This is a genomic window from Enterobacter sp. 120016 (assembly GCF_018383635.1).
GTDB classification, from domain to species: Bacteria; Pseudomonadota; Gammaproteobacteria; order Enterobacterales; family Enterobacteriaceae; genus Enterobacter; species Enterobacter asburiae_D.
On sequence record NZ_JAHAWC010000006.1, the window covers coordinates 113914 to 171047 of the forward strand.

A 57134-nucleotide genomic window follows, 5' to 3' on the forward strand; every position below is an offset into this window, starting at 1 on the left:
AGCTCGAACAGCACGTCGCCTTTTTTCACGTACTGCCCGTCGCGGAAGTGGATTTTGGTGATCACGCCTTCCGTACGCGCGCGCAGCTCAACGGTGTGGATAGCTTCGATGCGGCCCGGGATCTGGCGCTCGGCGGCGTGGGCGGTCTGCTCCACGGCGGCGACGCGAACGGGGATGGCGGCAGCGAATACGGGTTGCAGGGTGCAGGCGAGGAGCGCGAACAGGAGTGGGAGTTTCATGGCAGTACCTCAGATATGTTCCCCTCACCCCGGCCCTCCCCAAAGGGAGAGGGAGGTCAGAGTCCCCTCTCCCTTTGGGAGAGGGTTAGGGTGAGGGCAAAAGGTTATGCAGACTTACGGAACCTGCGGGTCAGTCGCTTCTCGATTTCGACGACGAAGAACATCACGCCGGCCACCGCCAGGGTCACAAACCAGTAGCGCAGCGGCAGGGCTTCGGTGCCGAACAGCATCTGCATAAACGGCAGGTAGATAATCGCCGCCTGGAGCAGGAACAGCACGCCCGTCACCAGCCAGATCCCTTTGTTCGCCAGCAGGCCGCGGTTCAGGGAGAACCCTTCGGTGTTGCGGCAGTTAATCATGTACACCCACTGGGCGCAGACCAGCATCTGCAGCAGCACGGTGCGGATGAACTCCGCGCTGTGGCCGCGCGGGGCCAGCCAGGCTTCCAGCGCAAAGGCGGCGATGGCAATCATGGTGCCGACGAAGGCCACGCGCCATACGGCGTAGGCGTCCATCACGTGCTGCCCGGTCTGACGCGGCGGACGGCGCATGATGTTGCGCTCGGCGGCCTCAAAGGCCAGGCCGAAGGAGAGCGTGGCGGAGGTGGCCATGTTCATCCACAGAATCAGCACCGGCGTCAGCGGAATGATGTTCCCCGCCAGCAGCGCAATCACAATCAGCAGACCCTGCGCGAGGTTGGTCGGCATGATGAACAGAATAGTCTTCTTAAGGTTGTCGTAAACGCGACGCCCCTCTTTCACCGCGCTGGCGATGGTGGCGAAGTTATCGTCCGTCAGGACCATGTCCGCCGCCTCTTTGGTCACTTCCGTCCCTTTGATGCCCATCGCGATGCCCACGTCAGCCTGACGCAGCGCCGGGGCGTCGTTCACGCCGTCACCGGTCATGCCGACGATTTCACCTTTGTCCTGCAGCGCTTTCACCAGGCGCAGCTTATGCTCCGGGCTGGTACGGGCGAAGATGTCATATTTCACCGCGGCTTCCGCCAGCGCGGCGTCGTCCATCTTCTCCAGCTCGTAGCCGGTGACAGCCTGCTCGCTGTTGGCGATCCCCAGCATCTGGCCGATGCTCATCGCCGTCTGAGGGTGATCCCCGGTGATCATCTTCACGCGGATCCCCGCCTGCTGGCAGGCGTTAATCGCATCAATGGCTTCCGGACGCGGCGGATCCATCATCCCGGCGATGCCGAGGAAGATCAGGCCGTGGCTCAGGTCGTCGTGGGTCAGTTCCTGCTCGCCGCTCGCTGGCTTAAACGCCGCGGCAACCATGCGCAGCCCCTGACGCGCATAGCGCTCCATCTCGCTTTCCCAGTATGCGTGGTTGAACGCTTCCGCACCGTTACGGGTCTGCTGCTCGGCGCACAGGGCGAAAATCACGTCCGGCGCGCCGGTGATCAGGATCTGCTCCTCACCGCCAATCTGGTAGTGGGTACTCATGTACTTATACTGCGAGTCGAACGGGATCTTGTTAACCAGCGTGGTCATCACCGGCTCAAGGCTGGCCTTCGCCGCCAGCACCTTCAGCGCCCCCTCGGTCGGCCCACCGGTGATGCCCCACAGGCCGCGCTCGTCCTGAATCATCTGGCTGTCGTTACACAGGTCGATGGTGCGCAGGTACTGCTCCAGCACGGTGCCCGGCTGGATCTGCACCGGCTCGTCGCTGCCTTCCAGGAAGATGTTGCCCACCGGCTCGTAGCTGTTGCCGTCCACGCGGTAGCAGGCGTCGGCGGTGATGATGGCTTTGACCGTCATCTCGTTCATGGTCAGGGTGCCGGTTTTATCCGAGCAGACCACGGTCATCGCGCCCAGGGTTTCAACCGTCGGCAGCTTGCGGATAATCGCCCGCTTGCGCGCCATCGCCTGCACGCCCAGCGAGAGGATGATGGAGATAATCGCCGGCAGACCTTCCGGCACGGAGGCTACCGCCAGGCTAATCAGGGAGAGCAGCAGCTCGCCCATTGGGATTTCGCGGAACACCAGGCTGAAGACGAACAGCGCCGCCATCATTGCCAGGATAATGGCGAAGATCGCTTTACCCAGCTTGTCCATCTGCACCAGCAGCGGCGTGCGGTGCTTTTCGATGCCCGCCATCATCTGGTTGATGTGGCCGAGTTCCGTATCCTTACCGGTCGCGGTGACCAGGCCGACGCCGCCGCCCGCGCTTACGGTCGTCCCGGAGAAGACCATATTGGTGCGGTCGCCCAGCGGCAGTTCGCCGCTCAGCGGATTAATGTGTTTATCCACCACGGTGGATTCACCGGTCAGAATCGCCTCTTCAACGCGTAAATTATGCGCCTCGATTAAACGCATATCCGCCGGAATACGATCGCCCGCGCGTAATACAATAATATCGCCCGGGACTATTTCAGTGGTGGGTATCGTTTCGTGGTTGCCGTTACGAATAGCGCGCGCCTCGCTGGAGAGCATATTGCGAATACTCTTCAGGGATTTTTCCGCGTTGCTTTCCTGAATATGGCCAATTAAGGCATTGATTACCGCAACGCCCAGAATAACCAGCGTATCCACCCAGTGGCCCATTACTGCCGTTAATACGGCGGCGGCCAGCAGGACATAAATCAGCACATCATTAAAATGGGCTAAAAAACGCAGCCAGGCGGGTTTACCTTTTTTCTCCGGCAGCGCGTTCGGACCTGATTTTTGCAGACGCGCCTGCGCCTCTGCACGATCCAGGCCGCTGGCCTGGCTCTGCGTGTGAGCAAGCACCTGCTCGACGGTCTGCTGGTATGCCAGCCCGCCGGAAGGCGGCATGTTTGGGGACAATTTTTTTTCGGTCATCGTATTTTTCCTTCAATATCCGGTGAACAGAAGCCTGAATTCCTTTCTGGCTTAAATAAATTCATTTTAAAGTCTTGCGGGTAAAATTGATCTACCGCAATATAATGACTTCTCGGTTATTCAAAACTGATTAAACTATTTCGATGAGCTGATTTTTACAAAATATTTCTAAACCAACATTAAACGAGGGGGAACCATGTGGGGTATTTATCGCGGACGCCGACTGGTGTTATACGTTATCGCGGCCATTGTTATTGCCACGTTAATTGGATATAGCACCTATACATTTGTAAAATTATTTTCCTGATAAAGACGTTTATTTACATAACGCGGTATTAATATAAACGCCGGGTCGTATGTTGTTATTTATTCGCAGTAATAATGTCTTTGTTTTATTCAAAAAGGCCTGAGGGGCTGATATTGCTTTACGTTACAGAATGCCGGACAATGACATTTTTAACTGACGATTAACATTACGATGAAACACCCGTTAGAATCGCTGCTTACGGCGGGGGGCATTTTATTGCTGGCCCTGATCTCCTGTCTGCTGTTACCCGCGCCGTCGCTGGGTCTGGTGCTGGCGCAGAAGCTGGTTCAGACCTTCCACATGGTCGATCTAAACCAGCTCTACACCATTCTGTTCTGCGTGTGGTTTTTACTGCTGGGTGCCATCGAATTCTTCGTGCTGCGTTTCGTCTGGCGTCGGTGGTTTTCACTGGCGTCGTAGGCCGGTGAAATCGCGCATGCCGTGGATCAGCGCTTCACACCAGGCCGCGTAGTCGTGACCGCTGGAGGAGGGATGGAAGCTGACGCGATACCCTTTCTCCCTCAACGCCCGTTCGAAATCCTGCGTAGTGCGATAAATGCCCCCGCCCGGCCCCGAAGTTTCGAACTTTCCGGCCTGCAGCCAGAAGCGCACCGGATACGGCGGCGACTGCTGATACTGCCGCGTCAGCCAGCCGGGCGCTTCGTCTTTCGGTGCCCACCAGTACGAACCTGAAAGGCTCAGCACGTTACCAAACAGGCGCGGATAGCGCAGCGCCACCCACGATGAGGCAATGCCACCGTAGCTCGACCCCGCCAGCACCGTTTTCTGCCGCTGCATCGCGATGCCCTGCCCGCGCAGCCAGGGCAGCAGCTCGTGCGCCATAAAGTCGGCGAAGTCCGGGTTAGGCGGCAGCTCGTTGCCGCGTCGGGCGTGATCGAGGCTGTCGATAAACACTACGTTAATCGGCGGAAGATGATGGCGGGCAATAAGACCGTCCAGCACGTTAGCGAAACGGTATTCGTCCTGATAAATCTGCCCGTCGAAGAGAATGAGCGTCCAGCGCGCGGGCTGCGCGCCGCGCGGTTTATAGATCATCACCTCGCGGGAATTACCGAGGATTTTGCTGGTGATGCTCTGGCGGCTTAACGATCCGTGGACCAGCGGCTGGGCCGTGGCCTGCGCGGAGCAATAGCGTGCCGGGCTGAGATCGAGCAGCGAAAAGCGGTTCCAGCGATCCGCCTTCTGTTCGCCAAAGGTGTTCGGGTTGAGCGGATCGGCCTGGGCGCTCACCAGGATCGCGCGACGCTGGTCGCGCGGGGAGCCGTCAATCACCGGCACGTCCGGCGCGAGCTTGTACTGCATCACCGTGTCGGCGGGCACCACATAGCTGCGGAACCAGACGTCGCTGTTGCCCAGGCGAAACAGCGGATCGTGATCCCCCGCCGGTGAGCCAAGAATAAAGACGTTATCCCGCGCGCCGCGCCACAGGAAGGTGACGCGCTTGTGTTCTGCGTCTACCGGCTCCACCATCGGCGTTCCCTGCCGGATCTGCGTCTTCCAGAACGCGTCGGTACTCCCTCCGGCAGCAATCTCTTTTGCCAGCGCCTGAAGCGACGGGCTTTCAGGCGCCAGCATCTGTACGCGCGGTAGTGCAGATGTCTCTTTCATCCGCCACTGAAAACGCCAGGGTTTACCCGCTTCGCCGTGCAGGACCAGCGAGGTGCTCTGCTTCACCGGCAGGGCAAACAGCAGCGCGTGTTCTCCATCGGCGGGCCCATTTTCAATCAGCGTACGAATGCGGCGGTTTTGCCCGTCCAGCAGGCGGGCATCCGTCACGCCATGCAGCGTGGCCGAGACATAATTTTCAGCAAGCTCTGGCAGCATAAAACAGACCTCACCGCTGGCATCAAACTTCCCCTGGACGTCTCCCTGCCGGGAAGAGTGTTCGCAGGTTGCCGCCACCGCAGGCAGCACACCTATCCCGAGTAATAACCCGCTCCATACCCTCTTCATTACCGCTTGTTCCCTCACGAAATTTGTTATCAACGCTAATGCAAATGGTAATAATTTGCAATATCATCTACCGCGTTTTAACGGTGTTTTTATGGCGATAGCAAACAAGGATGAGTAGAAAAAATGTTTAAGAATAATAAGATAATGCAGCTGTGGCTGCTGAGTCTGGCGACGACCAGCGTGGCGGCTCAGGCTGAAAATAGAGAAGAAACCATAACGGTGACGCAGAGCATGGGTGAAGAACCTACCGCCCCGCTAAAAGGGATTGTGGCAACCCAAACGCTCTCCGCGACCAAGACCCGCGCGGAGATCGTGAAAACGCCGCAGTCGGTATCGGTGATCACCCGCGATCAGATGAACATGCAGGACGTGACGTCCGTGTCGCAGGCGCTGCGCTACTCGGCGGGCGTGTTTACCGAGTACCGCGGCTCGTCGAACCGTAACGACGAGGTGTTCGTGCGCGGCTTTAGCTATGTGCCGAAATTCCTCGACGGCCTGAGCTTCGGCGCTACGGCCTCGTCCCAGACGGGTACGATTGACCCGTGGCTGCTGGAGCGCGTGGAGCTGGTGCGTGGCCCGGCGTCGGTCCTGTTTGGTCAGGTCAATCCGGGCGGGTTAATCAGCATGACCAGCAAACGGCCGACCGCGGAATCCATCCATAACGTGCAGTTCCGCACCGGCAATAACGATCTGGCAGAAGGCGCGTTTGATTTCGGCGGCAGGCTGAGCGACGACGGCCGCGTGCTGTATCGCGTCAACGGTATCGCCCGTACCCAGCACAATCAGGTGGACGATTATAAAGAGACGCGGATGGCGATTGCGCCTGCCATCACCTGGTACCCGAACGACCAGACCCGCTTTACGCTGCTGACCAGCTACCAGAAGGATCCGGACGCGGGCTACCGCAACTTCCTGCCCGCCTACGGTACGGTCAAAAGCGTCGACGGGAAATACATCCCGCGCGACTTTAACGTCAGCGATCCGGATTACAATCAGTCCTGGCGCGAGCAGACGACGATCGGCTACGAGCTGGAACATCAGTTCACCGACGACCTCACCTTCCGCCAGAACGCGCGTTACGCCGCCATCAAACAGAAATACCGTTACCTCGTTTACGCCAGCAGCGCGGCCAACAGCACGGTATTGACGCGACGCGCGCAGCATGAAGAGCGCACCACCAACGAATTTGGCCTGGATAACCAGCTTGAGTATCTGCTGGGGACCGGCAGCGTCAGCCACACCCTGCTCGGCGGATTCGACTACAAGACCAGCAAAGATAAGCAGCTGCTGGCACGCGGGAGCGGTTCACAGTATGACCTTGACTGGACGAACCCGGTGTACGGCGTGAACGTGGATGAAAGCACCTTCAAAACCGCCTCCGACGAGCAGCAAAATCTCGACCAGATGGGGCTGTATTTGCAGGATCAGATGAGCTGGAACAGCTGGGAATGGCTGGTCTCCGGACGCTACGACTGGAGCGAAGTGCGAACTCACGACTTCACCGACGGCAGCGTTGCCCAGCAGAACGACAGCAAGTTCACCTGGCGAACCGGACTGCTCTACGCGTTCGATTCTGGCCTGTCGCCGTACGTCAGCTACAGCACCTCGTTTGAACCGAACCTGCAAACCAACCGCGCGCCGGGCGTTGCGCCCTTCAAGCCAACCACCGGGGAGCAGACCGAGATTGGCCTGAAGTATCAGCCGGTCGACAGCACGCTGATGACCCTCGCGCTGTACGATTTAACCCAGGACAACGTGGCGACCTATAACAGCGCCGAAGGCTGGTTCGAGAACGCGGGCAAGGTGCGTTCGAAAGGCGTTGAGGCGGAAATCCACTCCACGCTGATGGACAACATCAACCTGATTGGCTCGTATACCTACACCGATGCGAAAACCAAAAGTACGACGGTGGCGGGAACAGAAGGCAAAACGCCTGCGCGCATTCCGGCGCATATGGCATCGGCGTTTGCCAGCTATACCGTTCCGGGCGGCGCGCTGAAGAGTCTGACCGCGGGCGTGGGGATGCGCTACATCGGCACCAGCTACGGCGATGCGAAGAACACCTTCAAGGTGCCGTCGGTGGATCTGTATGACGCAATGCTGAGCTACGATCTGGGCGAGATGAACCGCAGCCTGAAAGGGGCGAGCGTGCAGTTCAACGTCAATAACGTGGCGGACACGAAGTATGTGGCGTCGTGCGCAAGCGATACGGCGTGCTTCTACGGGATTGGCCGTACGGTGACGGCAACGGTGAATTACCGGTGGTAAGTTATTTGTAGGCCCGGTAAGCGCAGCGCCACCGGGCAATTACGGGCACCGTGCCCACAAAAAAGCCGGGTGGCGGCTACGCCTTACCCGGCCTACACGCGACATGTTAATGTGTCTGGCTATGGTTCTCTTTACGGTACGCACCCGGCGGCTGGTTGAACGTGCGGGTAAATATGCGGGTAAACGTCTGCTGCGAGTCAAACCCGTAGCGCAGGCAGATATCGTACACCCGAGCGTCTGATTCACGCAGATCCCGCGCCGCCAGCAGCAGCTTGCGTTCACGGATATAGCGCCCCAGGCTCTCCCCTTTGTACTGCATAAACAACCGCTGCAGGTGCCACTTCGAGTAACCCGCGTGGCGGGCAATCTCTTCTATACGTAATGGCTGGTGCAGATTGTCGTCGATCCATTCGACGATAGTGTCGATGACTTGAGCGGAAATGGTCATACAGCTGTCCCCCTCTGCTTCTCGCTTAAACATTATTCCCACCACTCGCGAAATGCCTGAGTGGTATCACTCACCCGCACGGGCTCACCCAGTTCCGGCGTCAGCAACCGATAATTTTTGTCCTTGCTGGCGCGCGCCAGCTGGATCAGCGGGTCGTTCCACGCGTGTTTCGCCAGCACGAAGCGTCCGTTGTGCCCCGGCACCACGGCTTTGGCGTTGAGATCCGCCGAGGCCTGCGCCGTTTCCTCCGGCAGCATGTGGATGTACTTCCAGTCCTGGTCGTACTGGCCGTTTTCCATGATGGCTAAATCCACCTCGCCAAACTGTTCGCCGATGGCCTTAAAGTGCGGGCCGTAGCCGGAATCCCCGCTGTAATAAACCTTCTGCTCTGGCGTGACGAACATAAAGCTGCCCCACAGGGTCCGATCGCGTTTGATGCCGCGCCCGGAGAAGTGGCGCGCCGGCAGAACATGCACCGTCAATTCATCGCTGATGCGTACCGACTGGTTCCAGTCACGCTCGTCAATAATCTCAGGCTTCATTCCCCAGTAGCGCAGGTGGGATCCCACGCCCAGCGGCGTCACCACGCGCTTCACCTTCGGCAGTAGCGCCCTGATGGTGGCGTAATCCAGATGATCGTAGTGATCGTGCGAAATAATCAGCAGGTCGATTTCCGGCATGCTTTCAGCGCGCCACGGATACTCGCCGGCAAAGGCTTTATTCAGGAACGAGAACGGCGCGGCGTAGTTGCCGAGCACCGGGTCAATCAGGATGCGTTTACCCGCGAGCTGCAGGTACCACGAAGAGTGACCGAGCCACACCAGGGTGTCCTGCTCCAGCGGCAGGCTGGCGAGATCGGTTTTCACCAGCGGCAGCGGCTGGGCCGGGCGCGCGTTTTCGGTTTTTTTGGTCAGAAAATCCCACGTCGCGACCAGCATATTTTTGTCGCCGTTATAACCTGGCGTCGGCAGCGTATTGTGGAATTTTCCCTCGCGATACTGTGGGGAGGCCTCCACTTCGGTGAGCTGCTCACCCTGCGGTGGTTGGCCGAATCCGGCATTGAGAACACACGGTAAACTCGCAGCTGAAGCAATAATCATGATTAACACCACGCAGATGAAGAGAGGTTTTTTCATATCCAGACCCGAAAACGCGCCCCATCCGATAGTTTGCGCGGGGTAAACTTGATTATGAGTGAGTAAGCACTCATTATAGATATGATGATAAAGTCGTCAAGACGTTTTCGATCTTTGACATTCCGCGTTGCAGCGTGTCAAAGCACGTGTTTCAATCAGGGTTTTTACAATTGACAGGGGGAAATATTTAGTGGCACGTCCGAAGAGTGAAGATAAAAAACAGGCCTTACTGGAAGCCGCAACGGCGGCATTTGCACAGTCAGGTATCGCCGCCTCAACGGCGTTAATCGCCCGTAACGCGGGCGTCGCCGAAGGTACCCTGTTTCGCTACTTTCCCACTAAAGACGATCTGCTGAATGCCCTCTACCTGCACCTCAAGCAGGATCTCTGCCAGGCCATGCTGGCAAACCTCGATCGCACCATCACGCTTCCCAAAGAGCATACCCGCAATATCTGGAACAGCTACGTCGACTGGGGGATTCGTAACCCCGTTTCTCATGCGGCTATCCGCCAGATTGGCGTCAGTGAAAAGCTGAACGCCGAAACGGAACAGGCGGTGAAGGAGATGTTCCCCGAACTCCATGAGCTGTGCCGCCGCTCGGTGCGCCCGGTGTTTATGTCAGATGAATTTAAAACGTTCGGCGATGCGCTTTTCTTATCGCTGGCCGAATCCACGATGGAATTTGCCACCCGCGATCCTTCCCGCGCCGTTGATTTTAAAGCGCTCGGTTTTGAAGTGATGTGGCGCGGGCTTGCGTATGAGGAAGCCAATGGAGAGTAAGGCCTTACAGGAGCACGCCATGCGCGTGGCACTGGAGCTGCCCTTCACCGAGCACTGCTGGCCGTTTGGGCCGGAGTTTGACGTGTTTAAAGTGGGCGGAAAGATTTTCATGATCGTCGCGGTCGCGCACGGGCGGCCGCACGTCAGCCTGAAGTCAGACCCGGAGAAATCACTGTTAAATCAGCAGATCTATCGCGGGATAGAGCCTGGCTACCACCTGAGTAAAAAGCACTGGATTTCCCTTTACGGCACCGACGACGTGACGCCGGAGCTGGTGACCGACCTCATTAATGATTCCTGGAATCTGGTGGTGGATAAGCTGCCGAAAAAAGACCAGAAGTGGATTAGGCCGGTCTGATTGTTCGTCTGAGACGAACAGATTAAGCGCTCGAATTGCACTTATCTTTTGCCGCTTCGCACGGTAATCTGCTTTCCTTTCGCGCCCGCGAGCGGGCGAATTTCATCACCAGGAGTTGTTATGGATATCATTTCTGTCGCCCTGAAACGCCACTCTACCAAGGCGTTCGACGCAAGCAAAAAACTGACCGCGGAAGAAGCGGAAAAAATCAAAACCCTGCTGCAGTATAGCCCGTCCAGCACCAACTCCCAGCCGTGGCACTTCATTGTGGCCAGCACCGAGGAAGGAAAAGCGCGCGTGGCGAAATCCGCCGCGGGCACCTATGTGTTCAACGAACGCAAAATGCTCGATGCTTCTCATGTAGTGGTGTTCTGCGCGAAAACCGCAATGGACGATGCCTGGCTTGAGCGCGTGGTGGATCAGGAAGAGGCCGATGGCCGTTTCAACACGCCGGAAGCCAAAGCCGCAAACCATAAAGGCCGGACCTACTTCGCCGACATGCACCGTGTGGATCTGAAAGATGACGACCAGTGGATGGCGAAGCAGGTTTACCTGAACGTCGGTAACTTCCTGCTGGGCGTGGGCGCAATGGGTCTGGACGCGGTGCCGATTGAAGGTTTCGACGCCGCTATTCTCGACGAAGAGTTTGGCCTGAAAGAGAAAGGCTTCACCAGCCTGGTGGTGGTACCGGTTGGGCACCACAGCGTGGAAGATTTCAACGCCTCGCTGCCGAAATCTCGCCTGCCGCTGAGCACGATTGTGACTGAGTGCTAATTCTTAGTGGCACGCTGGGTTCCGGCGTGCCTGTTTTCAATAAAGCGTAATCTGCGGGTGTTTAACCCCGCATACCAGTGCATAACGCGTTAACGTATCAAGGCTCGCCCGGGTAATATTCGCTTCCATCCTTGATACGGTGGGTGCGCTGACGCCCATTCGCTCCGCCACCTGTGCGCGCGTCAGACCAGCATGGTCGCGCCATTGCGCTAGCATCTCTCGCAGGCGCTCCTTGCGCTCTTCTGCATCAAATGAAGCCTGTACCTCTGAATTGCTTAACAACTCCGCTCTGAGTTCATCCCAGTCAATAATCTTTTTGCTCATCCAACATCTCCTGTTGTCGTTTCAATGCCACACGGAGTTCAGCAGAGGGCGTTTTTTGCGTTTTCTTGATAAACACCCGCAGCAGAAAAATTGTCTTTTCCCGCTGATATACGTAGATCCCACGAGTGTGAATCAGCCCGACGGTTCTGATTTCAAACAAACCATAGGGTAAGGGTTTGCTGTCAGGTTCGCTTAGTGCTGTCGGGTTACTACGTAATTTATCAAGCTGGCGAATCAGCTTTGCCTGGACCCCAGCAGGCAGTGAGAGAATCTCTTCCCTGGCCGCCTGATGAACGATAATTCTGAACACGGTATTTCATCCCTGATGATATTAGCATATAAGGCAATTTGCATTAAAGGCTAATTTAGCTTTTCGTGTCCTACCCTAACCGTTTTTAAAAGGCAGAACCGGATCCGCTTTGATTCTCTGAAAGCGTCTCGCAAAAAACTTATTTCCCCTGCGCCGCCAGCCACGCCATCGCCCTCTCACCCGCCTCATCTACCGGCAGATACACCAACAGCCGCGAGCCGTTTCGCGGCGCGGAGTACCAGTACATCTGCTGCAGCGTAAAATCCCCCAGCTCGGGATGGGTAAACAGCTTGAGCTGGTTCTCCACGCCGCGCACGTCGTTGCGCTGGTGCCACAGGGTTTTGAACTCTTCGGACACCGCAAAGAAGCGCGCCAGCTTCGCTTCCCACAGCGGGTCGCCCCGGTGCTCGGCCATCGCCGCGCGGAAGTATGAGACAAATATCGGCAGCACGTCGTCGCGCCTGCCGAGCCGCGCGCGCCACGCCGGATGGGTGAGGAACAGGTAAATACAGTTCCGGTCTTCCGGCGGGATTTCATTGAAATCCACGCCCATCAGGTGCCCGAAGCTGTCGTTCCACGCCACGATGTCAAAATTGGGCTTCTGGATGCTGGCAGGCTTCGGCAGCAGGGTATCAAGCAGGCGGCGCGTGCCTTCGCTGATCCCCTCACAGCAGACCGCCTGCGGCGCTTCGCCCGGCGGCAGACCGGCGAGCACGAAAACGTGCCGGGCTTCGGTCGGCGTACACTGCAAGGCTTTCGCCACGGCCGCCATCACCGCGCTCGACGGATTCACGTCCCTGCCCTGCTCCAGCCAGGTGTACCAGGTCACGCCTACGTCAGCGAGCATCGCCACCTCTTCCCGGCGCAGGCCCGGCGTGCGGCGACGACCGCTGCGCGGCAGGCCGAGACGCTGCGGATCGAGGCTTTCGCGTCGCGCGCGTAAAAATGCCCCCAGCTGTTTTCGGGTGTCATCCTGAAGTGAGACGACGGGTTCAGACATCAAGGCCATAAATCCCCCTGCATGGTAGTGCCAGTACCAGTATAAGCAAGAACTGGTACCCGTTTATCAGATGGTTGATGCTACGACCATCTGATGAATGACGCAATGGAGTTACCATGAATACGTCAGTTGTTTCACCGGGCCGCGCTGGCCTGATACTGCTGCTAACCGGCCAGATGCTGCCGATGATTGATACCTCAATCACCAACGTGGCGCTGGACGCCATCACCCACTCGCTGCACGCCACCGCCACCGAGCTGGAGCTGATTGTCGCCCTCTACGGCGTGGCCTTCGCCGTCTGCCTGGCGCTCGGCAGCAAGCTGGGGGATAACCTTGGCCGTCGACGCCTGTTTATGTGGGGCGTCGCGAGCTTTGGCCTCGCCTCACTGCTGTGCGGGATGGCGGGGAACATTGAACAGCTGCTGGCCGCGCGCATCGTTCAGGGAGCAGGTGCGGCACTGATCATGCCGCAAATTCTTGCCACGCTGCACGTGACGCTGAAAGGTACCGCCCACGCAAAAGCCATCAGCCTGTTTGGCGGCATCGGCGGGATTGCGTTTATCGTCGGGCAAATGGGCGGCGGCTGGCTGGTATCGGCGGACATCGCCGGTCTGGGCTGGCGTAACGCCTTCTTCATCAACGTGCCGATTTGTCTGGTGGTACTGGCGCTGAGTCGCCATTTCGTACCCGAAACCCGCCGCGATACGCCGTCACGCATCGACTGGCCGGGCACCGTGCTGCTGGCGATCGTGCTTTGCTGTCTGCTGTTCCCGATGGCGCTCGGCCCCCAGTGGCACTGGTCGTGGCCGCTGAAGGTGATGCTGCTCGCCATTATTCCGCTGGCCTGGCTGATGGCGCTGAATGCGCGCAAAAAGGAGCGTGAGAATGCCCACCCGCTGATCCCGCCGCGCCTGCTGCAGCTTCGCAGCGTTCGCTTTGGCATACTGATTGCGATGCTCTTTTTCAGCGTCTGGTCCGGGTTTATGTTCTGTATGGCGCTGACCATGCAAACCGGCCTGGGGATGGCGCCGTGGCAGTCGGGGAACAGTTTCATCGCCCTTGGGGTGACTTATTTTATCTCCGCGTGGTTCGCGCCGCGTCTGATTGCTCGCTACAGCACCAGTACCATTCTGCTGACCGGTCTGGCGATCCAGATTGCCGGCCTGCTGGCGCTGATCGCCACGTTCCGCATCTGGGGAATGGAGAATACCGCGCTGACGCTGGCACCCGCGACCGGGCTGGTCGGCTACGGGCAGGCGCTGATCGTGAACAGCTTCTACCGCATCGGGATGCGCGATATCCAGCCTGACGACGCCGGGGCCGCGAGCGCCATTCTCAGCACGCTGCAGCAGGCCGCGCTGGGGCTCGGCCCGGCCATTTTTGGCGCGATTTTGCTGCACGCGCTGCAGAACCACCACGGAGATTACACCCAGGCGGTGAACGTCTTCCTGATAGTGGAAACGGTCATGATGGTGGTGCTCGCCCTGGCGACGCTGCGCATCCGCCATAGCCTGTGCCTGCCGGTGGTGAAGGTCTGCCAGGCCACCAAATAAGCCCGTGAATTTGCATAATAGATCCGCAGCCGCCATTATGGGGCTGCATCAATAAAGGAGACGTTATGCAGGAATTAATTGCTCAGGTTGAAGAGTTAGGCATTGAAATTAATCACACCACCTCTTTAGTGATTATCTTTGGTATTATTTTTCTTACCGCCATCATCGTTCATTTTATTCTGCACAAAGTGGTGCTTCGCGCGTTCGAAAAACGCGCGCAGGCCAGCAGCCATTTGTGGCTGCAGATCATTACCCAGAATAAATTATTTCACCGTCTGGCCTTCACCCTTCAGGGGATAATCGTCAACGTCCAGGCGGTACTGTGGCTGCAGAAGGGCAGCGAAGCGGCGGAAATTCTCACGACATGCGCAAAGCTGTGGGTGATGGTTTATGCCCTGCTCTCCTTCTTCTCGCTGCTGGACGTGATTTTTAATCTGTCGCAGAAAATGGCCACCGCATCACAGCTGCCGCTGAAAGGGATCTTCCAGGGTATCAAGCTGGTAAGCGCCATCCTTGTGGGGATTCTGATTATCTCCCTGCTGATCGGCCAGTCCCCGGCGATTCTGATAAGCGGCCTGGGCGCCATGGCCGCCGTTCTGATGCTGGTGTTTAAAGACCCGATACTGGGACTGGTGGCGGGGATTCAGCTTTCCGCCAACGACATGCTCAAGCTCGGCGACTGGCTGGAGATGCCGAAATACGGTGCTAACGGCACGGTGACCGACATCGGTCTGACCACCGTTAAAGTACGCAACTTCGATAATACGATTACAACCATTCCGACGTGGGCCCTGGTCTCCGACGCCTTTATTAACTGGAGCGGCATGTCTGCCTCTGGCGGGCGACGCATTAAGCGCAGCCTGAATATCGATACCACCAGCATTCATTTCCTCGACGAGCAGGAGCAGCAGAAACTCATTCAGGCGAAACTGCTGAAGCCCTATCTGGCCGCGAGACATGAGGAAATTAACCTGTGGAATCAGAAGAACGGTGAAGGAGAGTCGGTATTAAACCTGCGTAAGATGACCAATATCGGCACATTCCGCGCCTACCTGAATGAATATCTGCGCAACCATCCCCGTATTCGCAAAGATATGACGCTGATGGTGCGCCAGCTAGCGCCTGATGCGAATGGTTTGCCGATTGAAATATATGCCTTCACCAACACTGTGGTCTGGGCAGAATATGAAGAGATTCAGGCGGACATCTTCGACCATATTTTCGCGGTAGTGGATGAATTTGGGCTGCGTATTCACCAGTCGCCAACCGGGAACGATATTCGCTCCCTGGCGGGCGTCATCGCCAATTAATCCGTTTGTAGGCCCGGTAAGCGAAGCGCCACCGGGCGTGAAGGCAGGTGCGGTCTGGTTTGGTGCGGTCTGGTTTGGTGCGGTCTGGTGCCCTCACCCCGGCCCTCTCCCACAGGGAGAGGGTGCAAACACTAAAAACGGCAACCAGGTTGCCGTTTTGCTTTTACCTTCGCGAGAGCTTAAAGGCAATAAACAGGAACACCACCCACACCGGCAGCAGCATCGCCGACAGGCGCATCTCATCCATGGTGCACATCAGCACCAGAATCAGCCCCAGGAACGCGATACAGATGTAGTTCCCCGCAGGATAAAGCAGCGCTTTGAACTGCGTCTCACGTCCCTTGCGGCGCATCGCGGCGCGAAAGCGCAGGTGCGCCAGGCAAATCATGATCCAGTTCAGCAGCAGGGTGGCGACAACCAGCGCCATCAGCAGGCCAAAGGCCTCTTTCGGCAGCAGATAGTTAATCAGCACCACTAGCGAGGTGATAGCGCCGGAGAGGAACAAGGAATTCACCGGCACGCCGCGACGGCTGACGCGGGTGAGGAACTTCGGCGCGTTGCCCTGCACGGAGAGGCCAAACAGCATGCGGCTGTTGGAGTAAACGCCGCTGTTATAGACCGACAGAGACGCCACCAGAATGACGAAGTTCAGCGCCGAGGCCACCAGGTTGCTGTTCATGTCATGGAAAATCATCACGAACGGGCTGCTGTCGGACTTCACTTCCACCCACGGATAGAGCGCCAGCAGCACCACCAGCGAGCCGATGTAGAACAGCAGAATCCGGTACACCACCTGGTTCACCGCTTTTGGAATGCTTTTATGCGGGTCGCGCGCTTCCGCGGCGGTAATGCCAATCAGCTCTAGTCCACCGAACGAGAACATGATCACCGCCAGAGAGAGAATCAGCCCTTTCCAGCCGGTCGCCAGGAAGCCGCCGTGCTGCCACAGGTTGTCGATAGTGGCGCGCTCGCCGCCGTGGCCGGAGAACAGCAGCCACAGGCCAAAGCCGATCATCCCGATAATCGCCAGCACCTTGATCAGCGCAAACCAGAACTCGGTTTCGCCATACAGGCGCACGTTGACGAGGTTAACGGCGTTAATGATGATGAAGAAGGCCGCCGCCCAGATCCACGTTGGGACATCCGGCAGCCAGTACTGCATGTAAATGCCTGCGGCGGTCAGCTCCGCCATCCCCACCAGCACGAACATGACCCAGTAGTTCCAGCCGGACAGGAAGCCTGCAAACGGGCCCCAGTATTTATAAGCAAAGTGCGCGAAGGAGCCTGAAACCGGCTCTTCAACAACCATCTCGCCAAGCTGGCGCATGATCAGGAAGGCAATAATCCCGGCGATACCGTAACCCAGCAGAACCGCCGGGCCAGCCATCTGAATAGCGGGGCCGATGCCGAGAAACAGCCCGGTACCGATCGCGCCGCCAAGGGCAATTAACTGAATATGTCGATTTTGCAAACCACGTTGCAGCGTCGGATTCTGATCCGACGAGGCTTCAGCGCTACCATGGCCTGAAGCGGATGACGCGTCTTTCACGTCCTACCCCTGTCTCTTTTTTAGAAGGGGCACGTTTTAACACTTCATGCTGGAGGTAGCAAGGGATTGGGGCATCCCTGCCCCGGATAACGAGATGGAACGCTTAAAACGCGTAGCCAACCGAGACCTTAAAGGTGCGCGGTTCGCCCTGCGTAATATAGGTACCGGAGTCGTCCACGCTGGCCCAGTAGTTTTCATTGGTCACGTTGTCGATGCCCGCGCGAACCGTCATCTGGTTTTCATTGTGGTTCACCGCGAAGCGATAGCGCATCCCCAGATCCAGCGTGGTGTAGCTGTCCAGCTTTTTGGTGTTTGCCAGGTCAGCGTACTGCGCGCCGGAGTGGTTCACGCGGGCGGTGGCGGTCAGGCCGTCAATCGGCTTGATGTCATACTCTGCGCCCAGCACGGCGTAAAAGTTCGGAATACCGATTGCATCGTTGCCCTGATTCACACCATTTTTGGTTTTGGTCAGCTCGGCCTGCAGCCAGGTGGCGCTGGCGTTCAGACGCATCCCCAGCATCGGCTCACCGAAGACGTTCAGCTCCACGCCACGGTTACGCTGTTCAGCGTCAAGCCCGTAGTGACCGCTGTCGTCGAGGATCGCCGACGGCATTTTGATTTCGAACAGCGCAAGCGATCCGCCCACGCGGCCAAAGTCCGCCTTCACGCCCACTTCGTTCTGCCTGGAGTGAACGATACCGGTGCTCTGGCCGTAGTTGGTGGCGGTGTTAGGCGCGGTTTTGCCCGGCTGCAGCGCTTCGGTGTGGTTAGCATAGAGGGAGATCGCCTCCCACGGCTTGTAGACCACGCCGTAGGTGGGCATCCAGCGGCTGCCGTCGAAGCCGTCCGCCGCGTTTTCCGCACCGGTGACTTTGTTATACCCGCGAATGACCACCTTCTGATGGCGCGCGCCCGCGGTGAACAGCAGTTTGTCGTCCAGCACGCCCAGCGTATCGCTCAGCAGCCAGCCCTGCGTACGGGTGCGCCCGCTGGTCAGCGGATCGCTGTACTTCCCGCCAGAGCCGTTGAAGTTGGTGCTGTCCGGCATATCGACGCCGGTATTGTGATAGATGTTGGTGGTCGGGTTATCCTTCGCCGCCGACATTTTCCACGCGATTTTTTCGTTTTTGGTCATCGCCGCATAGCCGACGTTGACCTTATGCGAGACGAAGCCCGTAGTGAAGTTACCGCGAACGCCCGCCATGCCGCTGACGGAATCGCTGATGCGGTTGGTATCCAGACGGCTGACCGTTGCCTTGCCGCTTTTATCCACCAGCTTCGGCGCGCTGTAGATGCCTTCCTCATGCGCGTGCTGCGCGCCCAGACCGGTATAGGCGGTCCAGCCGTCGGCGATGTCGTACTCGCTGCGCCACATCCCAAATTCGTTTTCGATGTTGCTGTAGGCCCACTTCTGCGAGAAGTTACGATCGTTTTTCGGCGGCTCGGGCACGAAATCCACCGCGGAAATATTGACGCTGGTCGGGCTGCCGTGGAAGGTTTTCTTCTGATAGCCGAGATCCAGCGAGGTGCGGAAGCGGTCACCGGTGTAATCCAGGCCGGTAGAGAGCAGCGTGGTGCGGCGGCGATCGTTCGCAATGCCGGTTTCCCCTTCGCGATGGACCAGGTTCACCCGCGCGCCAAACTGGTCGCTGTCGCCGTAGCGACGGCCCGCGTCGAGCGTGGTGCCAAACTGGGAATCCGAGGTGTAGTCCACGCCGACCTTCGCCTGCGGGAGTTCGCCCGCGTGTTTTGGCTCAAGGTTGATCATCCCGCCCACGCCGGAGCTTGCCGCGCCGTTCATCAGCGAGTTGGCCCCTTTGAAGATCTCTATGCGGTCAACCATCTGGGTATCCACCACCTGGCGCGGCAGCACGCCGGACAGGCCACCGAAGGTCATGTCGTCGCCGTCAAACTTCAGGCCACGGATGCGGTAGGTCTCCGCGCTGTTGCCGTACCCCTGAACGAACTGCACGCCCGCGTCGTTCGCGACGACATCGGCAATGGTTTTCGCCTGCTGATCTTCCACCAGCTTCGAGGTGTAGCTGATGATGTTGAACGGCACGTCCATGGCGTTCTGCTGGCCCAGCATCCCCATGCGCCCACCGTTCGCGACCTGTCCGTCAAGGAAGGCCGGTACCAGCTGGTCGCCGCCGGGTTTGAAATCGCTGGCTGGTGCAGCCTGGACAACGAGGGTGTCCTCTTTTTGATCGTCCGCCGCGAAGGCGGAATGGGTCACCGCGCTAACGGCAAGCGCCAGCAGCGTCTTGTGCATGATGGTGTTGTTCATAGTTAACTCATTTTAAAGTGCGCGCAAAAATGACCCGTTGTCGGGCCTTAGAATGTATTGGGTGCAATGCAAATGAGAACTATACGCATTATCCATGTGTTAGCAAGTGTAACCGCGTTCATGAGGAGGTTTGGCGAAAAAAGAGGGGAACAACCACCCCGTTTCGGGGGTGGCTGCAAAGCTATTATTTTTTCTTGTAGATATTGGCCGTACCGTGAATTTTATTGTTGGTGTTACCTGACGTGAGCACCAGGACATCCGCGCCTTTCTTATCGGCTTTCTCAATCAGTTCTTTTTTTGCATCATCAACCGATACTTCATTCGAGGTGTTTACCGTACCGATTTTTTTATATTGAGATGCAACTTTTTTGAACTCGCTTTTAGTCAGCAGCTGAGCAGCAAAAGCATTGGTTGTAAACAGTAACGCCGTTCCCAACAAAATAGCAGTCGTCTTTTTCATAACCTTTTTCCTTGAGATTAATCAGCAACTACGAAAAACCTCACGCAGTGTGGTGAGGTTTTATGAGCATGGTAGAGAATCTCAGGAAATGCCATATGTTCAGGAAAATTCTTTTATAACAACCCGTTGCATGAAATTACTAACGAGTATTAAGAATATTCGAATACCCGCGCGGTGCCAGCAATATCAATGCGTACCGCCGTGCCCGGGTTCCATCCTGGCTGGCTTACGGTCTTCAGAATCACGGGCTGCTTCTGCCCGGCTAATCCCAGGGTGAGCGTCGACAGCTGTCCGGTGAAGTCCACATCAAGAATCGAGATCGGGCTTTCATGCGCTGCACACGCCGTCACGCGTAATTGTTCAGGGCGCATCATTACCCTGCCCTCTCCTGTCGCCTGCGCGTTGTCCGTCGGCACTTCACCCAGCGCGCACACCGCATACCCGGCAGCGAGCCGAGCAGGCAGGATCACGGCATCGCCCAGAAACAGCGCCGTCTCTTCGTCAACGGGACGGGTGTAGACGTCATAAGGCGTGCCGACCTGCATGAAGCGTCCGGAGCGCATCACGGCAACCTGCGTGGCAAAGGACAATGCTTCGTTCTGATCGTGGGTGACCAGAATCGAGGCCACGCCCGCTTCGGCCAGCAGATCGGCCGTTGCCTTACGCGTCATGGCGCGCAGGCCGGTGTCCAGCGCCGAGAACGGTTCATCCAGCAGCATCAGGGAAGGACGCTGGGCCAGCGCGCGGGCAAGCGCCACGCGCTGCTGCTGTCCGCCGGAAATCTCGTGGGGCCAGTGCGTTGCGAGCTGCCTGTCCAGAGAAACCATCTCCATCAGCGCCTCAACGCGCTGGCGCTTCTCGTGGCGGGTGCCGTCCAGCCCCCAGGCGATGTTGTCTGCCACGTTGAGGTGCGGGAACAGCGCGCCCTCCTGAGGCACGAAACCGATTCGGCGCAGGTGGGCGGGAACAAAACTGTTTTCATCAAACAGCGCTCTCCCCTGCATGACAATGCGCCCAGTGTCAGGCGTTTCGAACCCGGCAAGAATACGCAGCAGCGTGGTTTTCCCCGACCCGGACGGCCCGACAATCGCCGTCCTGCTGCCCGGCGCAACGCTCAGGTTTAAGCTGTCGAGCACCTGCACATCAGAAAACGATTTAGAAATGGCGGTTAATTCAAGCATGTCATAGCCCTGCAATTTTTTTCGACTGCATATAGAGAATGGCGGTCAGCGGGAGTGAAATCAGGATCATCAGCATCGCGTAAGGCGCGGCGGCCACATAGTCAATTTCACTGGTCAGCGCCCAGAATCCGGTGGAAAGCGTGCGCGTGCCCAGCGGAGAGAGCAGCAGCGTGGCGGTCAACTCGTTGCTGACGCCGAGGAAAACCAGTGCGGCCCCCGCCGCCGCACCCGGCGCGGCCAGCCGCATCGTGACGCTCCAGAGCGCCTTCGCGGGCGTGCTGCCCAGGCTGCGCGCCACGTTTTCCAGCTCGACCGGCGCCTGCGCAATCCCCGCCCGCAGGTTGATGAGCGCGCGGGGCATAAACATCAGCAGGTAGGCCAGGAACAGGGTAATTTCCGTTTGATAAATGGGGCGGGCGTAATGAATGGTGACGGTGACCAGCGCCAGGGCAGTGACGATTCCCGGCAGTGAACTGGTGATATAGATGCACCCTTCCAGCATCCGGAAGATACGGTGCGGATAGCGGATACCGAGCCACGCGATGGGGATCACGCACGCCGTCGTCAGGAGCGCTCCGCCCACGCCGAGCATCAGCGTCTGGCGCAGAGAGTGCCAGAGATCGGCGCTCATCCAGTTTTGCACGCCGCCGAGCCAAATCCAGCGGCACAGGACAATTAGCGGCACGCCCAGCGCCAGCACGATCAGCACGATGAAAAACAGCTGGCCCAGCGCGGCAGCCGCAGGCTTCAGCGGCCAGCGTTTCTGTTCACGCGCGGCCCCGGCGCCAATGCGCGCGTAGCGTGCTTTGCCGCGCGTTACGCCTTCCAGCATCAGGATAGCCAGACAGCACAAGGCCAGCACGCCCGCCAGCATGTTCGCCGCCGGGCCGCTGAAGGTAGACTGGAACTGGTCATAAATTGCCGTGGTGAAGGTATCAAAGCGGATCATCACGTACAGGCCGTATTCCGCCAGCAGGTGCAGCGCCACCAGCAGCGCGCCGCCGCAGATAGCCAGCTTGAGCTGGGGCAGCACCACGCGGAAAAAGACCCGCCACGGCGGCGTTCCCAGCGAAGCGGCGACATCTTCAAGCGTCGGGTCAAGACGACGCAGTACCGCCGCAACCGGCATATAGATAAACGGATAGTAGGCAAGAACGGAGAGGAACACGCCCGCGGAGAGCCCGTGCATGGACGGGACAACGCTCACCCAGGCATAGCTTTGCACAAACGCGGGGATCGCCAGCGGGGCGACCGCCAGCGCAGACCAGATCCCCCGCCCGGCAAGCTGCGTGCGCTCTGTGAGCCAGGCGATTGCCACGCCCGTCACGATACACAGCGGAACCGCTAAAGCCGTCAGCCACAGCGTGTTGCTGAGTAGCTCAGCCACGCGCGGGCGAAACACCAGCGCCTTAATGGTTTCCCAGCCGGTCTCAATGCCAATGGCAATGATAAAACCCAAAGGCAGAAGCGCCATCAATGAAAACAATACAGCTAACGCAACCATCGGCAGTGCAGGACGCCTGCGAGCAGGCTCCTGCACTCTGTTTTTTCCGATGTCGAGACTCAGACCAGACATAAGGCGTTCACTTCACTCTCAGGATCACAGCAGACCGGCTTGCGTCATCAGCTCGATAACTTTTTTACTGTTGAGCGTTGAAGGTTCAACTTTCGGCGCATCAAGATCTTTCAGCGGAACCAGTTTCGGGTTTGAGGCCGCGTTCACGCCCACCGCATACTCAAAGGCATTGTTGGTACGCAGACTTTCCTGCCCTTCTTTACCGGTAATGTATTTGATGAAGGCCTGCGCCTGCGCTTTGTGTTTGCTGGACGCCAGCACGCCGCCGCCGGAGAGGCTTACGAACGCGCCCGGATCCTGATGTTTGAAGTAGTAGAGCTGGGTGTTCTTGCTGTTTTCACCGGTTTTGGACTGATCGACAAAACGGTAGTAGTGATAAATCACGCCGCCATCAATCTGACCGGCATTAACCGCTTTCATCACGGTGCTGTTGCCTTTATAGGCAACGAAGTTGGCTTTCATCGCCTTGAGCCATTCCAGGGTGGCCTTCTCGCCTTTCAGAGCCAGCATCGCGCTCACGATGGCCTGGAAATCCGCACCTGACGGGGATGCCGCCCAGCGGCCTTTCCACTCGGGTTTTGCCAGATCCATCAGCGATTTAGGCAGCTGCTGTTCGTTCAGCTTTTCCGGGTTATACACAAACACCGTGCTGCGGGCGGCAATGCCGATCCAGCGGCCGTGCGCCGGACGATATTCTGCCGGTACCTGCTTCAGGGTGCCTGCATCCAGCGGCGCAAACAGGCTGGCATTATCCACCAGCACCATTGACGGTGAGTTTTCCGTCAGGAATACGTCGGCCGGTGACGCGCTGCCTTCCTGAACCAGCTGGTTACCCAGCTCGCTGTCATCGCCGTTACGCAGAGTGACTTTAATGCCGGTTTCTTTAGTAAAACCGTCAACCCACGACTTCACCAGGTTTTCGTGCTGCGCGTTATAAACAACGATACCTTCGTTGTTATCGGCGGCAACCGCTTGTGTGGAAAGGAAAAGGGATGAAGACAACAAGGCAAGCGAGAAGCAGGACAGCAGGCGAGAATTCATGAACATATCCTTTATAGACTAACGGGATTAACGACTCATAGCTTTGTGGGACAGGATTAAAGCATACAACAACGCTAATGATAATTAGTATCAATCCAGTTTACGCGTAAAAGTGTAAAATTTCATTTTCGTTGGGTTTGAAGTGATAAAAATCCAGATTTAAAAAACGGATTAATTAAAGATTAAGAAAACCTTAGGCTTCGTGATAACGGCTTTTAATTAGGCTTCTATTTATTACGCGGTTATTTATCTGTTCAGGGAAGAATAATGAAACGGATGACAAACTCTGCCATTAATAATATAGGCGCCTTTCTTGCCGGGTGGCGCTGCGCTTACCCGGCCTACATTTCTCACCGTTGCAGGCCCATGCAAGCGTAGTCACGCCGTACGAAACGCATAAAATGCGCGTTGTCTGCAATAACGTTCGAAAAGAGTAAGGAGAGGGAGAGAAGTCAGTACCTGAGACTAAATGGCACGCCCTGTAGGATTCGAACCTACGACCTACGGCTTAGAAGGCCGTTGCTCTATCCAACTGAGCTAAGGGCGCACTGAGAAGCGTGAACTTCGCGGCGGTGAAACGCGAAGAATTATACGGTCAATGGCAGGTGAGTCAATGCCTTTTCCGTTTTCCGCGGCAATTACCGCTAGCCGATTGTAAATACGGCTATTTTCTCAACATTTACCCCTGTTTCACCGTAAAATTTAGCGCTGCGAAAAGGCTTAGTTGCATTTAAGTAACGCCTGCTGTTTTCCTGAACGTCAGCTCGTCACACTAGAGCCAGGTATCCCGGCCGCCTGGAGGCTGACAGACAACAGGACAATGGAGTGACAGCGCAAAACCCGATCGATACGCCCCCCCGGTTACAGTACATTTCTCAGGACATCGTCGGCATTAAGCTAGAGCCCATCGTCGCCCTTTCCTCCATGCGCCAGGTTGGCGTGGAGGTATTAAGCGTTCTGTCCGACACGCGGCACAGCGAGGACTTTTTTTGCGATCGGTCCGCAGACTGGTCGATAACGCTGCTTGAAGCACAGCTTGCCGCGTTAAAAAAACCGCCGCACGGTCATAACCTTTTTATTAATCTGCCGATAACCGTCCTGACAGAGCCTGCGTCTTTTCAGCGACTTATCCGGTTGACCGGCGTGCCGCTCAATATTGAGATTGTCGACCTCGCGTCCTTTTTGGCGCTGCCCGTCGCGCAAAAGCAGCACGTGGTTCAGAATCTGCAGCAGCTTAGCAGACAGGGACACGCTATCTGGCTGGACGACGTGGATGACGTCTTAGTGCAGTCGTTTTTATCCTGCCGACTCCCGTTAACCGGCATCAAAATAGATAAGGAAGCATTCTGGCGTTTACGCGACACCCCTGCGCTGAGGCAACTGGTTTCCCGTTGCTTTCAGCTCGCCGGGAAAGTGCTTATCGAAGGTATTGAGACTGAACGCGATCGTACCTGGGCACTGCAGGCAGGCGCAGATCTCGGCCAGGGGTATTACTGGCCGTCCTGGACATGGCCGGAGGATTAAAAAGCCATTTCCAGGAGGGAGACCATGCGAATGACAGTGCGCCGTTACCGGCGGCGGCGTACAGGAAGTGATGCACTGGGATTTACGCGCTCACCTTTTGCTCCCCCCTTTTTCGACCGGCTCGAATTTTTGAGCCAGTCCATCAGCCAGCCCCGCAAAACAGACGCCCCGTTTATCCTTCTGGTGACGGAGGATCACTATCTGCGCACCGGTTTTCTCAACGGGCAGTTTCCCCTGAGCAGCTGCTGCGACTACGCCACGCTGGACGATGCCCTTATCGCTCAGACCCAGTGGCCCTCAGCCCGCCTGGTCGTGGATATAGAAAGCCGGTCCACGGGGCTGCTGGAGAGACTGGACCAGTTGAGACGGCATAGCCTGTTTCCTCCGTTCCTGACGCCCTGGCTGTTGGTCCGGGCCGATAATTACGACACCCGCCTCTTCTGCAAAGCGGCAGGCCCCTTTCATGTGCTCGAACGTCAGCTGAACGCCGCCGCGCTCCAGCACAGCCTGCTGGATACCGCCCCTCCGCAGGGTTCCGATAAAGACTGGTTCTCGCGCAATGAATGGCCCATCCTGCAGGAGCTCTCAAGGGGCAAGACGCTGCGTCAGATTGCCCTGATGCAGAATCGCCCCTATAGCCGCATTATCTATCGTCTCAGCTGCATCCTGCTGAAGCTGGGGCTCAGCCATCGCCAGGAATTGCTGCACCTTCTTAATAACCTCTCAGACTGCACGTTTTCACTCACGTCCTAACCCCTTATTTCCTAAAGCGGTTTAGGAATTTACTTACCAATTGCGTTGCGTAAATGTTAATTTTTAACAATAAAATCGAATTTATAACTATTCCTAATTTATGGGCGTAAACCTTGTGAAATGCCATAAATTGAATGAACGGCAGCACTTTCCTCCATCCGTTAAGTGAATGCAGAAGGCGTTAACAAGATGATAATGATGTAAAAACAAGCAGCTTAGCGACCCCTACCGGGAGTAAAAAGCGAAGCGGGTAGCATGTTCTCCTGTACACCAGATGCCGTTATCTGGTTTAACACAAGCACTTTCAGATGAAGGTCTGACGGGCTGCGAGGGCAATTTTTAACCTTACCGTCGCGGGTTAGCCCCCTGAAATGATGTCTATTTTTGTTAACAACTGATCAACATACAGAGATATCTGTTATTTTTTGTTATTACATAAAGATGAAAATATGCGGTAAATGAGATAATAGGATATTTCCGCTAATTTTAAAAAAATAGCGATTCAGATCCAGAAGATAATACAAACCCATACGCGGATATTAATTTACAGGGTTTTCGGAAAAAACTTACCCTGTATAATAAGATGCGTACCAAATTTGAATAAGAAAAACCTTTTTGCCAACACCAGCCAAATGAGATGACCGCGCTGAGGCATAGTTCTTTTCATTACGTAAACAAGGATGCTTTCGCTCTTTCCAGGGAAATACTACGGTATAGGGATCTGCACATTATATCCTTCCGGCATTTCGAGAGTTTTACCAAACTCTGCATAACGCTTTTAACAATCTGAGGCATTAAAAATGAAACCGGCATCCGTTATCATTATGGACGAACATCCTATCGTCAGAATGTCGATAGAAGTCCTGCTACAGAAAAATAAGAATATCACAGTCAAGCTCAAGTCTGGCGATAGCCATGAAGTCCTTGACTGTATCCGCAATCACCCTATCGATCTGGTGATCCTTGACATAGAACTCACGGGCACGGATGCTTTCGCTTTACTTAAGAGAATCAGAAACTTAAACAAAAACATTAAGGTTCTGTTCCTCTCGTCTAAATCAGAGTTATTTTACGCGGGTCGCGCTATTCGCGCCGGGGCAAATGGCTTCGTCAGTAAACGAAAAGATTTAGGGGAGATCTACAACGCCGTAGAAATGATCCTGATGGGCTATTCTTTTTTCCCATCGGAAACGCTGAACTTTATAAACCATTTGGGTTCAGGGAAAGGGATGGCAGTGGATATGCCATTATCGAATCGCGAGGTTACGGTATTACGGTATCTGGCGAATGGATTATCCAACAAGGAAATTGCTGAACAGCTGCTATTAAGCAACAAGACCATTAGCGCGCATAAATCCAATATTTATTCCAAGCTGGGCGTGCAAAGCATCGTGGAATTAATTGATTACGCCAAAGCCCACGAACTGCTATAACCTGAATTCACTCCCTGCAGCTTATCTGAGCTGCAGGGAGTGCGGTCAGTGCTAATTATAATTAATCATGAAGGTGGCATCCGCATCGGCCTGTCCGGGCTGAGGGTTATCGGCAGTGGCAATATAATTGGCATAAAACGACAGAATCGCATTCCCCTGCGCATCAACCGAGACCGGCTGGCTGGCCTGCTGGAGAGCCAGACGCGTTTTATCCGCATCCCTGATCTCAACGGCGACGTGACTTGCTGTACTGGCGTCATTCAGCGCCAGCAAGCCGCTATTGCTCCCGTCGGCTTTACCCGAAAACGTAATGGACGCCGCGCCCGGCGGACAGCCGGTCAGCTTCAGCGTAAATGGCATGGGCTGCGTGCGGCTCCCGGTGGTGCTGAGCTGTTTCGTGGGCCAGGTGCCCAGCGTGACGGTCTTGTCGCTGTCGCTGCCCTCGGCAACGCAGGTAAAATCGACGATATTGCCGTAGAGCCGAATGTTAATCTCGCCCAACGCGGTGTCCGCCTGAGCCTGTGTGCAAAGCGCAAAGAGCGCCACGGTGATAAAACGGATCCCGTTTCGCATATTGGCTCCTTAGTCGTAATCCACGCGCAGATACCCGCGCGAGGTGAAGCGCCCTTCCGCCGGCTTATTGCCCGTCACGCTCACCGGCCAGACCCGGATCCCCACCTGCGCCTGCGCGCTGTCGTCGAGGCGGAACGGAATTTTGCTCGTCAGGTTGTTGGGCGTGAGCGGCGCCCCGCTCTCGTTGGCAATGATGAACCCCACGTCCGGGTTATCCGACACCAGCACATTATCAGAGACTTTTTCAGCCTCGACGCGCATCGTCAGCATGGCGTTCGCCTCCACGTTGGTGCATTTGATTGCAATGGTTTTGCTTTGCGATGAGACCCCCTCCGGCTTGTTACCCACGCCCGCCTTGCTGAACAAGGAGGCGCCAATGTCACCGAAATCAAACTCCACCACGTTACCGGCATTAATGGCGCAGCTTTGCGGCACCTGAATGGTTCCGCTGTAGCTGATGGTATAGACCGGCGTGGTTAAAGGATCGGATGAAGTTGTGGTGACGTAGACGCGGAACATGGTGGCACGCGGGATCACCACCATGTTGATAAAGCGCCGGGTCACTTTAAGACGGAAGACAAGGCTGGAGTCCTGAACGCCAAACGGTTTGTTTTTGGAGACGTTAGGATGGCTCCCCATCTGGATATAGCTTTTTGGCGGGTAAAACACGCCAGCATAGCTGTCCGTGATTTTCATGGCCCCGTCCAGATAATCGTTAAGCTTCAGATACTGGTAGCCATCGCTGGTCCCGGTGATCGTGTAATCCGTCACATAGCTGCGCTTGGTGGTATTCCCGACGGTACCCTTCGGGCAGACGGCATTCACCCCTACCCACTGCGACTTCTCGCTGAGCGTCACGACCTGCCCGACCTGGTTATTCGAGCTATTGAATTTATCCGTCAGGTCGTAATGCACCTCCGTCGGCACGCCTTTTTCATTGACGCACACGGTCGCCAATGCGTTTGTCGCGGGCAGTAACGCCAGCAGCGACAGGGCAAAGATTTGGGTTTTAATCACAGCCGATCCCCTTAAGTGTGATTGCCTGTTGCAGGCTCTGTTCAGACAAGCTGTAAGGTGCGCGACACTGGGACTGCGCCCCGTCGCCCCACTGGATCAGCAGTTCGCCTTCCAGCGGCAGCCCACTCAGGTAAATTTGTCCATCATCCCCCACCATGCTGGTGACGCCGCTTTTGGTCTCACGCACCACCGCGCCGAACGGCACCGGCTGGTTGCCGCGCATCACCGTCAGCAGGGCGCGCACGCCAATGCGGGTATCGAAGCTGGCGCGCACCAGCGCGCCTTTAGTCGGCACCACGCTGCTCACGTTGTTTTCGATATCGGTGTTGTTGCTCATGGTGTTGGTATCCAGCGCCACGCGGTTGTAGCGGTAGACGGTGGCATACGGCATCACCGCGTAGCCTCGCCAGTCGGTTTTCACCCCGGTCTGGTTTTCAATACTGACGCCTGATGCCCCCGGCGCTTTGATCAGCACGTTGGTGTCCCCCAGCGGCTGGCTGAAGGTCACGCCGTCGGCGTGGCCGACCACCCCGCCGGAGAGCTGCCAGTTGAGATCGTGCTGGTCGCGAGAGTAGTTGTAGCCCACGCCCAGCGTGCCGTAGGTCGCCTGCCAGTTAGCGCTAGCGCTTCCGCTTGAGCCGTTGGTGCTGGCGTGCCCCTGGGTCACGCTGTAGTTCAGGTTGCGGTCCTCCAGCAGCGTTCCGCTGACGCCGGTTTGCCAGCTTGTGTCGCCATCGCTGTTTCGACTGGCGGATGCCGTAGCGTAGGCGCGGTCAATCGCGCTGTCCCGGCGATAGCCCTGACGGGTAAAGAGGCTGAACGGCACGGAGACGTTAAACGACGCGATCCGATCGGTACCGTCTATCCCAACGGATTTGTTCCACGACCACGAGACGGAGTAGTTGATCCCCTTCACGCCCCCCGCGTAGCCCAGCTGGTACCAGCGGTTCGTCTCGTCCGTTCCCCAGTAGGTCTGCTCGCTACCGGAGATATAGACCGAGCCATAGTCCCCCAGCGACTGAGACACGTTGAGCTGGAAGCGGCCTTTTTTATTCCACGTCAGGTTGTGATAGCTCTGCACGTCCGGCACATCGTTATCGTTCTGGCTATCGGCATACTGATAGCCCTCCATTGAGCGCCAGGCGACATCGTCGAGGGTGTAAAACCCTTTTGTGGAGTAGCGATAGCCCAGCAGCTGGAAGTTGGTGCCGAAGCCGTTAAGGGATTTCGCGTAGAGGAAGCGCAGAGACTGCCCTTCATGCTTGCTGTCGTCCGCGAGCTGGCTGCGGGCGTGGGTGATATCGAGCGAGACCGCGCCCCAGTCACCCAGGTTTTTCCCGGCCCCGACGGCCACCGCGGTATAGCGTGACGCCAGCTGCGTGCCGCCGTAGAGCGTGTAGCCGTTGGCAAGACCGGTAATCAGGGTGCCCTGGGTGAAGAACGGCGTATCCTGATCGCTGTTCCCGCTGCGGTAATCCCCCGCGACGAGGTCATACTTCCAGCGCCCTTCACGCTGCAGGAGCGGTACGGTGGAGTACGGCACGGTATAGCGCTGCTGGGTGCCGTCTTTCTCTTCGACCGTGACTTCCAGGTCACCGCTTGAGGAGGTCGGGTTAAGATCGGTAATGGCAAATGCGCCCGGCTGGACGTAGCTTTGATAGATAACGTAGCCATTCTGGCGAACCACCACTTTGGCGGGCGTACGGGCGATCCCGCGCACGGTCGGCGCGTAGCCCTGCAGGCTGTCCGGGTACATGCTGTCAGACGAGAAGAGCCGCCCGCCGCGAAAACCCATGCTGTCGAAAACGTCATTCCCGGTATTGCTGTCGCCCAGCACCAGTTCGCTTTTAAGCGGAATGACGGTGCGCTGCGCCCAGGTGCCAATATTCTGCCACTCGCTGTGCCGCTGCCCGTTATTCTGCGTGTACCGCCATGCGCCGTTGTTACGTAAACGCCAGGCGCCATAGTTCAACCCGCTTTGCAGGTTGAGGTAATAGCTGTCGTCTTCGCTTCCCCGGTTACCGGTGAAGCTGTAGTTCACCAGCGCGGCGGGAATGCCTTCATCCCACTGTTCGGGTGGAATATAGCCCCGGGCGCTGTTTTGCAACGCCACCTGCGGCAGGCTGACGTCCAGACGCTGTGAGGCAAAGTTGAATGCCGTTTCGCTGCCGGGTATAGCCGTGGTCAACGGAACGCAGGTCTCGCCCTGCACCTTAGCCAGTTCGGGAAACGCCGCGACGTTAACGCCAAAGCGATCGAGCATCGCGCGCGTAATGCACGCTGATAAACCGCCCGCCACCGGCGGCGTGTTTTCGGCCTGCTCAAAACGCACGTCCTGGGTACCGATAAACTCATCGTTACGCCAGATATCCACGCGATAAACGCCGGGTGCCTGCTGGTGTCCTTGTTCAAAACGCGACAAATCCGCCACGCTGGCGGCGTCGTCGGACAAGAAGGCCGGGTTGAAATAACTTTCGCTCCAGCCAGCCTGCGGCCAGAGCGCAGCCATCAGCGCCAGTGCAACCGGGCAGTAACGTCTCTGGTGGTTTTTCATCGCCCTGACTCTGCTCACAGGTTGACGCTACGCGCCGGAGTGATGGCACCGTAGTCATTCACGCTCTGCCAGGAAAGCGTACCGCTGGCACCGGCTGGCAGCACCTGCTGAGCCGAGCTTTTCGGCGCAACCATCAGGTTATCCAGCTGCTGCCCGCCCAGCTTCAGATTGACGAGGGTGATGTAATACGGAGAAGCGTTGCTGACTTTGAGATGGTTGCCCGCGCGCTCAAACCGCAGCTGGGAAAGCGCCTCTTCCGGCTGCATCGCCAGGTTGTTCGGGCGCACAAACAGCTTGATGCGTGAGAGGATCGCCAGCTGCAGCACGTTATTGTTTTCCGTTTTCGCTTTGTTCACCGACGGGATCGCCTTCACGTTCATGTAAAAGAGCGATTCGCGATCGGCAGGCAGCGCTGGCCCGGCGTAAATAATACGCAGCGTGTTTTCACTGTTCGGCTCGCTAACAAACAGGGGCGGGGTGACGGCAAAGGTTTTTTCTTTTTGCCCGCTCGCATTTTCGATCCACGCGTTAATTAAATAGCGTTCCTGTTTGTTGCTGTTGGTGATCGCCAGCGATGTTTGCTTCGCCTCTGCCGGATAAATAACGCGCGTGGCCCCCAGCGCAATACCGCCGGAAGCATTTGCGCAGGCAGAAACCATCATCAAAATAAACGATAAAAAAAGTCCTGGTTTAATTAGGGTATTCATCACAACCGTACCTTTAATAATGTGTTCGCAGGTGTTATGGATAAATCAACGTAAACCAGACATCCGACTGAATTTTGCCTGGCTCGAGGTGTTCGGAAATAGCCCGATAGCGGGCGCTAAAATGGAACGCGAGCTCGCGGGTCTCGATCGGCAGCCAGCTGACGGCCGTGGCGTTTGGGATAATCTGACGCTGCTGTTCGTCAAAGAGCGCCAGCCCCACGCCGCTGCTGACAGGCGTTTCACCCGGCCGCGATGTCGCCAGAAAGACCTGCGGATCCTCTGCGGGTGTGACGCCCTGAAACTGGATCCCCACGGTGCGCGAAACATCAACGCTGCAGTCCAGCAGCCGCACGGTGAAAGGCACATTCACCGTGGAAAAACTGCCCACACCGGAAAATGAATTGGTTCGGTACTGCCCCATGTCGATGCGCATATTCTGGCTGTCGGGCGCCACGGCGCAGCCGCCGTTCACCAGTTCACCCCGGAGATGAACCTTGCCACCTTCGATCACCACGGTATGCGCCGATGCCGGGCAAGCCATCGCAAGGGTTAACAGCAGTAGTGTTCCAGTCCTTGTCATCCTTCGTTCCTGGCATTTGCGTATGACGGGCCTCGTCCCTGAGGCCTGAACATCCCTGTGCGGAGGAATTACTCGTATTTCATTACGAAGGTGGCGTCAGCGTTCGCCTGGCCCGGCTCGGTGGTGGCAGCCGTTGATTTATAACGCGCGGTGAACTTCAGGGTGTTGGTCCCTTCGATCAGCGTCTGCGCAGCAGAGAAGGTCGCGCCGTCTGGGGTCAGAACGCTGGATTTGCTGTCGAGGATCTCGATACCCACGCCTTTCGCGGTGTTGTCGTTGCTACCGGAGGTCACGGCCAGCAGGGTTTTGTCGGTTGGGTCGATCTGACCGGTGAACGCAACAGCTGCAGTTTTGGCAACCAGCGGATCGCAATCATTCAGTTCAATGTTGAATGGAATATTGGAGGTGGTGTCGCCCACTTTGGTAAATTTCGCGGTGCGATACTGACCCAGATTAACGGTCTGCTCGGAAGAATCAGTATTTACTGAACAAGCCGCATTAACCAGCTCACCTTTAAAATGTACGGTACCGCCATTTACGGAAACCGGCGCAGCAGGATCTGCTGCATTTGCGGCACCCGCAACCAGGGCCAAAGTTGCAATAACAGTAGAAGCAATGTTGCTGAGTTTCATGTCTATTCCTTTAAAATGTAAATAACCCTTCCCGCGAATAATCGGGAATAAGAAATACGTTCAATTGAGTAATTGAAAGCTTATTTCGGAGGAGACAAAGTAGCTCAGGAAGCGATTTTTAAATATGTCAAAACGCTGCCATTTCGCCAGGCCACATCCTAATCCCGCCTAAGAAATTGACCATCCACTAAGAAGGGTTTTTGCGTCTCACTGATAAAAACGCGTAAAGGGTGACTGACAGCGACGCTCGCTTCTGACAAAATACACGCCATCCCCCCTTTCAAACGTTACAGACGGAATCTTCTCTCTGATGGCAGCAAAGATTATTGACGGTAAAACGATTGCGCAGCAGGTGCGCTCTGAGGTCGCGGAAAAAGTGAAGGCGCGTAAAGCTGCCGGAAAACGCGCCCCCGGGCTGGCCGTTGTGCTGGTTGGTAGCAACCCTGCATCGCAGATTTATGTCGGCAGCAAACGCAAGGCGTGTGAAGAGGTGGGCTTCGTCTCCCGCTCTTACGATTTGCCGGAAACCACCAGCGAAGCAGAACTGCTGGAACTTATTGACACCCTGAATGCCGATAAAGAAATCGACGGTATTCTGGTTCAGCTGCCGCTGCCGGCGGGTATCGACAACGTGAAGGTGCTGGAGCGTATCGCACCGGATAAAGACGTGGACGGTTTCCATCCGTACAACGTTGGCCGCCTGTGCCAGCGCGCGCCGCGTCTGCGCCCGTGCACGCCGCGCGGGATTGTGACGCTGCTGGAGCGTTATAACATTGACACCTACGGTCTGAACGCCGTAGTTATCGGTGCGTCCAACATCGTGGGCCGCCCGATGAGCATGGAGCTGCTGCTGGCCGGCTGCACCACCACCGTTACCCACCGCTTCACCAAAAACCTGCGTCACCACGTCGAGAACGCCGATCTGCTGATCGTCGCGGTCGGCAAGCCGGGCTTTATTCCGGGCGAGTGGATTAAAGAAGGTGCGATCGTCGTGGACGTCGGGATTAACCGTCTGGAAAACGGCAAAGTGGTCGGTGACGTGGTGTATGAAGATGCCGCGGCTCGCGCCTCTTACATTACCCCCGTACCGGGCGGCGTAGGCCCGATGACCGTAGCCACGCTGATTCAGAATACTTTGCAGGCGTGCGAAGAATATCACGACGTAGAGGACGCGTAAGATGGCGACTTTTTCATTAGGAAAACACCCGCACGTTGAGCTGTGCGATCTGCTGAAGCTGGAAGGCTGGAGCGAAAGCGGCGCGCAGGCGAAAATCGTTATTGCCGACGGGCTGGTAAAAGTGGACGGCGCGGTGGAAACCCGCAAGCGCTGCAAGATTGTCGCGGGGCAGACCGTGAGCTTTGAAGGACAGAGCGTAACCGTTACGGCCTGAGCCGTTTGATGCCCGGTGGCGCTGCGCTTACCGGGCCTACGTACTGTCTCCGTTTGTAGGCCGGGTAAGGCGAAGCCGCCACCCGGCAATTTCTCTCACAATCCCCTCACACCCATCACGGTTATTTATCGATCAACTTCAAATAATCACTATTTCATCTGTTGAAACGTGAAAATTCAGTTGCGCGTTTTTCACTCTTTGCCCACGATAAGTAGAACGTTCTACTAAAACGTTCTACTTACAATAACAGCGCCAAAAAAAGCGCTACTCGGGGGAAATCAGCATGGGTCTGATATCAGGGTTTGTTAAATCGCTGTCTAAGTTATCGATGATTGGTCGCGCCTTAATGCTGCCAATTTCACTGCTTCCCGCTGCGGGCCTGCTGCTGGCCTTCGGCGATAAGTTTCATCTGCCGCTGATGATGAACGCGGGCGGGGTTATTTTTGATAACCTGCCGATGCTGTTTGCCATTGGCTCCGCCGTGGGTCTGGCGTCAGAATCCGGTATTGCGGCGCTGTCTGCGGCCGTTTCGGTGTTTGTCACGAATATCACCATCAGCACCGTGCTGAGCATCACGCCGGAGATGGCCTCCCAGGGCGGGAAATACGCCATGGTGGTCGGTATCCCGACGCTGCAGATGGGCGTCTTCGGCGGCCTGATCTGCGGTATTCTCGCGGCCTGGTGCTATAACCGCTTCCACACCATGCAGCTGCCGGAGTTCCTGGGCTTCTTCTCCGGTAAGCGCTTCGTGGCCATTGCAACGGCGTTCCTCTCGTTCCTGATGGGGCTGCTGCTGCCGTACGTCTGGCAGCATATTCAGGCCGGTATCGACGCGCTCTCCGTGGTGGTGAACGGCGATAATCAGGCGGCGTCGACCTTTATCTTCGGTCTGGTGGAGCGCGCGCTGATCCCGCTCGGCCTGCACCACATCTGGTATCCGTCCTTCTGGTATTCGTTCGGGGATTACACCACCCAGGCAGGCCAGGTGATCCACGGCGACCAGACCATCTGGTTCAAGATGCTGGAAGAAGGAGTGAAATCCTTCAGCAGCGACACCTACCAGAACGCCGGTAAGTTCATGCAGGGTGAATTCCCGCTGATGCTGTTCGCGCTGCCCGCAGCGTGCCTGGCGATGTACCACGAAGCCCATACGAAGAATAAGAAAATCGCGGCCGGTATTCTGTTCTCTGCGGCGCTGACCTGCTTCCTGACGGGGATCACCGAACCGGTTGAGTTTACCTTTATCTTCGTGGCGCCGATCCTGTACGTCTTTAACGCCATCATGGCGGGTCTGGCCTACATGACCATGTATCTGCTGCATGCGCATATCGCCAAGTCGTTCTCCGCGGGCTTTATTGACTATCTGTCATTTGGGATCCTGCCGTCCTTTAACGGTTACAAGACCAACTTCCTGAATGCCATTATCATCGGCATTCCAATGGGCCTGATCTATTACTTCACGTTCCGCTTTGTGATCCGTCGTTTCGACGTGAAAACGCCGGGCCGCACTGAAGTGACCGCCAACGCGGATGATAAATCTGATTCAGAACTCGCGACCGAGATCATCTCCCTGCTGGGCGGGGCGCATAACATCGATTCCGTCGGCGCCTGTATCACCCGTCTGCGTCTGGAAGTGGCAAAAAGCGAGGTGGTGGATAAAGACGGCCTGAACGGACTCGGCGCGCGCGGCGTGGTCTTCGTCGGCGACAACGGTATTCAGGTGATTTTCGGTGCCAGAGCACAGTTTATCGCCCAGACCATGTCCACCATGATCGGCAAATAATAAGATGCCTGAGCGACACGTCTCCTGTACGCTGGGAGACGTGTTTTATCTGGCTGATAATCGGCAAATTTCAGGGAGCGGTTTTGAAGAAAGTCAGCATTATTGATGTCGCAAAGCGCGCGGGCGTTTCGGTCTCAACCGTATCGCTGGTTTTGCGCCAGAAAGGGAAAATCTCAGAGGCAACGATCGAGAAGGTCAACGCTGCCATCAATACGCTGGGCTATGTTCATAACGTCGCCGCTGCCAACCTCCGCGCCAATACGTCCAATCTGATTGGCCTGATCCTCCGTGACTTTAGCGACAGCTTCTCCATCAAGGTGATGGCGAGTATCGTTCAGGATCTTGAAAAACAGGGGTATATGGTTTTTCTCGGCCAGCCCCAGAACGATCATGACCATCTTGAGCGCTGCCTGCTGTCGTTTAAGCAGCAGGGCGTCGCCGGGGTTATCTATCTGGCCTCGGATACCCGCACGTCTACCCTGCCGGAACAGATTCGCCGCTGCCCGCTGCCGCTGGTGGTGGTCTCTCAGTCTCTGCTGGATGAAAAATGCAATCTGGTGATGCGCGACAACCGTCAGGCGGCAAACCTGGCGGTGCGTTATCTTATCGAGCGCGGCCATCGCAATATCGCCTACATTGGCGGACGTGAAGGCTGCCTTATCCGCGAGCAGCGCCTGCTCGGTTTTCGCAGCGCGATGACGCAAAACGGGCTGGTCTGGCGCGATGAATACTCTCCGGCCTGCAGCGATGACACCCTGGCCGCGGGTTTCGCCACCCGCCAGCTGCTGGAAAAGAACAACACCATCACCGCCCTGCTCTGCCACTCGCCGGATGCCATGATCGGCTCCATCTCCGGTATTCACCAGGTAGGACGAACGGTGGGTAAAGACGTGTTTTTGACACAGCAGGTTGCGCTGGTCGGTTTCGAAGATATGCTGCACGTTAACCTCACCTCGCCGTCTTTTACCTACGTGTCGTCCGCCAGCGAAGAGACGGGGCGTCAGGCTGCCGGGCTGATTATCCGCACACTGAAGGAGCCGACGCTGCAAACCCAGCGCATTACGCTTTCCGGGCAGCTTATCGCGCGCGAGTCGGCGTAAAATCAGAATGTAGAACAGGTCTGTTAGCGCGAGATTACTGCTATATTTCCATGATTTGCCATGGATAATGTCAATGCCTACCGTTATTACGCACGCTGCTGTTCCGCTTTGTCTGGGCTTAGGCCTGGGAACCAAAGTGATTCCTCCCCGCCTGCTGTTTGCCGGAATTGTCCTCGCCATGCTGCCGGATGCCGACGTGCTGGCGTTCAAGTTCGGCGTCGCGTACGGCAATGTTTTCGGCCATCGCGGTTTTACCCACTCCCTGCTGTTCGCCTTTGTGGTGCCGATACTTTGCGTGCTGACTGGACGACGCTGGTTCCGGGCCAGCCTGACGCGGTGCTGGCTGTTTTTAACGGTGTCACTGCTGTCGCACAGCCTGCTGGATTCGATTACCACGGGCGGGAAAGGCGTCGGCTGGCTGTGGCATGGTCAGATGAACGCTTCTTTGCGCCGTGGCAGGTCATTAAGGTCGCGCCGTTTGCGCTGTCGCGCTATACCACGCCGTACGGGCATCAGGTGATCGTTTCAGAACTGCTGTGGGTGTGGCTGCCGGGGGTAGTGCTGATGGGGTTGCTGTGGTGGAAACGGAGGTAAAAGCAAAACGGCAACTCAAGTTGCCGTTTTTAGTGTTTGCACTCTCTCTGTGGGAGAGGGCTGGGGTGAGGGCATCAGCGCGCACCAGACTTACTTACGGCGCCAGGTCGTTCCCTGTGGGCCATCTTCCAGAATGATGCCCATCTCGGTCAGACGGTTACGCGCCGCATCTGCCGCCCCCCAGTCTTTCGCCTGACGCGCTTCCAGACGCGCTTTAATCAACGCTTCAATTTCCGCCACTTCACCGTCGTCCGCCTGCGCACCGCTCTGCAGGAACACGTCCGGATCCTGCTCCAGCAGGCCGAGCACGGAGGAGATCTTACGCAGATGGGACGCCAGCGCATTCGCCGCGGCCATATCTTCTGACTTCAGGCGGTTCACTTCGCGCGCCATGTCGAACAGCACGGAGTAGGCTTCCGGGGTGTTGAAGTCGTCGTTCATCACCTCAACAAAGCGAGCTTCGAACGCTTCCCCGCCTGCCGCAGGAACAGACCTGTCGGTCCCGCGCAGCGCGGTGTACAGTCGCTCCAGCGCCGAGCGCGCCTGCTTCAGGTTCTCTTCGCTGTAGTTCAGCTGGCTGCGATAGTGGCCGGACATCAGGAAGTAGCGCACGGTTTCCGCGTCGTAATACTTCAGCACGTCGCGCACGGTGAAGAAGTTACCCAGCGATTTAGACATCTTCTCGCGGTCAACCATTACCATCCCGGAGTGCATCCAGTAGTTAACGTACTCGCCGCCGTGTGCGCAGGTAGACTGCGCGATTTCGTTTTCATGGTGCGGGAACATCAGGTCCGAACCGCCGCCGTGAATGTCGAAGTGCTTGCCCAGCTGTTTGCAGTTCATTGCGGAACATTCAATGTGCCAGCCCGGGCGGCCTTCGCCCCACGGGGATGGCCAGCTTGGTTCGCCCTCTTTGGACATTTTCCACAGCACGAAGTCCATCGGGTTACGCTTCACGTCAACCACGTCAACGCGCGCGCCGGCCTGGAGCTGATCCAGATCCTGACGGGAAAGCGAACCGTAGGTTGGGTCCGTCGGCACGGAGAACATCACGTCGCCGTTTTCGGCCACGTAGGCGTGACCGCGCGCGATCAGCTTCTCGGTGATGTCGATAATTTCATGAATATGGTGGGTTGCGCGCGGCTCGCTGTCCGGACGCAGAATATTCAGGGCGTCGAAATCTTTGTGCATCTCGACGATCATGCGATCGACCAGCGCAACGAAGCTTTCGCCGTTTTCATTAGCGCGCTTGATAATTTTATCGTCGATGTCGGTGATATTACGCACGTATTTCAGGGTATAGCCCAGAAAACGCAGGTAGCGTGACACCACGTCAAAAGCGACAAAGGTACGGCCATGGCCGATGTGACAGAGATCGTAAACCGTAATACCACACACGTACATGCCGACTTCCCCGGCATGGATAGGTTTAAATTCCTCTTTTTGGCGCGTCATTGTATTAAAGATTTTTAACATCGAAGATTCCATGTAAACACGTGTGTGGTTGAAAACCGGCTATTCTACCCGTAATTCAAACCCGAAGCAGCACACAATGCAAGGTGATCGCATCCTGTGGTTATGCTATAACAAGCCCCTATAGATGACCCGAACGCGGGTCGACGTACCACAATAACGGAACAGGATGCAAAAATGGTTACTTTCCACACTAATCATGGCGATATCGTAATCAAAACCTTTGATGACAAAGCGCCTGAAACAGTTAAAAACTTCCTGGACTACTGCCGCGAAGGTTTCTACAACAACACCATTTTCCACCGCGTGATCAACGGTTTTATGATCCAGGGCGGCGGTTTCGAACCTGGCATGAACCAGAAAGCCACCAAAGAAGCGATCAAAAACGAAGCGAACAACGGCCTGAAAAACACCCGCGGCACGCTGGCGATGGCGCGTACTCAGGCACCACACTCTGCAACCGCGCAGTTCTTCATTAACGTGGCTGACAACGACTTCCTGAACTTCTCCGGCGAAAGCCTGCAGGGTTGGGGCTACTGCGTATTCGCAGAAGTGGTTGAAGGTATGGACGTGGTTGACAAGATCAAAGCCGTCTCTACTGGCCGCAGCGGTATGCACCAGGACGTTCCTAAAGAAGACGTTGTGATTACAAGCGTGACCGTCAGCGAGTAATTCGTGGCGACACTCTTTATTGCGGATCTGCATCTGCAAACGGAAGAACCGGCGATAACCGCCGGTTTTCTGCGTTTTTTACGCGGTGAAGCGAAAAGCGCCGATGCGCTGTACATCCTGGGCGACCTCTTTGAAGCCTGGATTGGCGACGACGACCCTAACCCGCTGCACCGTGAAATGGCCGCCGCCATTCACGCGCTGGTAGATTCCGGCGTCCCCTGCTACTTCATTCACGGCAACCGTGATTTCCTGATCGGCAAGCGCTACGCCCGCGAAAGCGGCATGACGCTGCTGCCGGAAGAGCAGGTGCTCGACCTCTATGGCCGCAAGGTCCTGATCATGCACGGCGACACGCTCTGCACCGACGATACCGGCTACCTGGCGTTTCGCGCCAAAGTCCACACCCCGTGGATCCAAAAGGCGTTTCTTGCTCTGCCGCTGTTTATCCGCAACCGCATCGCCGCCAGAATGCGCGCGGGCAGTAAAGCCGCCAACAGCAGCAAATCCATGACCATCATGGACGTGAACCCGCAGGCCGTGGTGAGCGTGATGGAGAAGCATGGCGTCCAGTGGTTGATCCACGGTCATACCCATCGCCCTGACGTGCATTCCCTTATCGCCAACGGCGAACCGGCCCATCGCGTGGTATTAGGTGCCTGGCACGCCGAAGGCTCCATGGTCAAAGTCACGCCTGAGGGCGTGGAGCTGATCGCGTTTCCGTTTTAATCCCTTCCTAAGATTCATTCTATTTTTTTGAACAATATCGGCAAATTGTTTCGATTTTAATCAGCCCGTGGTCGGCCTATTATTTATCACATCAGGGCAACACGCCCTATCCCAGACAAAATACTTAAGGAATACGACCATGAAATCCATCAAAACTTTCGTTGCAGTTGCTGCTCTCTCCCTGGTTTCTTTCGCTTCTTTCGCGCAGAGCGTGAGCGCAACCGCCTCTACCCTTGACCGCGCAGAAGCGAAAATTGCCGCGCAGGCCGCCGAACAGGGTGCCTCTTATAAAATTACGAGCGCGAAGGTCGACAACCGCGTGTACATGACCGCAGAACTGACTAAATAATCATTGCCGATTGACGAAAACAGACCGCCAGAACGCGGTCTGTTTTGTTATGAATTGATGGCAACAACGGCTCAAGATTTAACCGCGCAACCGTTTTCCTTGCCCGTATAACATGCTATTCTCTGTGCCCTCGAAAGCAGTGTGTTTCGCACCACAGGAGTTTTAAGACGCATGTCTTCCCGCAATAATCCGGCGCGTGTCGCCATCGTGATGGGGTCCAAAAGCGACTGGGCTACCATGCAGTTCGCCGCCGAAATCTTTGAAATCCTGAATGTCCCGCACCACGTTGAAGTGGTCTCCGCGCACCGTACACCGGACAAACTGTTCAGCTTCGCCGAAAGCGCCGAAGAGAACGGTTATGAGGTGATCGTTGCCGGCGCGGGCGGCGCAGCACATCTGCCGGGCATGATTGCCGCCAAAACCCTGGTGCCGGTTCTGGGCGTCCCGGTACAAAGCGCCGCGTTAAGCGGTGTGGATAGCCTCTACTCCATCGTCCAGATGCCGCGCGGTATTCCTGTCGGCACGCTGGCGATTGGTAAAGCGGGCGCAGCGAACGCAGCCCTGCTGGCGGCGCAAATTCTTGCGACGCACGATAAAGCATTGCATCAGCGTCTGGCGGAGTGGCGTAAAGCCCAGACCGACGAAGTGCTGGACAATCCGGACCCGCGGGGTGCGGCATGAAGCAGGTTTGCGTCCTCGGTAACGGCCAGCTAGGCCGCATGCTGCGTCAGGCCGGTGAGCCGCTGGGTATTGCCGTCTGGCCCGTCGGGCTGGATGCTGAACCTGAAGCCGTACCGTTCCACCAGAGCGTGATCACCGCCGAGATCGAACGCTGGCCGGAAACCGCGCTGACCCGCGAGCTGGCGCGTCATAACGCTTTCGTTAACCGCGACGTGTTCCCGATCATTGCCGACCGTCTGACGCAAAAGCAGCTGTTCGACAAGCTCGGTCTGCCGACCGCGCCGTGGCAGCTCCTGTCCGATAAAAGCGAGTGGAATGATGTCTTCGCGATGCTGGGCGAGCTGGCAATCGTGAAGCGCCGCGTGGGCGGCTACGACGGCCGCGGCCAGTGGCGTCTGCGCTCAGACGACACCGCCGAGCTGCCGGACGACTGCTACGGTGAATGCATCGTTGAGCAGGGCATCAACTTTAGCGGCGAAGTGTCGCTGGTTGGCGCGCGCGGGCACGACGGGCACACCGTCTTTTATCCGCTGACGCATAACCTGCACCAGGACGGCATTCTGCGCACCAGCGTCGCCTTCCCGCACGCCAATGCTGACCAGCAGGCGCAGGCGGAAGATATGCTCTCAGCCATCATGCACGAGCTGGGCTATGTGGGCGTCATGGCGATGGAGTGCTTTATCACCCCGTCCGGCCTGCTGGTCAACGAACTTGCGCCGCGCGTGCACAACAGCGGCCACTGGACGCAAAACGGCGCGTCCATCAGCCAGTTCGAGCTGCACCTGCGCGCGATCGCCGACCTGCCGCTGCCGCAGCCGGTGGTGGACAGCCCGTCGGTGATGATCAACCTGATCGGCACCGATCTGAACTACGACTGGCTGAAGCTGCCGCTGGTGCATCTGCACTGGTATGACAAAGAGGTTCGCGCAGGTCGTAAGGTCGGTCACCTGAACCTGAACGACAGCGACACGGGCCGCCTGAGCGCCACCCTGGAAGCCATAATCCCGCTCCTGCCGCCGGAATACGCGAGCGGTATTGTCTGGGCACAGTCAAAGCTCAGGTAAGACATCTGCGCCGGGGAGTTGACCTTCCCCTTCCCCGGCGTACAATCCCCGCCCATTGCTGCTGAGTTTTCTTCTGGAATAACCATGAACGATGGAACGGACTATCGCGCGATCCTCGCGTCTGATACCCCTTTAATCGACGTTCGCGCGCCGATCGAATTTGCCCAGGGCGCGATGCCTGCGGCGTTCAACCTGCCCTTAATGAACGACGACGAGCGTGCCGCCGTCGGCACCTGCTATAAGCGCCAGGGCCCCGAGGCCGCGCTGGCGCTCGGCCATAGCCTGGTGAGCGGCGAGACGCGTGAGGCACGCATCAACGCCTGGCGGGAAGCCAGCCTTGCCCATCCTGAGGGCTTTCTCTGCTGCGCGCGCGGCGGCCAGCGCTCGCATATCTCGCAGGCCTGGCTTAAAGAGGCGGGCGTCGACTACCCGCTGATCCGCGGCGGCTATAAGGCCCTGCGTCAGACGGCGATTCAGGTGACGATTGAGCAGTCGCAAAAGCCGATGGTGCTTATCGGCGGCTGTACCGGAAACGGTAAAACCCTGCTGGTGAAGCAGCACGCACAGGGCATCGATCTGGAAGGGCTGGCGCACCACCGCGGTTCGTCATTTGGCCGCACGCTGACGCCGCAGCTTTCCCAGGCCAGCTTTGAAAACCACCTGGCGGTTGAGCTATTGAAAAAAGACGCCGCGCGCTGGGTGCTGGAAGACGAGGGCCGCATGATTGGCTCCAACCACCTGCCGGAGTGCCTGCGCGACCGCATGGTTGAAGCCCCCATCGTTGTCGTCGAAGACCCGTTTGACGTCCGCCTTGAGCGCCTGCGCGAAGAGTATTTCGACCATATGTGGACCGATTTTTCTGCTGCCTACGGCGATGAAGCGGGCTGGAAGGAGTACAGCGAGTATCTGCATCACGGCCTGTTCGCCATTCGCCGCCGTCTGGGGCTGCAGCGGTATGCAGAATTCACCGCGCTGTTAGATTCCGCGCTGCTGGAACAGCAACGCTCTGACAGCACGGAGGCGCACTTCAGCTGGCTTGCGCCGCTGCTGAAGGATTATTACGACCCGATGTACGGCTATCAGTTGGAGAAGAAAGCGGAGAAGATTGTGTATCGCGGGACGTATGGCGAGGTCGCTGACTGGCTTAATCGCTGAAAAATAAAGCCGGGTGGCGAGGTAAAAGCAAAACGGCAACCAGGGTTGCCGTTTTTAATATTTGTTCCCTCTCCCCGTGGGAGAGGGCATCAGGCCGCACCCTACAAGACGGCTTAGAAGTCGTAGCGCAGACGCACCAGGTTCATGTCGCCCAGGTTGTCGGTGCTGGAAGTGAACACGTGTTCGTAATCCACGCGGAAACCGTAATCCAGCTGGAAGCTGATACCCACGCCGTTGTCGATGCGCTGGTAGTTGCGGCCGTTCACGTACTGAATGCGGTCGCCCATGAAGTAAGGCTGGATGGATTTAACCGCGTACTGACCGATTGGGAACTTGTAGCCCGCAAAGTATTCGATACCCCATGCATCACCGGCGAAGTAGTCGTTAACCGACACTTTTTTGGTGGTCAGGAAGTTCTGGTACCAGCCACCACCCGCGGAGAAGGTCCAGTTGTCCGGCGTCCAGCTCAGCGCGGTACCGAGGATGTTCTGGTCGTAGGTTTTGCTGTCGCCGTTGTCCGGGTTACGCATGTCCGCGCGGGTGTAGTTCCACGCTGCGCCCCAGGTCAGATCGGTGGTCAGGTGATAATCCAGACCCAGCGAGCCGCCGCCTTTACGCTTGTAGCGCAGGCCGTTGCCCGGCAGGTATTCACTGTCTTCAAACAGGTAAGATGCGTAGATGTCGGCATCGCCCACGGTTTTCTTATATTTCAGCATCTGGCGTGAACGGTAAGAACCGTCGTAATCGCCGTTGATCCCGTTACCCGGAGCCTGGCCGATCATGTCGTAGTCCCAGATATCGGTTTTCGCGCCCACCACATCATAGTAAACGCTGTTCTGTTGACCGAAGGTCAGCGTACCCCAGGTGTCGCTCTTCAGACCGGTGTAGAGCATACGACGCGTGGTGTCGTGCGCGCCGTCGGCGTAGTGGTGATCCCAGTTAAACTGCGCGGGAATATTGACACCCAGCTCGTAGTAGCTGATCCAGCTGATGTCATCAAACAGGTAGTAATCAGCCGCGAAACGGAAACGGGTGCCGCCGTCAAAGCCGTTACGCTTGTAGCTGTTTTTACCGTCGTCGCCGGTCATGTTCTGGAACTGAGGACGAATACTGCCGCCAACGGTGAAGTTCAGGCGGCTCAGCGGGTTACCCGCCTGAGGATCCTGCTTAAGAACGGTGATTTCCGCCTGAGAAGCGAAGGTAGTCAATGCCACTGCCGCGCCGATCGTTGCCGCCAGCGCTGATTTTTTTATAGTCATTATTTTTCCTTAATAGACACGCTGCTAAATATTTAGCGGGTGAATATTAACTGGAAATAATCGGGCTGTGTGGTCGGGTTTTTAATGTTTTGTGCTACTAAACGAGTGGGTATTATCACTTTGTGCTATTTAAACACTGCGCACCGGCATCAAAACCCGGTGCGCAACTATCACAATGCTAAATCAACTCGCGAACTGACGGAACAGGGCTTTCCCCTTTAACAGCCGCGTGCCGAGCCAGCCTCCGCAGAGAGAAAGCAGCACCGCGCCACAGAGAGGCAGGATCAACCAGAGGCGCCAGTCAGGCTCCCACGGGAAGTCGAAGACCTTTGTCTGAAGCACCGCCAGCGCCGTCTCTGCGCCAATGGCCGCCACCAGGCCCGCCACCAGCCCCAGCAGCGCAAACTCGCTCCAGAGCGTCATCCGCAGCAGCCGCTTTCCGGCCCCCAGCGTGCGGTAGACCACCAGCTCCTGATGGCGCTGGCGCATGCCCACCTGCACCTGAGCAAGCAGCAACAGCACGCCGCAGATCGTCACCAGCACCACCATCACCTCCAGCGCGCGGCTCACCTGCTCCAGAACCTGCCCTACCTGCTTCAGGATCGCCCCAATATCCAGCAGGCTGACCGTTGGAAACTCCCGGTTTAGCTGGGTCAGCATGCCGTTGCCGTTTTCCCAGCGGAAGCTGGTGAGCCAGCTCTGCGGCTGGCCGTCCAGCGCGCCAGGCGGGAAGATAAAGAAGAAGTTTGGCCGCAGGCTTTCCCAGTCCACTTTACGCAGGCTGGTGACTTTGGCGCTGAAGTCTTGGGTATCGCCGGTAAAGGTCACGCTGTCCCCGAGCTTCACGTTCAGGCGCGTCGCCAGCCCCTCCTCCATCGACACTTCCCCCGCTTTTGGCGGCCAGGTGCCAGCGGTTATCGGGTTGTGGTCAGGGCGTTTCTCCTGCCAGGTCAGGTTCAACTCGCGGTTCAGCGACTCGTCCTTGTTCCCCTCCGTTGGCTGACCGTTGATCTGCGTCAGACGCGCGCGAACGATAGGATAGAACGACTCAGGGATAATGTGATGCTCAGACAGGAAGCCCTTCAGCGGCGTGACCTGTTCTGGGGCAATGTTGATCAGGAAATAGTTCGGGCTTTCCGGCGGAAGATGCTGCTGCCAGCGATCGAGCAGATCGCCGCGCAGCACTAAAAGCAGCGCCAGCAGCATAAACGACAGCGAAAAGGCCGACAGCTGGCTGAGCGTTGACCACGGCTGATGCAGCAGGCGGTTGACCGCCAGGCGCACGGGCAGAGATTTTACCGTCAGCCTCTTCAGGACGTTGAGCAGTATCCAGCCCAGCACACCGCACAGCAGCGCCAGCACAACCGCCCCGGCCAGTACCGCCCACAGCAGCGTGCTGCCCCCCATCAGCCACGCCAGCAGTCCCACCGCCACCGCAATAATCACCGGAAGGTAGAACTTCAGCGGCCAGACGTTCGCCACCACATCGTTGCGGAGCACGCGCAGCGGCTGCGTCGCGAGCAGCAGGCGGTACGGGCGTAGCCCTACCAGCAGCGAAATCACCGTCATCGCGCCGATTGCCCATAGCCACGGCCAGAGGCTGGCCGGCGGCAATGCGGCCGGGAGCACCGGTTTGAGCATCACCATCAGCAGTTTTTCAAACAGCAGCCCGATTATTCCGCCAGTAATCGCAGAGAGGGCCAGCAGCATCAGCCACTGGCCGACGATCAGCTTGCGCAGCTGCGCCCTGCCCGCCCCCAGAGTTTTGAGGATCGCCACCAGGTCGTAGCGGCTGCGGCAGTAGTGCCCCATCGCCACGGCAACCGCCGCCACTGCCAGCAGCAGGGTCAACAATGCCGACAGCAGCAGGAACTGCTGAGAACGCTCGAGAGATTTACCGAGTGCCCCTTCGTCCTGCTCCAGCCCGTACCAGCGGTGTTCCGGTTTTAACTGCGGCAGAAGCCATTTTTCATACGCGTCAAGCTGGGCAGGCGTACCGCCAAACTTGTAGCGCCAGGTGACGCGGCTGCCCGGCTGCACCGCATGGGTTGCCGCGACATCCGCGGTGTTCATCAGCAGGCGGGGCGCAAGCTGGAAGGGGTTAAAACCGCCGTCGGGCTCCTGCACCACTTCCCCGGCAATTTTGAGGGTGGCGTCGCCGACGTCGATACTGTCGCCTGGTTTCAGGTTCAGAAGCGCCATCAGTCGTGATGCCAGCAGCACCGTACCAGGCGTCGGCTTTAACCCCGGCGGGCTGGTTTGTAAGGCACCGTACATCGGGTAGATGTCATCCACGGCCTTCACGCTGGCAAGCTGCGGCGTGTCGCCCGCAAAGGTCATGGTCTGGAAGGTTATCTGCTCCCCCACCTTCAGCCCTTCTTTGCGCGCTTCTTCAATCCAGCCCGACGGTACCGGGCGGGAGCTTTGCAGCGTCCTGTCCCCCGCCATAAACTCCCGGCTCTGCTGGCTAAGCCCTTTTTCCATGCGGTCGCTGACGCTGCCGAGCGCCAGCACGCAGGCCACCGCCAGGCTGAGCGCCAGCCAGACAATCAGCAGCGAGGGGGAACGCCACTCGCGCCAGAACCAGCGGGTAATCATGCCTCCTCCTGAAGAATACCGTTGACCAGCCGCAGGCGACGGTCGCAGCGAGCGGCGAGCTGAGGATCGTGGGTCACGAGGATCAGCGTGGTGCCGTGCTCGCGGTTGAGCGAAAACAGCAGGTCGGCAATCCTGTCTCCGGTTTTACGGTCAAGGTTACCGGTGGGCTCATCGGCAAACAGAACTTCGGGACGGCCGTTGAACGCCCGCGCCAGCGCCACGCGCTGCTGCTCGCCGCCGGAAAGCTGCGCGGGAAGATGGTCGAGACGTTTCCCCAGACCGAGCTGTTCCAGCAACGCCTTCGCATGCGTGCGGCTTTCACGGCTATTTTCACCGCGCAACAGCGCCGGGAGTTCAACGTTTTCCAGCGCGTTCAGGGTCGGGATCAGCATGAAGGACTGGAAGACAAAACCAACGTGACGCGCGCGCAGCGCGGCCCGCGCCTCTTCATCAAGCTGATGCAGCGGCTGTCCGACAAGGTGGACCTCGCCGCTGCTGCCGTCGTCCAGGCCGGCTAAAATCGCCAGCAGCGTGGACTTACCGGAACCGGATTCGCCAATCAGCGCGATGGTTTCAGCGCGTTTGACAACGAGTTCAACTCCAGTAAGGATGGAAAGCTCGTGTTCCCCCTGACCGACGGACTTCTTAAGATGATGAACTTCAACACTGTTTTCCGCTGGCATTTGCCCTTCCTGTTTTTGATTCTGATGACCTTCCGCGCGGCGGCAGCGGACACGTTACTGGTTTTCGGCGACAGCCTGAGCGCAGGCTATCGCATGGCGGCCAGCGCGGCCTGGCCCGCCCTGCTCAATGACAAATGGCAGAGCAAAACCGCTGTAATCAACGCCAGCATCAGCGGTGATACCTCGCAGCAGGGCCTGTCGCGCCTGCCTGCGCTGCTCAAACAGCACCAGCCGCGCTGGGTGCTGGTGGAGCTTGGCGGTAATGATGGACTGCGCGGTTTCCAGCCTCAGCAAACCGAGCAAACGCTGCGCACCATTTTGCAGGACATCAAGGCGGAAAACGCTCAACCGCTGCTGATGCAAATTCGCCTGCCCGCCAACTACGGTCGTCGGTATAATGAGGCCTTTAGCGCGATCTACCCTAAGCTTGCCAAAGAGTTTGATATTCCGCTGCTGCCATTTTTCATGGAAGAGGTCTATCTCAAACCCCAGTGGATGCAAGACGACGGGATCCACCCCAATCGCGATGCGCAGCCGTTTATTGCCGACTGGATGGCAACGCGGCTGGCTCCTTTAGTTAAACATGACTCCTGATTAAGCGGAGATCCTGACAGGTAAAGTTATGCAAAAATCGGTCTTAATTACAGGATGTTCCAGTGGAATCGGCCTGGAAAGCGCGCTCGAACTGAAGCGCCAGGGTTTTCGGGTTCTGGCGGCCTGTCGCAAACCCGACGATGTCGAACGCATGAACGGGCTGGGCTTTACCGGCGTGCTGCTGGATATGGACTCGCCGGAGAGCGTTGAACGCGCCGCCGATGAAGTGATCGCGCTGACCGACAATCGTCTGTACGGGCTCTTTAACAATGCCGGCTACGGCGTGTATGGCCCGCTGGATACGCTCTCCCGCGAAACGCTGGAGAAACAGTTTTCGACCAATTTCTTCGGCGTGCATCAGCTCACCATGCGTCTGCTCCCCGCGATGCTGCCCCACGGTGAAGGGCGCATCGTGATGACATCGTCAGTGATGGGGCTGATTTCCACCCCGGGCCGCGGCGCCTACGCCGCCAGCAAATATGCGCTGGAGGCCTGGTCCGACGCCCTGCGCATGGAGCTACGCCACAGCGGGATTAAGGTCAGCCTGATTGAACCCGGCCCGATCCGCACCCGCTTTACCGAAAACGTGAACCAGACGCAGGCGGATAAACCGGTCGAGAACCCCGGCATTGCCGCACGTTTTACCCTCGGTCCAGAAGCGGTTGTGGCCAAAGTGCGCCATGCTTTTGAGAGCGAACATCCCAAAATGCGCTATCCGGTGACGCTGGTCACCCACGCGATAGGCTGGTTAAAACGCCTGCTGCCGGGCCGAATGATGGACAAAATTTTACACGGCTGAGTTGAAGCAACGACGCGCATCCCCATGTAAAGAACAAACCGACAAAAGAGAAAGCCGCATGTCCGTACAGAATATCGTCAATATTACAGAAGCTAACCTGCAACAGACCCTTGAACAGTCGATGACCAAACCGGTGCTGTTCTACTTCTGGTCTGAACGCAGCCAACACTGCCTGCAGCTGACGCCGGTGCTGGAGAGCCTTGCCGCCCAGTACAACGGTCAGTTCATTCTCGCTAAGCTGGACTGCGACGCAGAGCCGATGGTGGCGTCTCAGTTTGGCCTGCGCGCCATTCCTACCGTCTATCTGTTCCAGAACGGACAGCCTGTTGACGGCTTCCAGGGGCCGCAGCCGGAAGAGGCTATTCGCGCCCTGCTGGATAAAGTGCTGCCGCGCGAAGAAGAGCTGAAAGCGCAGGAAGGTATGGCGCTGATGCAGGAAGGCAAATACGACGAGGCGCTGCCGCTGCTCAAAGACGCGTGGCAGCTGTCGAATCAGAACAGCCAGATTGGCCTGCTGCTGGCGGAAACGCAGATCGCCCTGCACCGTTCAGAAGACGCGGAAGCGGTACTCAAAACGGTTCCGCTGCAGGATCAGGACACCCGCTATCAGGGGCTGGTCGCACAAATTGAGCTGCTGAAACAGGCCGCGGACACCCCGGAAATTCAGCAGCTGCAGCAGCAGGTCGCCGACAACCCGGCCGACGCCGCGCTGGCAAGCCAGCTGGCGCTGCAGCTGCATCAGGTGGGCCGTAACGAAGAGGCGCTGGAGCTGCTGTTCAGCCATCTGCAAAAAGACCTCGCCGCCGCAGACGGTCAGGCGCGCAAGATGTTCCAGGAGATCCTGGCCGCGCTGGGCACCGGAGACGCGCTGGCGTCGAAGTATCGTCGCCAGCTGTACGCGTTGCTCTACTAACAAAAAAATGCCCGGTGGCGGCTTCGCCTTACCGGGCCTACAAAAGCACGAATCGTAGGCCGGGCAAACGCAGTGCCGCCCGGCACAATCACCGCACGTTTTTCAACTGCGTCACCACCAGCTGGTGGCGCGCGTTGTAGAACTTCCGATAGGTCAGGTAGCAGGCAATGATGGTTGACAGGCTTGCCGTGGAGAGCAGCATAAACGTCACCATGATCTGATACTTAATCGCTTTTACCGGATCGATACCGGCAAAAATCAGCCCCGACATCATGCCCGGCAGGCTCACCAGCCCCACCGTTTTGGCTGAATCTACCGTTGGGATCAGCGATGAGCGAATGCTCTCACGAATCAGCCGCGCCGAGGCTACCTTAGGCGTCGCCCCCAGGCTTAATTTCTCCTGCAGCTGCTGCTGTTCACTGCTGAATCGCTGGCCGAGATTGTTATAACACAGCCCAACGGCCACCATGGCGTTCCCCGCAATCATCCCCGAGATGGGGATAACCTGCATCGGCGTAAACGTAATCGAGCCGGAGAGCACCAGCACCGCCAGGGTGAGCGCCGTCCCGGTGGTAATGGCGATAAACGACGAGATAAACGCCTTATCAATGTATTTACTGCGCTTTTTCGCATTCCACGCCGCGTTGAAACAGATAAAGAGCACCATCAGCAGCGTCAGCACCGCGTGGTTGACGTTGAAGATATACTTCAGCACATAGCCAACGATGATGAGCTGAATCACCGCGCGGCAGATACTCCACACTATATCTTTTTCCAGCCCCAGCTTTTCCCGGTAGCTGACCACAATCGCAATCAACACCAGCACCATCGAAAACGCCAGCGATTCATTGGTAATGTTATGTTCACCCACGGTTTGCCTCCTGCATTTTCCCGCCGTGCGGCTGAAGCGTAATCACGTCATCCGCATGGGTAATTTCGTTAGCGTCGTGCGTCACCCACAGCACGGCAATATTCTGCTCGCGGGCGTAGCGATGAATAATCTCGTTGACGTTGCGTTTGTTGGCGTCATCGAGCGCGCTGGTAATTTCGTCCAGCAAAAGCACCTTCGGTAAAAACTGAAGATTACGGATCAGCGAGACGCGCTGCTTTTCTCCCCCCGACAGCGCAGTGACAGATTTGGTTAACGTCTCCTGCGCCAGGCCAAAGCGGGCCAGATCGCCGATAAATTTTTCCGGCTCCGGCGTTTTATTGCGGATTTGCCATGGGAAAATCAGGTTGTCGTAGACCGTGTCGCCAAAAAGCGCGGGGGTTTGCACGCAGTAGGAGACCTGCTGGCGATAACTTTCCGGGGACAGTGTTGCGATATCCTCTCCTTCAAACAGAATGGTTCCCTCCGTCGGGCTGAGGAGGGAGGCCACAATCTTCAGCAGCGTGCTTTTACCGCAGCCTGAGGGGCCCGTGATGAGTTTAAACTCGCCCGGCGACAGGCTAAATCCGACGTGCTGAAGAATAATGTTTTCCCCGACACGAAATCCGATATCCCTGAGTTCTAATCGTTTTTTGTTGTCGTTCATTGCGCTTCCGTTAACCGCTTCGTGTAATAACCGTCTGTAGCATAATCCTTTCGTCCGCACAGAGCGAATAGCCTCACGCTTAAGCAAGTGTTAAACTTTTTGTTTGTTATTTGTCACCACCATCACTACAGGAAGTATGCGACATGGCACATATCTTTTATGAGTTTCCTTCCCTGAAGCCTGGTGTTCCTGATGTCGAAACATTAATGGAAGTCATCAAATCGTCGGAACTCACGCGTTTTGTCATTGGTGCAGAGGTGGTGGATTTTGTTAAGAAGGCGCTTATCGTGAACACCACGATCGGCAGTTTCAAAAATTGCTATTTCGCCTTCGACAACGGGACACACTTCCTGGAATTTGACGGCAAGGGAAAATCAAAACGCTTCAATGAGGTACCCGACTGGTTTATCTCTCCGGCTGAATTTTCCCGTACCCAGTGGCTTATCAACCACAGTCTTGCGGATGTAAAGGCTACCCGGTTCATTGACGTGCTGATGTCCTACCCGCTGAAAGAGCGCCGCGCGCACTGTAATTTGTTATTCGGGCTGGAGCTGGAAAAGGTGCATGCGGTTCCGGCCGCAGCGTCAGCCGCAGGGAAAATCGGCAATAAAAACGGTAAAACGACCAAACCGCGCGTGACCGATCTGGGATCGTTTGAATTGTTCAGCCAGTTCTTTGCACGCATGAAAACCGCCGTGCTGGCCGACGAGTTCCCCACCCTGCAGGTTCTGACGGGCATGGATAATCTGACAAAAGCGCCGCATAATTTAAAGCAAGGTATCAGAACATGGTTCAAAGCCATCGCGGGCGACCTTCCACCGAATAACAAACGCGTAGAAGCGGGGAATGCCGTTCTGTTCTGCGCTCCTGTCCGCGAACAGATCCAGCGTATTGAAGCGCTGGGGCTGGAGAAGTACTACCAGGGATTATCCAAAGCCATTGCCGAAGCGGGTGATGGATTCATCTCTGACTTTACCTATACTTACGAGCAATAAACACACACATCTCTCGTCACAGCATGCAAAACAGGAGGTTTTTATGCTTATCGTTGTTCCTGTCCTTATTTTTGTTGCGCTGGTTATTGTGGGCGCAGGCGTCAAAATTGTCCCTCAGGGTTATCAGTGGACCGTTGAGCGTTTCGGTCGATACACCAACACGCTCCAGCCGGGCTTAAGCCTGATTGTTCCTTTCATGGACAGAATCGGTCGCAAGATCAACATGATGGAGCAGGTGCTGGACATTCCTTCTCAGGAGATCATCTCCAAGGATAACGCCAACGTCACCATCGACGCCGTCTGCTTTATTCAGGTGATTGACGCGCCGAAAGCGGCGTATGAAGTCAGCAACCTGGAGCTGGCAATCGTCAACCTGACGATGACCAACATCCGTACCGTGCTCGGCTCGATGGAGCTGGACGAGATGCTTTCCCAGCGCGACAGCATCAATACCCGCCTGCTGCACATCGTCGACGAGGCAACGAACCCGTGGGGGATCAAGGTCACCCGTATCGAGATCCGCGACGTGCGCCCACCGGCGGAGCTGATCGCCTCCATGAACGCCCAGATGAAGGCAGAGCGAACCAAGCGCGCCTACATTCTGGAAGCCGAAGGGGTGCGTCAGGCGGAGATCCTCAAAGCGGAAGGGGAAAAACAGTCGCAGATCCTGAAAGCGGAAGGCGATCGTCAGTCCGCATTTTTACAGGCGGAAGCGCGTGAACGTTCGGCAGAAGCGGAAGCCCGTGCGACGCAGATGGTCTCCGAGGCGATTGCCGCCGGTGATATCCAGGCCGTGAACTACTTTGTCGCGCAAAAATATACCGACGCGCTAAAACAGATCGGCTCTGCGAACAACAGCAAGGTGGTGATGATGCCGCTGGAGGCCAGCAGCCTGATGGGCTCTATCGCCGGTATTGCCGAGCTGATCAAAGACAGCGGAAACGAGCGTAAAAAATGATTGAGCTGATTGTTGCACATCCTCACGCCTTCTGGCTAAGCCTCGGTGGCTTATTGCTGGCGGCGGAGATGCTGGGCGGCAACGGCTACCTGCTCTGGAGCGGTGTTGCCGCTGTCATTACTGGCCTTCTGGTCTGGATCCTTCCGCTGGACTGGGCGTGGCAGGGCGCACTGTTTGCCGTGCTCACGCTGGTGGCCGCGTGGCTGTGGTGGCGCTGGCTAAACCGGCGGGTTAAGGAGCAGAAGCCGCTGGACGCGCACCTTAACCAGCGCGGACAGCAGATTGTCGGCAAGCGTTTTACGCTCGACACCGCGCTGGTGAACGGCCGCGGGCACATGCGCGTGGGCGACAGCTCGTGGCCGGTGGTCGCCGACGACGACCTCAGCGCCGGCACGCGGGTTGAGGTCATTGCGGTAGAAGGCATTACCCTGCGGGTGAAAGCCTGCTAAGCAGAAGCCTTACGATGACAGCAGCCGGCAAGATTGTCGATAATCGGGCAGTCGGCGCCGTCATCCCCCGGACAGGATTCCGCGAGCTGCAGCAGCTGTTCGCGCATCGCCTGCAGCTCGATGATGTGGCGTTCGATCTCGGCCACTTTTTCCAGCGTGCGTTTTTTCACGTCGGCGCTGTGACGCTTCGGATCGTTAAACAGGTTAACCAGCTCGCCGCACTCTTCCAGATTAAAACCGACCTGCCTTGCCTGGCGCAGCAGCGTCAGCTCATCAATATGCAGTTTCGTATAGCTGCGGTAGCCGTTTTCGCTGCGCAGCGGTGGCGTCACCAGCCCCTTCTCTTCATAAAAGCGGATTGCCTTGCTGGTTAAGCCGGTTTTTTTTGCCACGTCACTGATATTCACATTTCCCCCTTGACCTTCCCCTTGATGGAAGGTTTAACCTTCATAACAGTTAGCGAAAAGCGTTACTCCGGTCAACTACTGACCAGTTCATTATACGGGAGTTTTGTTATGTCTCACACTATCGACCTGACGCTGGACGGCCTCTCATGCGGCCACTGTGTCAAACGCGTTAAAGAAAGCCTGGAACAGCGCCCTGACGTTGAAAGCGCTGATGTGACTATCGATCGTGCCGCCGTGACCGGCAGCGCCAGCGCGGATGCGCTAATCGATACCATCAAGCAGGCCGGTTACGGGGCGGAGTTAAGCCACCCAAAGGCTAAACCGCTGGCAGAGTCATCATCCCCGTCGGAAGCGCTGACAGCGGCCACTCCTGAGCTTCCGGCAGCTGATGATATTGACGACAGCCAACAGCTGCTGATCAACGGCATGAGCTGCGCCAGCTGCGTCTCCCGGGTACAAAACGCCTTGCAGGCGGTACCGGGCGTCGCGCAGGCACGGGTCAACCTTGCGGAGCGTACTGCGCTGGTGATGGGCAGTGCCTCCGCCGCAGATTTAGTGCAGGCCGTTGAGAAAGCGGGCTACGGGGCGGAGGCCATCGAAGATGATGCCGAGCGCCGCGAGCGCCAGCAGGAAACGGCTATCGCCACCATGAAACGCTTCCGCTGGCAGGCGATTGTCGCTCTGCTGGTCGGGGTGCCGGTCATGGTGTGGGGGATGATCGGCGACAACATGATGGTCACCGACGACAACCGCACGCTGTGGCTGGTGATTGGTGTCATTACCCTGGGCGTGATGATCTTCGCGGGCGGCCATTTCTATACCAGCGCCTGGAAGAGCCTGAAAAACCGCACCGCGACGATGGATACGCTGGTGGCGCTCGGTACCGGCGCGGCGTGGCTCTATTCGATGAGCGTAAACGTCTGGCCCCAGTGGTTCCCGATGGAGGCGCGCCATCTCTACTATGAAGCGAGCGCGATGATTATCGGCCTGATTAACCTGGGCCATATGCTGGAAGCCCGCGCCCGCCAGCGCTCCTCGAAAGCGCTGGAAAGATTGCTTGATTTAACCCCGCCGACGGCCCGCGTGGTCACGGACGAAGGGGAAAAAAGCGTCCCGCTGGCGGAAGTTCAGCCCGGCATGACGCTGCGCCTGACGACGGGCGATCGCGTTCCCGTTGACGGTAAGATAACCCAGGGCGAAGCCTGGCTGGATGAAGCGATGCTGACCGGCGAGCCTATCCCTCAGCAGAAATCAGACGGCGACGCCGTTCATGCCGGTACGGTGGTGCAGGACGGCAGCGTGCTGTTTACCGCCAGCGCCGTCGGCAGCCACACGACGCTGTCGCGTATCATCCGCATGGTGCGCCAGGCGCAGAGCAGCAAGCCGGAAATTGGCCAGCTTGCCGACAGAATCTCGGCCATTTTTGTGCCGGTGGTGGTCGGTATTGCCCTGCTGAGCGCGGCTATCTGGTATTTCTTCGGCCCCGCACCGCAG

54 protein-coding genes, 1 tRNA gene and 1 pseudogene (2 of these 56 only partly in view) are annotated in these 57134 nt (G+C 57.2%); 28 read left to right on the forward strand and 28 right to left on the reverse strand.

What is annotated here, in order from left to right:
- On the reverse strand, positions 1–239 hold the 5' portion of the coding sequence (locus tag KIF87_RS11120; protein WP_213328769.1) for an efflux RND transporter periplasmic adaptor subunit. The gene continues 826 nt to the left of window position 1, outside the view; the window shows 239 of its 1065 coding nt (coding positions 1–239); the start codon lies at positions 237–239; its stop codon lies beyond the left edge, outside the window.
- A gap of 104 nt (positions 240–343) precedes the next feature.
- Entirely contained in the window at positions 344–3052 is a 2709-nt protein-coding gene (locus tag KIF87_RS11125) for a cation-transporting P-type ATPase (protein WP_213328770.1), read from the reverse strand.
- 478 nt (positions 3053–3530) lie between these two features.
- On the opposite strand from KIF87_RS11125, the gene KIF87_RS11130 reads away from it, so the two are divergent.
- Positions 3531–3779 carry a DUF1158 domain-containing protein gene (locus tag KIF87_RS11130; RefSeq protein ID WP_213328771.1) on the forward strand — a complete coding sequence of 83 codons (249 nt, stop codon included), beginning with the start codon at positions 3531–3533 and terminating at the stop codon, positions 3777–3779.
- Here KIF87_RS11130 and KIF87_RS11135 read toward each other — a convergent pair.
- Positions 3765–5333: an alpha/beta hydrolase-fold protein gene (locus tag KIF87_RS11135; RefSeq protein WP_213328772.1), complete on the reverse strand. Its 1569-nt coding sequence runs from the start codon at positions 5331–5333 to the stop codon at positions 3765–3767. The two genes, KIF87_RS11130 and KIF87_RS11135, sit on opposite strands and share 15 nt — an antisense overlap.
- Positions 5334–5456: 123 nt before the next feature.
- Here KIF87_RS11135 and KIF87_RS11140 point away from each other — a divergent pair, with 123 nt between their 5' ends.
- Positions 5457–7601, forward strand: a complete 2145-nt coding sequence (locus KIF87_RS11140; protein ID WP_213328773.1) for a TonB-dependent siderophore receptor — start codon at positions 5457–5459, stop codon at positions 7599–7601.
- Positions 7602–7707: 106 nt separating this feature from the next.
- On the opposite strand, the gene KIF87_RS11145 is transcribed toward KIF87_RS11140, so the two are convergent.
- Positions 7708–8049, reverse strand: coding sequence for a RamA family antibiotic efflux transcriptional regulator (locus KIF87_RS11145; RefSeq protein WP_010428317.1), 342 nt, complete (start codon positions 8047–8049; stop codon positions 7708–7710).
- A 32-nt stretch (positions 8050–8081) separates the two neighbouring features.
- On the reverse strand, positions 8082–9185 hold the full coding sequence (locus KIF87_RS11150; RefSeq protein ID WP_213328774.1) for an MBL fold metallo-hydrolase: 1104 nt from the start codon (positions 9183–9185) through the stop codon (positions 8082–8084).
- A 190-nt stretch (positions 9186–9375) separates the two neighbouring features.
- Between KIF87_RS11150 and KIF87_RS11155 the strand changes: the two genes are divergently transcribed.
- The 3 genes from KIF87_RS11155 to nfsB all read left to right on the forward strand — a co-directional run bounded on the left by KIF87_RS11155 (position 9376) and on the right by nfsB (position 11098).
- Positions 9376–9966 (forward strand): TetR/AcrR family transcriptional regulator, encoded by a 591-nt coding sequence (locus KIF87_RS11155; RefSeq protein ID WP_213328775.1) that lies wholly within the window; start codon positions 9376–9378, stop codon positions 9964–9966.
- Positions 9956–10324 (forward strand): MmcQ/YjbR family DNA-binding protein, encoded by a 369-nt coding sequence (locus KIF87_RS11160; RefSeq protein WP_213328776.1) that lies wholly within the window; start codon positions 9956–9958, stop codon positions 10322–10324. The genes KIF87_RS11155 and KIF87_RS11160 overlap by 11 nt, the downstream gene beginning before the upstream one ends.
- Positions 10325–10444: 120 nt before the next feature.
- Positions 10445–11098, forward strand: coding sequence for an oxygen-insensitive NAD(P)H nitroreductase (gene nfsB / locus KIF87_RS11165; protein WP_213328777.1), 654 nt, complete (start codon positions 10445–10447; stop codon positions 11096–11098).
- A gap of 36 nt (positions 11099–11134) precedes the next feature.
- Here the strand turns inward: nfsB and KIF87_RS11170 are convergent, their stop codons facing one another.
- From KIF87_RS11170 to KIF87_RS11180, 3 genes are all read right to left on the reverse strand, one after another.
- Positions 11135–11422: a helix-turn-helix domain-containing protein gene (locus KIF87_RS11170; RefSeq protein ID WP_121425535.1), complete on the reverse strand. Its 288-nt coding sequence runs from the start codon at positions 11420–11422 to the stop codon at positions 11135–11137.
- The gene (locus tag KIF87_RS11175; protein WP_213328778.1) at positions 11403–11732 is read right to left on the reverse strand and encodes a type II toxin-antitoxin system RelE/ParE family toxin; all 330 of its coding nucleotides are present in this window, start codon (positions 11730–11732) and stop codon (positions 11403–11405) included. Before KIF87_RS11175 ends, KIF87_RS11170 begins: the two co-directional genes overlap by 20 nt.
- A 139-nt stretch (positions 11733–11871) precedes the next feature.
- Positions 11872–12741, reverse strand: a complete 870-nt coding sequence (locus tag KIF87_RS11180; RefSeq protein ID WP_100165374.1) for a helix-turn-helix transcriptional regulator — start codon at positions 12739–12741, stop codon at positions 11872–11874.
- Positions 12742–12848: 107 nt separating this feature from the next.
- Here KIF87_RS11180 and KIF87_RS11185 point away from each other — a divergent pair, with 107 nt between their 5' ends.
- A complete protein-coding gene (locus tag KIF87_RS11185; RefSeq protein WP_213328779.1) occupies positions 12849–14285 on the forward strand; it encodes an MFS transporter in 1437 nt (478 codons plus the stop codon).
- A gap of 65 nt (positions 14286–14350) precedes the next feature.
- The gene (locus tag KIF87_RS11190) at positions 14351–15595 is read left to right on the forward strand and encodes a mechanosensitive ion channel family protein (RefSeq protein WP_032662934.1); all 1245 of its coding nucleotides are present in this window, start codon (positions 14351–14353) and stop codon (positions 15593–15595) included.
- A gap of 163 nt (positions 15596–15758) precedes the next feature.
- Here KIF87_RS11190 and pheP read toward each other — a convergent pair whose 3' ends face one another.
- From pheP to KIF87_RS11225, 7 genes are all read right to left on the reverse strand, one after another.
- Positions 15759–17144, reverse strand: coding sequence for a phenylalanine transporter (pheP, locus tag KIF87_RS11195; protein WP_063145211.1), 1386 nt, complete (start codon positions 17142–17144; stop codon positions 15759–15761).
- Between the two features lie 103 nt (positions 17145–17247).
- Positions 17248–19431, reverse strand: coding sequence for a TonB-dependent receptor (locus tag KIF87_RS11200; RefSeq protein WP_213328780.1), 2184 nt, complete (start codon positions 19429–19431; stop codon positions 17248–17250).
- Positions 19432–19615: 184 nt separating this feature from the next.
- A complete protein-coding gene (gene yahO, locus KIF87_RS11205; protein WP_023310654.1) occupies positions 19616–19891 on the reverse strand; it encodes a DUF1471 family periplasmic protein YahO in 276 nt (91 codons plus the stop codon).
- 149 nt (positions 19892–20040) lie between these two features.
- Positions 20041–21072, reverse strand: a complete 1032-nt coding sequence (locus KIF87_RS11210) for an ABC transporter ATP-binding protein (RefSeq protein WP_213328781.1) — start codon at positions 21070–21072, stop codon at positions 20041–20043.
- Between the two features lies 1 nt (position 21073).
- Positions 21074–22648: an ABC transporter permease gene (locus tag KIF87_RS11215; protein WP_213328782.1), complete on the reverse strand. Its 1575-nt coding sequence runs from the start codon at positions 22646–22648 to the stop codon at positions 21074–21076.
- A 24-nt stretch (positions 22649–22672) separates the two neighbouring features.
- Entirely contained in the window at positions 22673–23689 is a 1017-nt protein-coding gene (locus KIF87_RS11220; RefSeq protein WP_213328783.1) for an iron ABC transporter substrate-binding protein, read from the reverse strand.
- A gap of 470 nt (positions 23690–24159) precedes the next feature.
- Positions 24160–24236 (reverse strand) — tRNA-Arg (locus KIF87_RS11225).
- 278 nt (positions 24237–24514) lie between these two features.
- Between KIF87_RS11225 and KIF87_RS11230 the strand changes: the two genes are divergently transcribed.
- The 3 genes from KIF87_RS11230 (at position 24515) to fimZ (ending at position 27399) form a co-directional block, all read left to right on the forward strand.
- Positions 24515–25213 carry an EAL domain-containing protein gene (locus tag KIF87_RS11230; RefSeq protein WP_213328784.1) on the forward strand — a complete coding sequence of 233 codons (699 nt, stop codon included), beginning with the start codon at positions 24515–24517 and terminating at the stop codon, positions 25211–25213.
- A gap of 24 nt (positions 25214–25237) precedes the next feature.
- On the forward strand, positions 25238–25966 hold the full coding sequence (locus KIF87_RS11235; protein WP_193940306.1) for a helix-turn-helix transcriptional regulator: 729 nt from the start codon (positions 25238–25240) through the stop codon (positions 25964–25966).
- A gap of 800 nt (positions 25967–26766) precedes the next feature.
- On the forward strand, positions 26767–27399 hold the full coding sequence (gene fimZ, locus KIF87_RS11240) for a fimbria biosynthesis transcriptional regulator FimZ (protein WP_033144828.1): 633 nt from the start codon (positions 26767–26769) through the stop codon (positions 27397–27399).
- A 51-nt stretch (positions 27400–27450) separates the two neighbouring features.
- Here fimZ and sfmF read toward each other — a convergent pair whose 3' ends face one another.
- The 6 genes from sfmF to fimA form a co-directional block, all read right to left on the reverse strand.
- Complete coding sequence (sfmF, locus tag KIF87_RS23280; RefSeq protein ID WP_249665870.1) at positions 27451–27972, reverse strand: fimbria assembly protein; 522 nt, start codon at positions 27970–27972, stop codon at positions 27451–27453.
- A gap of 9 nt (positions 27973–27981) precedes the next feature.
- Complete coding sequence (gene fimH / locus KIF87_RS23285) at positions 27982–28989, reverse strand: type 1 fimbria D-mannose specific adhesin FimH (protein WP_349628221.1); 1008 nt, start codon at positions 28987–28989, stop codon at positions 27982–27984.
- Positions 28982–31543 (reverse strand): fimbrial biogenesis usher protein, encoded by a 2562-nt coding sequence (locus KIF87_RS11250; protein WP_213328785.1) that lies wholly within the window; start codon positions 31541–31543, stop codon positions 28982–28984. Before KIF87_RS11250 ends, fimH begins: the two co-directional genes overlap by 8 nt.
- Positions 31544–31557: 14 nt before the next feature.
- Positions 31558–32250, reverse strand: coding sequence for a type 1 fimbria chaperone FimC (gene fimC / locus KIF87_RS11255; RefSeq protein ID WP_126329072.1), 693 nt, complete (start codon positions 32248–32250; stop codon positions 31558–31560).
- A 34-nt stretch (positions 32251–32284) separates the two neighbouring features.
- On the reverse strand, positions 32285–32830 hold the full coding sequence (gene fimI, locus KIF87_RS11260) for a type 1 fimbrial protein subunit FimI (RefSeq protein WP_024906881.1): 546 nt from the start codon (positions 32828–32830) through the stop codon (positions 32285–32287).
- Between the two features lie 68 nt (positions 32831–32898).
- Complete coding sequence (gene fimA / locus KIF87_RS11265; protein WP_008499333.1) at positions 32899–33462, reverse strand: type 1 fimbrial major subunit FimA; 564 nt, start codon at positions 33460–33462, stop codon at positions 32899–32901.
- Between the two features lie 310 nt (positions 33463–33772).
- On the opposite strand from fimA, the gene folD reads away from it, so the two are divergent.
- From folD to KIF87_RS11290, 5 genes and pseudogenes are all read left to right on the forward strand, one after another.
- The gene (folD, locus tag KIF87_RS11270) at positions 33773–34639 is read left to right on the forward strand and encodes a bifunctional methylenetetrahydrofolate dehydrogenase/methenyltetrahydrofolate cyclohydrolase FolD (protein WP_008499332.1); all 867 of its coding nucleotides are present in this window, start codon (positions 33773–33775) and stop codon (positions 34637–34639) included.
- 1 nt (position 34640) lies between these two features.
- A complete protein-coding gene (gene ybcJ, locus KIF87_RS11275; protein WP_023279775.1) occupies positions 34641–34853 on the forward strand; it encodes a ribosome-associated protein YbcJ in 213 nt (70 codons plus the stop codon).
- 283 nt (positions 34854–35136) lie between these two features.
- Entirely contained in the window at positions 35137–36636 is a 1500-nt protein-coding gene (locus tag KIF87_RS11280) for a PTS transporter subunit EIIC (protein ID WP_213328786.1), read from the forward strand.
- 83 nt (positions 36637–36719) lie between these two features.
- Positions 36720–37736 carry a Mal regulon transcriptional regulator MalI gene (malI, locus tag KIF87_RS11285; protein WP_213328787.1) on the forward strand — a complete coding sequence of 339 codons (1017 nt, stop codon included), beginning with the start codon at positions 36720–36722 and terminating at the stop codon, positions 37734–37736.
- Between the two features lie 73 nt (positions 37737–37809).
- Positions 37810–38330, forward strand: a pseudogene (locus KIF87_RS11290) (metal-dependent hydrolase).
- Between the two features lie 90 nt (positions 38331–38420).
- Here the strand turns inward: KIF87_RS11290 and cysS are convergent.
- A complete protein-coding gene (gene cysS / locus KIF87_RS11295; RefSeq protein WP_213328788.1) occupies positions 38421–39806 on the reverse strand; it encodes a cysteine--tRNA ligase in 1386 nt (461 codons plus the stop codon).
- A gap of 174 nt (positions 39807–39980) precedes the next feature.
- On the opposite strand from cysS, the gene ppiB reads away from it, so the two are divergent.
- The 6 genes from ppiB (at position 39981) to mnmH (ending at position 44450) form a co-directional block, all read left to right on the forward strand.
- Positions 39981–40475, forward strand: coding sequence for a peptidylprolyl isomerase B (gene ppiB / locus KIF87_RS11300; protein ID WP_023334762.1), 495 nt, complete (start codon positions 39981–39983; stop codon positions 40473–40475).
- A 3-nt stretch (positions 40476–40478) separates the two neighbouring features.
- Positions 40479–41201 carry a UDP-2,3-diacylglucosamine diphosphatase gene (lpxH, locus tag KIF87_RS11305; RefSeq protein ID WP_213328789.1) on the forward strand — a complete coding sequence of 241 codons (723 nt, stop codon included), beginning with the start codon at positions 40479–40481 and terminating at the stop codon, positions 41199–41201.
- A 139-nt stretch (positions 41202–41340) separates the two neighbouring features.
- Positions 41341–41550, forward strand: coding sequence for a YdgH/BhsA/McbA-like domain containing protein (locus tag KIF87_RS11310; RefSeq protein WP_213328790.1), 210 nt, complete (start codon positions 41341–41343; stop codon positions 41548–41550).
- A 171-nt stretch (positions 41551–41721) separates the two neighbouring features.
- Positions 41722–42231, forward strand: coding sequence for a 5-(carboxyamino)imidazole ribonucleotide mutase (gene purE / locus KIF87_RS11315; protein WP_023310631.1), 510 nt, complete (start codon positions 41722–41724; stop codon positions 42229–42231).
- The gene (purK, locus tag KIF87_RS11320) at positions 42228–43295 is read left to right on the forward strand and encodes a 5-(carboxyamino)imidazole ribonucleotide synthase (protein ID WP_213328791.1); all 1068 of its coding nucleotides are present in this window, start codon (positions 42228–42230) and stop codon (positions 43293–43295) included. Before purE ends, purK begins: the two co-directional genes overlap by 4 nt.
- An 84-nt stretch (positions 43296–43379) precedes the next feature.
- On the forward strand, positions 43380–44450 hold the full coding sequence (gene mnmH / locus KIF87_RS11325) for a tRNA 2-selenouridine(34) synthase MnmH (RefSeq protein WP_213328792.1): 1071 nt from the start codon (positions 43380–43382) through the stop codon (positions 44448–44450).
- A 113-nt stretch (positions 44451–44563) separates the two neighbouring features.
- On the opposite strand, the gene KIF87_RS11330 is transcribed toward mnmH, so the two are convergent.
- The 3 genes from KIF87_RS11330 to ybbA all read right to left on the reverse strand — a co-directional run bounded on the left by KIF87_RS11330 (position 44564) and on the right by ybbA (position 48990).
- Complete coding sequence (locus tag KIF87_RS11330) at positions 44564–45709, reverse strand: porin (protein WP_023334757.1); 1146 nt, start codon at positions 45707–45709, stop codon at positions 44564–44566.
- Between the two features lie 183 nt (positions 45710–45892).
- Positions 45893–48307 carry a putative ABC transporter permease subunit YbbP gene (gene ybbP / locus KIF87_RS11335; RefSeq protein ID WP_213328793.1) on the reverse strand — a complete coding sequence of 805 codons (2415 nt, stop codon included), beginning with the start codon at positions 48305–48307 and terminating at the stop codon, positions 45893–45895.
- Entirely contained in the window at positions 48304–48990 is a 687-nt protein-coding gene (gene ybbA, locus KIF87_RS11340) for a putative ABC transporter ATP-binding protein YbbA (protein ID WP_032642011.1), read from the reverse strand. The genes ybbP and ybbA overlap by 4 nt, the downstream gene beginning before the upstream one ends.
- Between ybbA and tesA the strand changes: the two genes are divergently transcribed.
- From tesA to KIF87_RS11355, 3 genes are read left to right on the forward strand one after another with little or no spacing between them, the layout of a single operon-like run.
- Complete coding sequence (tesA, locus tag KIF87_RS11345; protein ID WP_213328832.1) at positions 48961–49584, forward strand: multifunctional acyl-CoA thioesterase I/protease I/lysophospholipase L1; 624 nt, start codon at positions 48961–48963, stop codon at positions 49582–49584. The genes ybbA and tesA overlap by 30 nt on opposite strands.
- Before the next feature lie 28 nt (positions 49585–49612).
- Positions 49613–50383, forward strand: coding sequence for an SDR family oxidoreductase (locus tag KIF87_RS11350; protein WP_213328794.1), 771 nt, complete (start codon positions 49613–49615; stop codon positions 50381–50383).
- 58 nt (positions 50384–50441) lie between these two features.
- Positions 50442–51296, forward strand: coding sequence for a co-chaperone YbbN (locus tag KIF87_RS11355; protein ID WP_024906867.1), 855 nt, complete (start codon positions 50442–50444; stop codon positions 51294–51296).
- Between the two features lie 88 nt (positions 51297–51384).
- Here KIF87_RS11355 and fetB read toward each other — a convergent pair whose 3' ends face one another.
- Together fetB and fetA are read right to left on the reverse strand one after the other, a co-directional pair.
- Positions 51385–52167: an iron efflux ABC transporter permease subunit FetB gene (fetB, locus tag KIF87_RS11360; protein ID WP_213328795.1), complete on the reverse strand. Its 783-nt coding sequence runs from the start codon at positions 52165–52167 to the stop codon at positions 51385–51387.
- The gene (fetA, locus tag KIF87_RS11365; RefSeq protein ID WP_213328796.1) at positions 52160–52831 is read right to left on the reverse strand and encodes an iron efflux ABC transporter ATP-binding subunit FetA; all 672 of its coding nucleotides are present in this window, start codon (positions 52829–52831) and stop codon (positions 52160–52162) included. Before fetA ends, fetB begins: the two co-directional genes overlap by 8 nt.
- Before the next feature lie 143 nt (positions 52832–52974).
- Here fetA and KIF87_RS11370 point away from each other — a divergent pair, with 143 nt between their 5' ends.
- From KIF87_RS11370 to KIF87_RS11380, 3 genes are read left to right on the forward strand one after another with little or no spacing between them, the layout of a single operon-like run.
- Positions 52975–53826, forward strand: a complete 852-nt coding sequence (locus KIF87_RS11370; RefSeq protein ID WP_213328797.1) for a hypothetical protein — start codon at positions 52975–52977, stop codon at positions 53824–53826.
- 43 nt (positions 53827–53869) lie between these two features.
- On the forward strand, positions 53870–54784 hold the full coding sequence (locus tag KIF87_RS11375) for an SPFH domain-containing protein (protein ID WP_023310620.1): 915 nt from the start codon (positions 53870–53872) through the stop codon (positions 54782–54784).
- Positions 54781–55233 (forward strand): NfeD family protein, encoded by a 453-nt coding sequence (locus KIF87_RS11380; RefSeq protein WP_121425561.1) that lies wholly within the window; start codon positions 54781–54783, stop codon positions 55231–55233. The genes KIF87_RS11375 and KIF87_RS11380 overlap by 4 nt, the downstream gene beginning before the upstream one ends.
- Here the strand turns inward: KIF87_RS11380 and cueR are convergent.
- Positions 55230–55640, reverse strand: a complete 411-nt coding sequence (gene cueR, locus KIF87_RS11385; protein ID WP_029741038.1) for a Cu(I)-responsive transcriptional regulator — start codon at positions 55638–55640, stop codon at positions 55230–55232. The two genes, KIF87_RS11380 and cueR, sit on opposite strands and share 4 nt — an antisense overlap.
- Before the next feature lie 108 nt (positions 55641–55748).
- Between cueR and copA the strand changes: the two genes are divergently transcribed.
- Positions 55749–57134: the 5' portion of a copper-exporting P-type ATPase CopA gene (copA, locus tag KIF87_RS11390; RefSeq protein ID WP_213328798.1), read on the forward strand. The gene runs 1113 nt beyond the window's last position; only the first 1386 of its 2499 coding nucleotides appear in the window; the start codon lies at positions 55749–55751; its stop codon lies beyond the right edge, outside the window.

Excerpts from the sequence above, each read along its gene's own strand:
- KIF87_RS11125 (WP_213328770.1), bottom strand. The coding sequence starts at position 3,052 with ATGACCGAAAAAAAATTGTCCCCAAACATGCCGCCTTCCGGCGGGCTG.
- KIF87_RS11130 (WP_213328771.1), top strand. The coding sequence starts at position 3,531 with ATGAAACACCCGTTAGAATCGCTGCTTACGGCGGGGGGCATTTTATTG.
- KIF87_RS11135 (WP_213328772.1), bottom strand. The coding sequence starts at position 5,333 with ATGAAGAGGGTATGGAGCGGGTTATTACTCGGGATAGGTGTGCTGCCT.
- KIF87_RS11140 (WP_213328773.1), top strand. The coding sequence starts at position 5,457 with ATGTTTAAGAATAATAAGATAATGCAGCTGTGGCTGCTGAGTCTGGCG.
- KIF87_RS11145 (WP_010428317.1), bottom strand. The coding sequence starts at position 8,049 with ATGACCATTTCCGCTCAAGTCATCGACACTATCGTCGAATGGATCGAC.
- KIF87_RS11150 (WP_213328774.1), bottom strand. The coding sequence starts at position 9,185 with ATGAAAAAACCTCTCTTCATCTGCGTGGTGTTAATCATGATTATTGCT.
- KIF87_RS11160 (WP_213328776.1), top strand. The coding sequence starts at position 9,956 with ATGGAGAGTAAGGCCTTACAGGAGCACGCCATGCGCGTGGCACTGGAG.
- nfsB (WP_213328777.1), top strand. The coding sequence starts at position 10,445 with ATGGATATCATTTCTGTCGCCCTGAAACGCCACTCTACCAAGGCGTTC.
- KIF87_RS11170 (WP_121425535.1), bottom strand. The coding sequence starts at position 11,422 with ATGAGCAAAAAGATTATTGACTGGGATGAACTCAGAGCGGAGTTGTTA.
- KIF87_RS11180 (WP_100165374.1), bottom strand. The coding sequence starts at position 12,741 with ATGGCCTTGATGTCTGAACCCGTCGTCTCACTTCAGGATGACACCCGA.
- KIF87_RS11185 (WP_213328779.1), top strand. The coding sequence starts at position 12,849 with ATGAATACGTCAGTTGTTTCACCGGGCCGCGCTGGCCTGATACTGCTG.
- KIF87_RS11190 (WP_032662934.1), top strand. The coding sequence starts at position 14,351 with ATGCAGGAATTAATTGCTCAGGTTGAAGAGTTAGGCATTGAAATTAAT.
- KIF87_RS11200 (WP_213328780.1), bottom strand. The coding sequence starts at position 19,431 with ATGAACAACACCATCATGCACAAGACGCTGCTGGCGCTTGCCGTTAGC.
- yahO (WP_023310654.1), bottom strand. The coding sequence starts at position 19,891 with ATGAAAAAGACGACTGCTATTTTGTTGGGAACGGCGTTACTGTTTACA.
- KIF87_RS11210 (WP_213328781.1), bottom strand. The coding sequence starts at position 21,072 with ATGCTTGAATTAACCGCCATTTCTAAATCGTTTTCTGATGTGCAGGTG.
- KIF87_RS11215 (WP_213328782.1), bottom strand. The coding sequence starts at position 22,648 with ATGTCTGGTCTGAGTCTCGACATCGGAAAAAACAGAGTGCAGGAGCCT.
- KIF87_RS11220 (WP_213328783.1), bottom strand. The coding sequence starts at position 23,689 with ATGAATTCTCGCCTGCTGTCCTGCTTCTCGCTTGCCTTGTTGTCTTCA.
- KIF87_RS11235 (WP_193940306.1), top strand. The coding sequence starts at position 25,238 with ATGCGAATGACAGTGCGCCGTTACCGGCGGCGGCGTACAGGAAGTGAT.
- fimZ (WP_033144828.1), top strand. The coding sequence starts at position 26,767 with ATGAAACCGGCATCCGTTATCATTATGGACGAACATCCTATCGTCAGA.
- sfmF (WP_249665870.1), bottom strand. The coding sequence starts at position 27,972 with ATGCGAAACGGGATCCGTTTTATCACCGTGGCGCTCTTTGCGCTTTGC.
- KIF87_RS11250 (WP_213328785.1), bottom strand. The coding sequence starts at position 31,543 with ATGAAAAACCACCAGAGACGTTACTGCCCGGTTGCACTGGCGCTGATG.
- fimC (WP_126329072.1), bottom strand. The coding sequence starts at position 32,250 with ATGAATACCCTAATTAAACCAGGACTTTTTTTATCGTTTATTTTGATG.
- fimI (WP_024906881.1), bottom strand. The coding sequence starts at position 32,830 with ATGACAAGGACTGGAACACTACTGCTGTTAACCCTTGCGATGGCTTGC.
- fimA (WP_008499333.1), bottom strand. The coding sequence starts at position 33,462 with ATGAAACTCAGCAACATTGCTTCTACTGTTATTGCAACTTTGGCCCTG.
- folD (WP_008499332.1), top strand. The coding sequence starts at position 33,773 with ATGGCAGCAAAGATTATTGACGGTAAAACGATTGCGCAGCAGGTGCGC.
- ybcJ (WP_023279775.1), top strand. The coding sequence starts at position 34,641 with ATGGCGACTTTTTCATTAGGAAAACACCCGCACGTTGAGCTGTGCGAT.
- KIF87_RS11280 (WP_213328786.1), top strand. The coding sequence starts at position 35,137 with ATGGGTCTGATATCAGGGTTTGTTAAATCGCTGTCTAAGTTATCGATG.
- cysS (WP_213328788.1), bottom strand. The coding sequence starts at position 39,806 with ATGTTAAAAATCTTTAATACAATGACGCGCCAAAAAGAGGAATTTAAA.
- ppiB (WP_023334762.1), top strand. The coding sequence starts at position 39,981 with ATGGTTACTTTCCACACTAATCATGGCGATATCGTAATCAAAACCTTT.
- KIF87_RS11310 (WP_213328790.1), top strand. The coding sequence starts at position 41,341 with ATGAAATCCATCAAAACTTTCGTTGCAGTTGCTGCTCTCTCCCTGGTT.
- purE (WP_023310631.1), top strand. The coding sequence starts at position 41,722 with ATGTCTTCCCGCAATAATCCGGCGCGTGTCGCCATCGTGATGGGGTCC.
- purK (WP_213328791.1), top strand. The coding sequence starts at position 42,228 with ATGAAGCAGGTTTGCGTCCTCGGTAACGGCCAGCTAGGCCGCATGCTG.
- mnmH (WP_213328792.1), top strand. The coding sequence starts at position 43,380 with ATGAACGATGGAACGGACTATCGCGCGATCCTCGCGTCTGATACCCCT.
- KIF87_RS11330 (WP_023334757.1), bottom strand. The coding sequence starts at position 45,709 with ATGACTATAAAAAAATCAGCGCTGGCGGCAACGATCGGCGCGGCAGTG.
- ybbP (WP_213328793.1), bottom strand. The coding sequence starts at position 48,307 with ATGATTACCCGCTGGTTCTGGCGCGAGTGGCGTTCCCCCTCGCTGCTG.
- tesA (WP_213328832.1), top strand. The coding sequence starts at position 48,961 with ATGAACTTCAACACTGTTTTCCGCTGGCATTTGCCCTTCCTGTTTTTG.
- ybbA (WP_032642011.1), bottom strand. The coding sequence starts at position 48,990 with ATGCCAGCGGAAAACAGTGTTGAAGTTCATCATCTTAAGAAGTCCGTC.
- KIF87_RS11350 (WP_213328794.1), top strand. The coding sequence starts at position 49,613 with ATGCAAAAATCGGTCTTAATTACAGGATGTTCCAGTGGAATCGGCCTG.
- KIF87_RS11355 (WP_024906867.1), top strand. The coding sequence starts at position 50,442 with ATGTCCGTACAGAATATCGTCAATATTACAGAAGCTAACCTGCAACAG.
- fetA (WP_213328796.1), bottom strand. The coding sequence starts at position 52,831 with ATGAACGACAACAAAAAACGATTAGAACTCAGGGATATCGGATTTCGT.
- KIF87_RS11370 (WP_213328797.1), top strand. The coding sequence starts at position 52,975 with ATGGCACATATCTTTTATGAGTTTCCTTCCCTGAAGCCTGGTGTTCCT.
- KIF87_RS11375 (WP_023310620.1), top strand. The coding sequence starts at position 53,870 with ATGCTTATCGTTGTTCCTGTCCTTATTTTTGTTGCGCTGGTTATTGTG.
- KIF87_RS11380 (WP_121425561.1), top strand. The coding sequence starts at position 54,781 with ATGATTGAGCTGATTGTTGCACATCCTCACGCCTTCTGGCTAAGCCTC.